Below are 55,451 nucleotides of genomic sequence, written 5' to 3'. Positions count from 1 at the left end.
TTGGTGGAGGTGTTGTGCCTGGGTCACTCGTCTTAATTGGCGGAGATCCTGGAATTGGGAAATCCACGCTGCTTTTACAAGTTTCCTCACAATTAAGTGCAAAAGCGAGTAAAGTGTTATATATCTCTGGTGAGGAGTCGATTAAGCAGACGAAGTTACGAGCGGATCGGTTAGCCGTGAAGGATGATAATCTATTTATCTACTCTGAAACGAATTTACAGCTGATTCACTCAGCTATTGAAGAGTTAGCTCCTTCTTTCGTTATTATTGACTCTATTCAAACCGTGTATCATCCGGAAGTGACATCCGCTCCAGGAAGCGTTTCTCAAGTCCGTGAGTGTACAGCTGAATTGATGCGAATTGCGAAAATGAATGGAATTGCCATCTTTATTGTCGGTCATGTCACAAAAGAAGGCTCCATCGCAGGACCTCGATTATTGGAGCATATGGTGGATACTGTGTTATATTTTGAAGGAGAGCGTCACCACACGTACCGGATTTTACGGGCGGTAAAAAATCGCTTCGGTTCTACTAATGAAATGGGTATTTTTGAGATGAAGGAAGAGGGGCTAGAAGAAGTAGCGAACCCGTCGGAAATCTTTTTAGAAGAACGCTCCCAAGGGGCATCTGGTTCTACTGTTGTTGCTTCTATGGAAGGGACACGGCCGGTATTGGTTGAAATTCAAGCGCTTATCTCACCAACGGTTTTTGGAAACCCTCGCCGAATGGCAACAGGGATTGACCATAATCGAGTGACACTTTTAATGGCGGTACTTGAAAAGCGGGTAGGGTTACTATTGCAAAATCAAGATGCTTACTTGAAAGTAGCAGGTGGAGTCAAGTTAGATGAGCCAGCGATTGATTTAGCCATTGCGGTCAGTATTGCCTCAAGCTTTCGTGATCAGCCAACCAATCCAACGGACTGTATTATTGGAGAAGTGGGATTGACAGGGGAAGTAAGAAGAGTATCAAGAATTGAGCAGCGGGTTTCTGAGGCGGCTAAGCTCGGGTTTACTCGTATCATTATACCTGCGAATAACTTAGGGGGGTGGAAAGTGCCTATGGGGATAGAAACAGTCGCTGTTTCTACTGTCAATGAAGCGCTCAAAGTTATTTTTGGTAATTAACTATTTTGAGATAAACGAACGAATAAAAGTAGTTTTTTTTAAAAAACGGTTTTAAATGGAAAAAAGTGTTTATAATAATATGAGGAGGTGAAGGCAGAATGTTAAGACGTCTTGTGCAGGCGGGCTTTATTATTTTGGGTGGCACATTAGGTATTATTTTGATTCCGGACTTATTAACATTAATTAAATTAGATCAAGTTCACTTAATTAATAACCCGTATGTAGCAGCTATATTAGGAGCAATGCTGTTTTATGTGTTGACCTTTTGGGCGATTGATCATATCGTCAGTTTTGTGAAATGGCTAGAGGATCGCATTGTGACGGCTCCGTTGACGGACATTCTTTCTGGAAGTTTAGGGTTGATTTTAGGGTTGATTGTAGCTTTCTTGGCAGGGAATACCCTGTCTTCTGTTGAAATCCCGCTGGTGAACACCGTGGTGCCGATTTTCTTAACATTGTTGCTCGGCTATTTAGGATTTCAGGTAGGCTTTAAAAAGCGGGATGAGATTACTAGTCTTTTTTCGATCAATAAAGGCGGAAAGAAAAAAGAAGTTATTGAAGAGCCGGCAGTACCGAAGAAGTTTTATAAAATTTTAGATACAAGTGTAATCATTGACGGCCGCATTGCGGATATTTGTCAAACAGGCTTTTTAGATGGATGTATCATCATTCCTCAATTTGTACTTGAAGAATTGCAGCATATCGCTGATTCTTCTGATACGCTAAAGCGAACAAAAGGACGAAGAGGGTTAGATATTTTAAACCGTATTCAAAAAGATATTCCCGTGGATGTAGAGATTGTGGAGCGGGATTTTGAAGATATTCAAGAAGTGGATAGCAAGCTTGTGAAGCTGGCAAAAGAAATGAATGGAATCGTTGTAACGAATGATTTTAACTTAAATAAAGTATGTGAGCTGCAAAAGGTTCAAGTGCTTAATATTAATGATTTAGCCAATGCGGTCAAGCCATTAGTCATTCCAGGAGAGGAAATGCATGTACTTGTTATTAAAGACGGGAAAGAACAAAAACAAGGGATTGCGTATTTGGATGATGGCACAATGATCGTTGTAGAAGAAGGAAGAGACTATATTGGCAAGCATATTGATGTAGTAGTGACAAGTGTACTGCAAACATCAGCAGGACGAATGATCTTTGCTAAGCCGAAAATGATTGAAAAAGCGCTTTAAAGGGGAATCGACGAATGACGTATCAAGTAGTGATCCCGGCAGCGGGGCAGGGGAAGCGGATGAAAGCAGATAGAAATAAGCTGCTACTTTCGCTACAAGGTCGTCCGGTCATTATTCATACATTAGAAGTATTTGAAAAGGACCCGGCTTGTAAAGGTATTGTTCTCGCGGTGAAACAAGAGGAGAAACCGTTATTTGCTGATTTAATTAGCGAATACAAACTATCTAAAGTCTATAAGCTTGTCACAGGCGGGGAAGAACGTCAGCAAAGTGTATATAACGGTCTAAAGCAACTCAATCAGCCGGATATTGTTCTTGTTCATGATGGGGCTCGCCCGTTTATGACGAGAAAGATGATTGCTGAACTAGTTGAGCAGGCGAAACATTCAGGAGCAGCTATTGCTGCTGTTCCTGTGAAAGATACAATTAAGCGTGTAACAGGTGGAACTGTTGTGGAGACAGTGGAGCGCTCTAGCTTGTGGTCAGTACAGACACCACAAGCTTTTCGCTTCTCTTTCCTTCTGCAAGCACACGAGCAAGCAGAAAGGGATGGTTTTTTAGGAACAGATGATGCTTCTTTGATTGAAAGAATAAACGTTCCTGTTCAAATTGTAGAAGGTGACTATGATAATATTAAATTGACGACGCCGGAGGACTTAGTCTTCGCTGAGGCTATTATTCAAAAAAGAAAATAAAGGAGCCATGAATCATGTTTCGTATTGGACAAGGATTTGATGTGCATCAATTAACGGAAGGCCGCCCGTTAATTATTGGAGGAATTGAAATCCCGTATGAAAAAGGCTTGCTCGGACATTCTGATGCCGATGTATTATTGCATACGATTGCTGATGCTTGTCTTGGAGCCATTGCTGAAGGAGATATCGGCAAGCATTTTCCTGATACTGATCCGGCATTTAAAGATGCTGATTCTGCTGTTTTACTGCAGCATGTTTGGAAGTTAGTAAAGGAAAAAGGCTACGCTTTAGGAAATATAGATTGCACCATTATGGCGCAACAGCCAAAAATGGCTCCGCATATCGAAAAGATGCGACAAAGAATTTCTGAATTGTTAGAAGCGGAAGTTTCACAAGTAAATGTAAAGGCAACAACCACAGAGAAATTGGGGTTTGTAGGCAGAGAAGAAGGGATTGCTTCACAAGCAACTGTTCTTTTAGTTAAACCTACGGTGTAATCACCTTTCTTCTAGTCCGTAACAGTGGTAGAATAAAAAAATAATTATTTTAAGCTATAGGGAAGAATCGAGGAGGAAACAGCATGGCTAATGACATTCGCGTGCGGTATGCGCCAAGCCCTACAGGTCACTTACATATTGGGAATGCACGTACAGCGCTGTTTAACTATTTGTATGCCCGCAATAAAGGCGGAAAATTTATTATTCGAATTGAAGACACGGATCAAAAGCGAAATATTGAAGGTGGCGAAGAGAGTCAATTAACTTACTTGCGCTGGCTCGGTATTGATTGGGATGAAGGTGTCGATGTTGGTGGGGAATATGGACCATATCGTCAATCGGAACGTAATGATATTTATAAAAAATATTATGATCAATTGTTAGAAGAAGGCAAAGCTTATAAATGTTATTGCACGTCGGAAGAGCTAGAAGCAGAACGTGAAGCTCAGCAAGCGGCAGGAAAGGATATGCCAGGATATTCTGGAAAGTGCCGCCATTTAACAGTGGAAGAACAAGCGAAGTTAGAGGCGGAAGGTCGTACGCCAAGCATCCGTATTAAAGTGCCAAAAGGCGAGGTTTTATCATTTAACGATATGGTGAAAGGCGAAGTATCGTTTGAATCAGATGGTATTTCTGACTTTGTTATAGTGAAGCAAGATGGCACACCAACTTATAATTTTGCTGTTGCGATCGATGATCATTTAATGGAAATGTCTCATGTTCTTCGCGGAGATGACCACATTTCTAATACGCCCAAACAATTGGTAGTGTACCGAGCTCTTGGCTGGGAGCCGCCTGTTTTTGGGCATATGACGTTAATTGTGAACGAAAGCCGTAGAAAGTTAAGTAAACGGGATGAATCGATTATTCAATTTATTGAACAATATAAAGAACTTGGCTATTTACCGGAAGCTCTTTTCAATTTCATTACCTTGCTCGGCTGGTCTCCACAAGGTGAAGAAGAGATCTTCTCTAAAGAAGAATTTATTGACATTTTTGCAGCGGAACGCTTATCAAAATCCCCGGCTTTATTTGACCAGCAAAAATTGCAGTGGATGAATAATCAATATATGAAAAAAGTGGATGTCGACAGAGTGGTCGAGTTGGCTCTTCCGCATTTAATGAAAGCGGGACGCATCGATGAAAATCCATCTGCTGATCAACTAGAATGGACGAAACAATTAATTGCTCTTTTCCAAGAAAAAATGAGCTATGGAGCAGAAATTGTTGAATTATCAGAGCTATTCTTTAAAAAGGAGCTCACTTTTGAGGAGGAAGCGAAAGAGGTGCTTCAAGAAGAACAAGTACGTGAAGTCATGACTTCCTTCTTGGCGAAAGTAGACGAACTAGAAGTGTTTGTAGCGGAAGAAATTAAACAAGCAATGAAAGCTGTTCAAAAGGAAACAGGTCATAAAGGCAAAAAATTATTTATGCCAATTCGTGCAGCGGTAACGGGTCAAACGCATGGTCCAGATTTACCAAAAGCCATTGAATTGATCGGGAAAGAAACAGTAAAAGAACGTCTACAAAAGATTATCGATTAACATTTTCGCTTAAATGTAATATATTATAGTTAAATTAAATTCGATAACAAAACGTTGAAGAGGAAAAGTAGGTAATCGAAGCTTTCCAGAGAGAATCGTCACCGGCTGCGAGCGATTTAAGTGACTCGATTATTGAAGTGCCCCTCTGAGTCTGTAGCTGAACTAAGAGTAAGCTGCAGCGGGAACTCCCGTTAACAGTTTCAAGTTGGGGAGATAGGCATGCCTATTTCTCAAACAGAGTGGAACCGCGTAAATAAAACGTCTCTGTCAGATATCAGAGGCGTTTTTGTTTTGCTTTTTAATCGGAATCAACATGATGAGGGGAGGAATGAGTATGTTTAAAGTATTAAAAGAAGATATTGATACGATATTTGAACAGGACCCAGCAGCGCGCAGCTATTTAGAAGTCATTTTAACGTATTCTGGGCTACATGCGATTTGGGGTCATCGTTTAGCCCATGCTTTTTATAAAAGAAAGTTCTATTTCATCGCTCGTCTAATCTCACAAATCAGCCGTTTCTTTACCGGGATTGAAATTCATCCGGGCGCTCAAATCGGCCGGCGGTTATTTATTGATCACGGCATGGGCGTGGTGATTGGTGAAACGTGTGAGATTGGTGATGATGTCACTATTTATCAAGGAGTGACACTTGGTGGAACGGGGAAAGAAAAAGGAAAGCGGCATCCGACAGTGAAAGATCATGTGTTGATTGCGACAGGCGCGAAAGTTCTCGGTTCGATTACGGTTGGAGAGAATTCGAAAATAGGGGCAGGCTCTGTCGTATTGAAGGATGTTCCCCCTGATTCTACTGTGGTAGGCATTCCTGGGAAAATTGTTATTCGTGATGGTAAGAAAGTCAAAAAAGACTTGAATCATCGGGATTTACCGGATCCGGTAGCAGATCGCCTTCAAGCGATGGAGAAGGAAATGAACAAACTAAAAGAGGAACTTAATGAGCTACAGAAGGGAGAATATCAGAATGACCATTCGTCTGTATAACACTTTAACGCGTAAGAAGGAAGAATTTATTCCTCTTGAAGAAGGAAAGGTAAAAATGTATGTATGCGGTCCAACTGTGTACAATTATATTCATATCGGCAATGCTCGTCCTGCTATCGTATTTGACACCGTTCGACGTTATTTGCAATATCGCGGCTATGATGTGACGTTTGTTTCTAATTTTACGGATGTCGATGATAAGTTAATTAAGGCCGCTAATGAACTTGGTGAAGAAGTGCCGGTGATTGCAGAACGATTTATTAAAGCTTATTTTGAAGATACAGCTGCCCTAGGTTGCCAAAAGGCAGATGTGCATCCGCGTGTGACGGAAAATATTGAATTAATTATTGAGTTTATTGAGCAATTGATTGGAAAAGGTTTCGCTTATGAATCAGATGGTGATATCTACTATCGCACAAGAAAGTTTGATGGGTACGGCAAACTTTCACAGCAATCCATTGATGAATTAAAAGTAGGAGCGCGCATTGATGTAGGAGAGAAGAAAGAAGAAGCTCTGGACTTTGTTCTGTGGAAGGCTGCAAAAGAAGGTGAGATTTACTGGGAAAGTCCATGGGGGAAAGGTCGTCCGGGCTGGCATATTGAGTGCTCCGCGATGGCAAGAAAATATTTAGGTGATACAATAGATATACATGCGGGTGGACAGGATTTAGCTTTCCCGCATCACGAAAATGAAATTGCTCAGTCAGAGGCATTAACTGGCCAACCATTTGCCCGCTATTGGATGCATAATGGATATATTAACATTGATAATGAAAAGATGTCGAAATCTCTCGGGAATTTTATTCTTGTTCACGACATTATTCAGCAAATTGATCCACAAGTACTGCGCTTTTTCATGCTGTCTGTTCATTATCGTCATCCAATTAATTACAACCAAGAGTTACTCGAACAAGCGAAAACTTCATTGGACCGCTTAAAAACGGCCTATGAAAATTTAAAACACCGCAAGCAAGCAAGCACGAATTTAACGGAGAACAGTGCTGAATGGCTTGTGAAGATTCAAGAGATTCATCAAGCTTTTACGCAAGAAATGGATGATGATTTTAATACAGCAAATGCCATTTCTGTTTTGTTTGATTTATCGAAGCAAGCGAATTACTATTTGATGGAAAAACACACTTCTACAGAAGTGATTGATGCCTTCTTAAAGGAATTTGAAGATTTATTCTTCGTTCTTGGATTAAGCCTTGAGGCAGCAGATCTACTGGATGAGGAAATTGAAGCATTAATTGAACAGCGCGTTCAAGCAAGAAAAGAACGTAATTTTCAATTAGCTGATGAAATTCGTGATAAGTTGAAGGAAATGAATATTATTTTAGAAGATACACCGCAAGGTATCCGCTGGAAAAGAGGATAAATATGCTAGAGTTTGCACCATTGAAAGATGCGAAACAAATGAATAGTTTGGCCCTTGCTTATATGGGGGATGGTATATATGAGGTGTATGTGCGCCGCCATCTTCTCGAACTAGGTAAGGTAAAGCCGCAATTATTGCATAAAGAGGCAACAAAATATGTGTCGGCTAAAGCCCAGGCGAAAATACTATTTCAACTGATCGAAGAGGACCAGCTAACCGAAGAAGAGTTAGCTATTGTACGAAGAGGGCGCAATGCAAAATCCGGAACGGTACCAAAAAACACCGATATACAAACGTATCGATATAGCACAGCATTTGAAGCGCTACTCGGTTCTCTTTTTTTAACGGGTCAAGACCAACGCCTTGTTGAAATTATCGAGTATTGTCTGAATCAAGAAATTTAAGGAAAGGAGGAAGGAAATATGTCAAAAGAATTTATTGCTGGCAGAAACCCTGTATTAGAAGCGTTACGCTCCGATCGCGAAATCAATAAAATTTGGATTGCTGAAGGAGCTCAAAAGGGCCCGATGCAGCAAATCATTAAAATGGCAAAAGAGCAAAATGTACTTGTGCAATTTGTTCCTAAGCAAAAAGTAGATCAAATGAGCGATGAAAATCATCAAGGGGTTGTTGCTTCTGTTGCTGCTTATCATTATGCAGAGCTTGATGATTTATTTGCTAAAGCAGAAGAGAGCGGAGAAGCGCCATTCTTTTTGTTGTTGGATGAAATTGAGGACCCACATAATTTAGGTTCTATCATGCGTACAGCAGATGCTGTGGGCGCGCACGGCATCATTATTCCAAAGCGCCGGGCCGTTGGTTTAACAGCAGCAGTAGCTAAAGCATCCACTGGGGCGATTGAATATATTCCGGTTGTTCGCGTAACGAATTTATCTCGAACCATCGATGAACTGAAAGAACGCGGACTGTGGATCGCCGGTACGGACGCGAAAGGTGCCGATGATTATCGAAATTTTGATGGAACAATGCCTTTAGGTTTAGTCATTGGAAGTGAGGGCAAAGGGATGAGTCGTCTTGTGAAAGAAAAATGCGATTTTCTTATTCAGCTGCCAATGGCTGGTCGGGTTACATCTTTAAACGCTTCTGTCGCCGCAGGATTACTCATGTATGAGGTTTATCGAAGACGTCATCCTCTAGGGGAGTAAGAGATGAACATCCTGATTGTTGATGGATACAACATTATAGGAGATTGGCCAGAACTTCGTGAGTTGAAAAAGCATGATCTTGCTTCTGCCCGTGATCGGCTGATTGAAAGGATGGCTGAATATCAGGGGTTTACTGGCAGCCGGGTAATCATCGTGTTTGATGCTCATTTCGTAAAAGGCACAGAAAAGAAGTATCGCGATTCAAAGATAGAGGTTATTTTCACAAGAGAAAATGAAACAGCGGATGAGCGCATTGAAAAGCTGGCTATTGAACTCAATCATATTAAAAACCAAATTTCAGTCGCCACTTCGGACTTTACAGAGCAGTGGGTCATCTTTGCCCAAGGAGCGTTGCGAGTTTCGGCGAGGGAGCTGCTTACAGAAATTAATTCGGTCAATAAACAGATCGGCAGCAGAATAAAAAAAATTGAAGAAAAGCGTCCAAACGCGAAAATCCAGTTAAGTGAAGAAGTGGCAGAAATTTTTGAAAAGTGGCGACGAGGCCAGAAATGAGTAGTTGACGTTCAAAAAAACGGTACTGTATAATATTGCTAGTCTATGCTTTTGCAAGCAGAGGGGATGTGTGTGTGCTTGAAACGTTCAAATAGTTTAGCGCTAGAAACACTTAATGACGAGCAACTCATAGAACTTGTTCATAATGGAAATAGTGATGCTCTAGATTACTTGATCCATAAGTATAGAAACTTTGTTCGGGCAAAAGCACGCTCTTATTTTTTAATTGGAGCGGACCGGGAGGATATTGTCCAAGAAGGAATGATTGGTCTATATAAAGCCATTCGTGATTACAAAGAGGACAAGCTCACTACCTTTAAGGCTTTTGCTGAATTGTGTATTACAAGACAAATTATTACAGCTATTAAGACAGCCACTAGACAAAAGCACATTCCGTTAAACTCTTATGTGTCACTGGATAAACCCATCTATGATGAAGAGTCAGATCGCACATTGATGGATGTGATTACAGGAGCAAAAGCGATGAACCCAGAAGAGTTAATTATTAATCGAGAACAATTCAGTAGCATTGAAGACAAAATGAATGAATTGTTAAGTGATTTAGAAAGAAAAGTATTGGCTTTATATTTGGACGGGCAATCGTATCAGGAAATTTCAGAGGAATTAAACCGCCATGTGAAATCGATTGATAATGCCCTTCAACGGGTGAAACGTAAATTGGAACGTTATTTAGAATTTAAAGAAATTACAATGTAGGGAATCACTTGACTAGTTTCTATAACAATGATATTTTTTACAATTGAGATAGAGAAGGTGGTTTCACAATGGCAAATAAATTGATTTTAGCTTGTTCGGAGTGCGGATCAAGAAATTATTCCACTTCGGGGAAAACAACGAGCGATGGACGATTAGAGATCAAAAAGTTTTGCAGTACTTGCAACAAGCATACCGTGCATAAGCAAACAAAGTAAAGAACCGGTGTGCCAGTTATCATACGGAGGTTCTGAACATGTCGAAGATTACACAATTTTTTCGCAATGTAAATTCCGAGATGCGAAAAGTTAGCTGGCCGAAGAAAAAAGAGTTAACTAGCTATACAATTACTGTTATTGCAACAGTGGTGTTTCTTGCTCTTTTCTTTTTAGCTGTTGACCAAGGTATTTCTGCTGTGATTAATTGGGCCATGTCAAAGTAATTGGTCAATTTATTATTAAGGCTTGAATATACTGTTTTTTAATATGGTATAATGAAACATCATAGAGACAATAAAAAGCCCGCTTCAACGGGTTTTTTAATTTGCCTTTAACAAGTAAAGGAGGGAAGGACGCTTAGTCCCTTTCAATGGAGAAGAATTGGTATGTTGTTCACACATATTCTGGATATGAAAATAAAGTAAAAGCGAACCTTGAAAAGCGTGTAGAATCAATGGGGATGCAAGATAAAATCTTCCGAGTAATCGTTCCTGAAGAGGAAGAAACAGATATTAAAAACGGCAAGAAAAAAGTAACGAAGAGAAAAGTGTTCCCAGGTTATGTTCTAGTAGAAATCGTCATGACAGATGACTCTTGGTATGTTGTTCGAAATACACCAGGAGTAACCGGCTTCGTTGGCTCTGCAGGTCATGGCTCGAAACCAACCCCGCTACTTCCAGATGAAGTAAAGAATATCTTGAAGCAGATGGGTATGGATGAAAAACGAAAAGACATAGACTTTGAATTGAAAGAGACAGTCATCGTGAATGAAGGTCCGTTTGCTAATTTTGAAGGTACGGTTGAAGAGATTGATCATGACAAAGCTAAATTAAGAGTGCTTGTTAACATGTTTGGTAGAGAAACGCCTGTTGAGCTTGACTTCGACCAAGTAAATAAATTAAAATGAAAACTGCTTGAAATGTTAAACAAAAAATGATAATATTTTTAAGTCAGTATGTCTCGGAATTTGAGACTAATTTTAATTGATCATCTTTATTTGAAATAAAGATATTATTTGAGTGGGAGGGGAAAATCCCCAAATACCACATCACGGACTTAAGGAGGTGTGTCTCGTGGCTAAAAAAGTTATTAAAGTTGTTAAGTTGCAAATTCCTGCAGGTAAAGCTAATCCTGCGCCACCGGTAGGTCCTGCACTTGGTCAAGCTGGTGTTAACATCATGGGATTCTGTAAAGAATTTAATGCTCGTACTGCGGATCAAGCTGGTTTAATCATTCCGGTTGAAATTTCGGTATTTGAAGACCGTTCATTTACATTTATCACAAAAACTCCGCCAGCTGCTGTACTTCTTAAGAAAGCAGCAGGTATCGAGTCTGGTTCTGGTGAACCTAACCGCAATAAAGTAGCAACAGTGAAGCGTGATAAAGTTCGCGAAATCGCTGAAACAAAAATGCCTGACCTTAATGCAGCTAGCGTTGAAGCAGCTATGCGCATGGTTGAAGGTACTGCCCGCAGCATGGGTATTGTGATTGAAGACTAATTGTTAGTCTAGTTGAAGTTGTTGTTCGAGGGTTGCGATGTGGATGTAGTCAAATATACTTCACTCGCAACCTTTATTCGTGGGAGGTTATTCCGCTAAAACCACATAAGGAGGATTTTTAATAATGGCTAAAAAAGGTAAAAAATTTCAAGAAGCAGCGAAGCTTGTTGACCGTTCAACAGCTTATGCGATTGAAGAAGCAGTTGAGTTAGTAAAGAAAACAAACTTTGCGAAATTTGATGCAACAGTAGAGGTTGCTTTCCGTTTAGGTGTTGACCCGAAGAAAGCAGACCAACAAATCCGTGGAGCAGTTGTTCTTCCGAACGGAACTGGTAAAACTCAAAAAGTTTTAGTATTCGCTAAAGGTGAAAAAGCGAAAGAAGCAGAAGCAGCAGGTGCTGACTATGTTGGCGATGCTGACTACATCAACAAAATCCAACAAGGTTGGTTCGAATTTGATGTAATCGTGGCTACTCCTGACATGATGGGTGAAGTTGGTAAGCTTGGTCGTGTGCTTGGACCTAAAGGCTTAATGCCAAACCCGAAAACTGGAACAGTTACATTTGATGTAACGAAAGCTGTTGCAGAAATCAAAGCTGGTAAAGTAGAATACCGTGTTGATAAAGCTGGTAACATTCATGTGCCAATCGGTAAAGTATCATTCGAAAACGAAAAATTAGTTGAAAACTTCAACACAATTTTTGATACAATGATGAAAGTGAAGCCAGCAGCAGCTAAAGGAACATACATGAAGAATGTAACGATTACTTCAACAATGGCTCCTGGCATCAAAGTAGATCCAGCATCTGTAACTGTAAAATAATAAGTTGACAATCAGAATTGTATTTGATAGAATACAATATGTTGCAAAATAAATTTAACATTTATACCGTAGACAGCAGGGGCTTTTATAGCTTAATTTCCCGCCGAGGTAATACGAATATATATAGTGTAGCATCTTGCTGTACTTTTCGTGCCTCCATGTCTGCAAAGCGTGGAGGTTTTTACTTGCTTTGAGGTATGAATGACAAGGTAAAGCGAAAAAGATCGATTGTTCTTTTTCGGAGAAATCTACAGGAGGTGTAAAGATGAGCAGTGTAATTGAACAAAAGAAACAGTTAGTTACCGAAATCGCTGAGAAATTCAAAAATAGTGCGACTACAGTTGTAGTAGACTACCGTGGATTAACAGTAGGTGAAGTAACAGAACTTCGTAAGCAACTTCGTGAAGCGGGTGTTGAGTTCAAAGTATTCAAAAATACGTTAACTCGCCGCGCGGCTGAAATGGCAGAGATCTCTGGTTTAGAAGAATCTCTTACAGGTCCAAATGCGATCGCGTTCAGTGCAGAAGATGTGATTGCACCAGCTAAAATTCTTAACGAATTTGCGAAAAAGCATGAAGCGTTAGAAATCAAAGCAGGTGTACTTGAAGGAAACGTTATGTCTGTTGAAGAAGTTAAAGCTCTTGCTGAACTTCCATCACGCGAAGGACTTCTTTCTATGCTACTCAGCGTATTGCAAGCTCCTATGCGCAACTTTGCTCTTGCAACAAAAGCTGTTGCAGAACAAAAAGAAGAACAAGGCGCGTAAGCTAATCTATTTAGCGACTGCCTAAACTAATAAAACATAATGTAAAAATTAAGGAGGAAATTTATAATGACTAAAGAGCAAATCATTGATGCGATTAAAGAAATGTCCGTTCTTGAATTAAACGACTTAGTAAAAGCTATTGAAGAAGAGTTTGGTGTAACTGCTGCTGCTCCTGTAGCAATGGTTGGTGGCGCTGCTGGTGGAGACGCTGCTGCTGAGAAAACTGATTTTGACGTTGTACTTACTGATGCTGGTGCACAAAAAATCAAAGTTATCAAAGTTGTTCGTGAAATCACAGGTCTTGGTCTTAAAGAAGCGAAAGAACTTGTTGACAACACTCCAAAAGCACTTAAAGAAGGCGCTTCTAAAGAAGAAGCTGAAGAAATCAAAGCTAAACTTGAAGAAGTTGGCGCTGGCGTAGAAGTTAAGTAATAAAGTAATAATAGGCAACAAGGGCTCGCTGAATCCAGCGAGCTTTTGTTTTGTTTTTGCATCTTTAGTGGAACTTTGGTTAAATGAAAGTGGCTAAGGCTTTCGTGTGCAAATAGCACTTGAGCAGTCGCCTCGTTGGAAGATGATTGGAGGGATCTGCATGGCAAATCATTATTATTCGTCAACTCCTGAAAGTGAAAGTAACCCGATATATTGGGAATATACACTAAAAAATAAAGTGTTTCGTTTTAAAACAGATACAGGGGTTTTTTCGAAAAAAGAAGTAGACTTTGGCTCCCGTTTGTTGATTGAACAGTTTAATCTACCTGAAATAGAAGGTCCATTGCTTGATGTTGGGTGCGGTTATGGTCCTATTGGTTTATCGGTTGCTTCGGCATGTCCTAAACGCCTTGTTCATATGGTTGATGTCAACCGGCGAGCGCTCGCTTTGGCGCAAGATAATGCGGAGTTGAATCGAATTAACAATACGATCATTTACGAGAGTGACCGTTTAGAAGCTGTAACAGAAAATCAATTTGCTGCTATTTTAACGAACCCACCTATTCGTGCGGGTAAACAAGTAGTGATGGATATTTTTCGTCAAAGTTTTCAAAAGTTAGCAGTGGGAGGGCAGCTTTGGGTTGTGATCCAAAAGAAGCAAGGGGCTCCATCAGCTATGAAGGAATTAGAGAATTTGTTTGGTGAAGTGGAAACGGTGGAACGCTCCAAAGGATATTACATTCTTAAAGCGGAAAAAGCATTGACTGACTAAAATCTCTATGATATTATTATAAAATGCCAATATAATATTTGTGTCCATTTTCTCGAAAATGATGTATGATTTTTTTAGTAGATGGGAACAATGAAAAAATAATAGTTCATTATGTGAAAAAATGAGGTTTTCTTTGAAAAACCCTTTTTCTTTTTGTCTTATAGAATAGACTGTTCGTCTACTATAAGGAATATATAGGCAACTAAAACGCTTGATTTGAGGGGTGAATCAGTTGACAGGTCAACTAGTTCAGTATGGACGACACCGCCAACGTAGAAGTTATGCACGTATTAGCGAAGTTTTAGAATTACCAAATCTTATTGAAATCCAAACATCCTCCTATCAATGGTTTCTTGATGAGGGCTTAAGAGAGATGTTTCAGGATATTTCTCCTATTGAAGATTTCACTGGTAATCTTGCATTGGAATTTATCGATTATAGTCTTGGCGAACCGAAGTATCCAGTCGACGAGTCTAAGGAGCGCGATGTAACATATTCGGCTCCGCTTCGAGTGAAAGTCCGTCTTTTAAACAAAGAGACTGGTGAAGTGAAAGACCAAGAAGTGTTCATGGGCGATTTTCCGCTTATGACTGAAACAGGAACATTCATTATCAATGGAGCAGAACGCGTTATCGTTTCCCAGTTAGTCCGTTCTCCGAGTGTGTATTACAACGGAAAATTGGATAAGAACGGGAAGAAAGGCTTTACTGCTACCGTGATCCCAAACCGTGGTGCTTGGCTCGAATATGAGACAGATGCAAAGGACATTGTTTATGTCCGCATAGACCGAACACGCAAATTACCAATTACGGTATTGCTTCGTGCTCTAGGGTTTGGCTCTGATCAAGAAATCATCGATCTAATCGGCGATAATGAATACATTCGCAACACGCTTGAAAAAGACAATACGGAAAGCACGGAAAAAGCGCTAATTGAAATTTATGAGCGTCTTCGCCCGGGTGAACCGCCAACTGTTGAAAATGCAAAGAGCTTGCTGATCTCTCGTTTCTTTGATCCAAAACGATATGACTTAGCAAGTGTAGGAAGATACAAAATCAATAAGAAGCTTCATACGAAAAACCGTTTGTTTGGTCAACGTTTAGCTGAAACGCTTGCGGATCCAGAAACAGGTGAAATTATCGCCGAAGCAGGTACTCTTCTTGACCGCCGTACACTAGACAAAATTATTCCTTACCTTGAAAGCGGGGCAGGGTTTAAAACATTCCGTCAATCCGGTGGTGTCGTAGAGGAAGATATCGTTGTTCAATCGATTAAAATCTATGCTCCAAACAGTGAAGAAGAAAAAGTAATCAACGTCATTGGTAATGGTTTCCCTGAGTTTGATGTCAAACACATCACTCCGGCAGATATCATTTCTTCTATTGGTTATTTCTTTAACCTTCTTTACGGAGTAGGAAATACGGACGATATTGACCATTTAGGTAATCGTCGCCTTCGTTCTGTCGGTGAACTGCTTCAAAACCAATTCCGTATTGGTTTATCACGTATGGAGCGTGTTGTTCGTGAAAGAATGTCGATCCAAGACACAAATACGATCACGCCGCAACAATTAATTAATATTCGCCCGGTTATTGCATCTATAAAAGAGTTCTTTGGAAGCTCTCAGCTTTCTCAGTTCATGGACCAAACGAATCCGCTAGCTGAATTGACGCATAAGCGCCGTCTATCAGCGTTAGGACCTGGTGGTTTAACAAGGGAGCGCGCAGGCTTTGAAGTGCGTGACGTTCACTATTCTCACTACGGCCGTATGTGTCCGATTGAAACGCCGGAGGGTCCAAACATCGGACTGATCAACTCTTTATCATCTTATGCAAAAGTGAACCGATTTGGTTTTATTGAAACACCATATCGTCGGGTAGATCCAGAAACAGGAAAAGTAACGAGTCGAATTGATTACTTAACGGCTGACGAAGAAGATAACTATGTTGTTGCTCAGGCGAACGTACCTTTAGCTGAAGACGGTTCATTCCTTGAAGAGGAAGTGGTTGCCCGTTTCCGCGGGGAAAACACAGTCGTTAAACGCGAACGTGTAGATTACATGGACGTTTCACCTAAACAGGTTGTTTCCGCCGCAACGGCATGTATTCCATTCTTAGAAAATGATGACTCCAACCGTGCCTTAATGGGAGCGAACATGCAACGTCAGGCTGTTCCATTAATGCAGCCGGAAGCTCCGATTGTAGGAACAGGAATGGAGTATGTATCAGGAAAAGACTCTGGTGCTGCTGTCATTTGTAAACATGAAGGTATCGTTGAGCATGTTGAATCCCGTGAAATTTGGGTTCGTCGCATTCAAGAAATCGACGGACAAGAGGTTAAAGGAAACCTTGATAAATATCGTTTACTGAAGTTTATTCGTTCTAACCAAGGAACATGCTATAATCAACGCCCAATTGTGAGTGTTGGCGATCGCGTGACAAACGGGGAAATCCTTGCTGATGGTCCATCAATGGAAAAAGGTGAGCTTGCCCTTGGCCGTAACGTAATGGTCGGATTTATGACATGGGATGGTTATAACTATGAAGATGCCATCATCATGAGTGAAAGACTTGTGAAAGATGATGTGTATACATCTATTCATATTGAAGAGTACGAATCAGAGTCTCGAGATACGAAATTAGGACCTGAAGAAATCACTCGCGATATTCCTAACGTAGGTGAAGACGCGCTTCGCAATCTAGATGAGCGTGGAATCATTCGTGTAGGAGCAGAAGTCAAAGATGGAGACCTGCTTGTAGGTAAAGTAACGCCAAAAGGGGTTACAGAACTTACAGCTGAAGAGCGTCTATTACATGCAATCTTCGGTGAGAAAGCACGTGAAGTGCGCGATACATCTCTTCGCGTTCCGCATGGCGGAGGCGGAATTATTCTTGATGTAAAAGTATTCAACCGTGAAGACGGGGATGAACTTCCTCCGGGTGTAAACCAGCTTGTTCGTGTTTATATCGTTCAGAAGCGTAAAATTTCTGAAGGGGATAAAATGGCCGGACGACATGGTAACAAAGGGGTAATCTCTCGTATTTTACCAGAAGAAGATATGCCTTTCTTACCAGATGGTACACCAATCGATATCATGTTAAACCCGTTAGGGGTACCTTCTCGTATGAACATCGGACAGGTGCTTGAACTTCATCTTGGAATGGCAGCTAGATACCTTGGTATCCATGTTGCTACACCGGTATTTGATGGTGCGACAGAAGATGATGTATGGGAGACAATTGAAGAAGCGGGAATGTCTCGTGACGCGAAAACAGTTCTTTATGACGGTCGAAGCGGAGAGCCGTTCGATAACCGTGTATCAGTTGGAATTATGTACATGATCAAATTAGCCCACATGGTTGATGATAAGCTTCATGCTCGTTCAACTGGACCTTACTCTCTTGTTACACAGCAGCCGCTGGGTGGTAAAGCTCAGTTTGGTGGTCAGCGTTTCGGAGAGATGGAGGTTTGGGCGCTCGAAGCATACGGAGCTGCTTATACACTTCAAGAAATTCTTACTGTGAAATCGGATGATATTGTTGGTCGTGTAAAAACATATGAAGCGATTGTTAAAGGTGAAAATGTTCCAGAACCAGGCGTTCCAGAGTCGTTTAAAGTTTTAATTAAAGAGCTTCAAAGTTTAGGTATGGACGTGAAGATCATGTCTGGAGACGATCAAGAAATTGAAATGCGTGATTTAGAAGATGAAGATGATATTCAGCAGGCAGATACATTAAATATTGCCCCTGAAGAAACAGAAACTGAAAAAGTAAGTTCAACGGATTAATTAATGATGCCGGAGAAGTCTTATGCGGGCTTCTCCGGCTATCTTGACTAAAAGCAACTAAGCGATCTTGGGTAAAACCTGTAGACTGAAAGGGAGGTAGGCCCCTTGCTAGATGTTAATAACTTCGAATATATGAAAATCGGTTTAGCATCACCGGATAAAATTCGATCTTGGTCTTTTGGAGAGGTCAAAAAACCAGAAACGATCAACTATCGTACATTAAAACCAGAAAAAGATGGTTTATTTTGTGAGCGTATTTTCGGACCAACAAAAGACTGGGAATGTCATTGTGGAAAATATAAAAGAGTGCGCTATAAAGGTGTGGTATGTGACCGTTGTGGCGTAGAGGTAACAAAGGCAAAAGTTCGCCGCGAGCGCATGGGTCATATTGAACTGGCTGCTCCAGTGTCACATATTTGGTATTTCAAAGGGATCCCAAGCCGTATGGGACTTGTGTTAGACATGTCTCCGCGTTCTCTTGAAGAAGTCATTTACTTTGCTTCTTATGTTGTAACAGAAGCGGGAGATACTTCATTAGAAAAGAAACAGCTCTTATCTGAAAAAGAATACCGCGCTTACCGCGATAAATACGGCAATAAATTCCAAGCGTCTATGGGAGCAGAAGCTATTAAAAAGCTTCTTGCAGACATTGACCTTGAAAAAGAAGTAGAGGTTCTGAAAGAAGAACTGAAGAGTGCACAAGGACAACGCCGTACAAGAGCGATTAAGCGTCTTGAAGTCATTGAAGCATTCCGTCATTCAGGCAACAGTCCTGATTGGATGATTTTGGATGTACTTCCGGTTATCCCGCCAGAATTGCGCCCGATGGTTCAATTAGACGGTGGTCGTTTTGCGACATCGGATTTAAATGATTTATATCGCCGTGTGATTAACCGTAACAACCGTTTAAAACGTTTGTTAGATTTAGGTGCACCGAGCATCATCGTGCAAAATGAGAAGCGCATGCTGCAAGAAGCGGTCGATGCTTTAATTGACAACGGACGTCGCGGCCGCCCAGTTACAGGCCCGGGTAACCGCCCTCTTAAATCTCTTTCGCATATGCTGAAAGGGAAGCAAGGACGTTTCCGTCAAAACTTATTAGGTAAACGTGTTGACTATTCTGGTCGTTCCGTTATCGTTGTAGGTCCTAACTTGAAAATGTATCAATGCGGACTTCCGAAAGAAATGGCTTTAGAGTTGTTTAAACCGTTCGTTATGAAAGAACTTGTTGAAAAGGGATTAGCTCATAATATTAAGAGCGCTAAGCGTAAAATTGAGCGCGTACATCCGGAAGTGTGGGATGTGCTTGAAGAAGTCATTAGAGAGCATCCGGTTCTTCTTAACCGTGCCCCAACGCTTCACCGCTTAGGTATTCAGGCGTTCGAGCCAACATTAGTTGAAGGACGTGCGATTCGTCTTCATCCGCTCGTTTGTACAGCGTACAATGCGGACTTCGATGGTGACCAAATGGCTGTTCACGTTCCTTTATCAGCAGAAGCTCAAGCGGAAGCTCGCATGCTTATGCTTGCTGCCCAAAACATCCTAAATCCTAAGGATGGAAAACCAGTTGTAACTCCTTCACAGGATATGGTATTAGGTAACTATTACTTAACTCTTGAGCGCGAAGGTGCGATTGGAGAAGGTATGATCTTTAAAGATACAAATGAAGCGTTAATTGCATACCAAAACGGATATGTTCACCTTCATACACGTATCGCGATCGCAACATCTTCTTTAAGCAATGAAACATTTACGGATGAGCAAAGAAAAATGTTGCTAATCACGACTGTAGGGAAATTAATCTTTAACGAAATCCTTCCTGATTCCTTCCCGTACATCAATGAACCAACAGGAACGAACTTGGAAGTGAAAACACCAGAGAAATATTTCGTTCATCCTACAGTGAATGTCAAAGAACATATTCAAAAACAAGAGCTAGTTGCTCCGTTTAAGAAGAAAATTCTCGGTAATATCATTGCTGAAGTGTTTAAAAAGTTTAAGATCACAGAAACATCAAAAATGCTTGATCGCATGAAAGACTTAGGTTTTAAATACTCAACTAAAGCAGGTATTACAGTCGGTGTAGCAGACATCGTTGTATTAGGAGAAAAAGAACAAATTCTTCAAGAAGCTCAAAGTAAAGTAGATAACGTCATGAAGCAATTCAGACGCGGTCTCATCACTGAAGACGAGCGTTATGATCGTGTCATCTCTATCTGGAGTGCAGCGAAAGACATTATTCAAGGCAAGCTAATGGCTTCCCTAGACAAACGCAACCCAATCTTCATGATGAGTGACTCTGGAGCCCGTGGTAACGCATCTAACTTTACGCAGCTTGCAGGAATGCGTGGTTTGATGGCCAACCCGGCTGGTCGAATCATTGAGTTACCAATCAAATCAAGCTTCCGAGAAGGCTTAACCGTATTAGAGTACTTTATCTCGACGCATGGAGCCCGTAAAGGTCTTGCTGATACAGCTCTGAAAACAGCTGACTCTGGTTACTTAACTCGTCGTTTAGTAGATGTGGCTCAAGATGTGATCGTTCGCGAAGATGATTGCGGAACAGATCGCGGCTTACTCATTGGGTCGATTAAAGATGGTACAGAAATCATCGAAGCATTAGAAGAGCGTCTAATTGGTCGTTATTCTAGAAAAACAGTTAAACACCCTGAAACAGGAGTTATTCTCGTGAAGGAGAATGAACTAATTGACGAAGACTTAGCGAAAGTGATCGTTGATTCAGGTGTTGAACAAGTATGGATTCGTTCAGCCTTTACTTGTAATACTCGTCATGGGGTATGTAAGAAATGTTACGGTCGCAACTTGGCAACTGGTCAGCAAGTGGAAGTGGGAGAAGCAGTTGGTATCATTGCTGCCCAATCTATCGGTGAGCCAGGAACACAGCTTACGATGCGTACATTCCATACAGGTGGGGTAGCCGGAGATGATATCACTCAAGGTTTACCGCGTATTCAAGAGCTATTCGAGGCGCGTAACCCTAAAGGTCAAGCGGTCATTTCGGAAATTGATGGTGCTGTAACAGCGATTAATGAAGGCCGTGATCGCCAGCAGGAAATCGTGTTGCAAGGTGCAGTGGAAACTCGCACATATACAGTGCCATATACTGCTCGCTTAAAAGTGGCCGTAAACGATCAAGTTGTCCGCGGACAGGAATTAACGGAAGGTTCCATTGATCCGAAAGAATACTTAAAGATTACAGATGTTTCTTCTGTTCAAGAGTATTTATTGCGTGAAGTACAAAAAGTATACCGTATGCAAGGGGTAGAAATTGGTGACAAGCACATCGAAGTAATGGTGCGTCAAATGCTTCGCAAAGTCCGTGTCATCGATGCAGGTGAAACAGATGTATTACCAGGAAGCCTGTTAGATGTCCATCAATTCAGAGATGCGAACGAAAAAGCATTGCTTGAAGGCCGTATGCCAGCAACGGGAAGACCGGTTCTTCTTGGTATTACGAAAGCGTCACTTGAAACAGACTCATTCTTATCTGCTGCGTCGTTCCAAGAAACGACTCGTGTGCTTACAGATGCGGCAATTAAAGGAAAACGAGATGAACTTCTTGGTTTGAAAGAGAATGTCATCATCGGTAAACTAGTTCCGGCTGGAACAGGTATGCAAAGATATCGCAGATCTGAACCGGTATTAGCCAAAACTGAAGAATCAGTCACTGTAGAATAAGTAATTGTATCGGAGCCAATCAAATATTGGCTCCGATACAATATTTGATTTTTCAGTGTTGACATTTAAAAATGTCGGTGATAAGATAATCAAGGTGCTCCTATGAACCTTGTTACTTTGGAGGATGTTCGTATGTCTTATGAAAAAGTAGCAAAGGCCAAAAGCCTTAAAATAGGAACAAAACAAACAGTGAAGGCTCTTGGAAGAAACAAAGCGCAAGAAATAGTTCTCGCTGCTGACGCCAACCCAGCTATTAGTCAAATAATAGTTGAACTTGCGAACAAAAAAGCAGTGCCTATTACTTATGTTGATTCCATGCAAAAGCTTGGGAAAACATGCGGAATTGATGTCAAGGCAGTTGCTGTTGCTATTATTAGTGAATAATGTTTTTGCAGAATACTGCAAAAGCTTTGTTTTTAATTTTAAATGAGCCACCTGGATGTGTGGGCTTAAGAAAAAAGGAAGGGAGGATATTTACATGCCTACTATTAATCAGTTAGTGCGTAAACCTCGTAAATCAAAAACTACTAATTCTAAATCACCAGCACTTAACAAAGGATACAACAGCTTCAAAAAAGCTCAAACAGATGTATCTTCACCACAAAAACGTGGAGTTTGTACACGTGTTGGTACAATGACACCGAAAAAACCGAACTCAGCTTTACGTAAGTATGCCCGTGTTCGTTTAAGCAACGGTATCGAAGTAACTGCTTATATTCCTGGTATCGGTCACAACTTACAAGAGCACAGCGTTGTTCTTATCCGTGGCGGACGTGTGAAGGACTTACCAGGGGTACGTTACCACATCGTACGTGGTGCGCTTGATACTGCGGGTGTTGATAGTCGTCGCCAAGGCCGTTCTAAATACGGTACAAAGCGTCCTAAACCAGCTAAAAACTAATTACAAAACCAATGAACTAACAAAATTAAAGCAACCTTTTGAAAGGAGGAAAACAAATGCCACGTAAAGGTCCTGTAGCGAAAAGAGACGTACTTCCAGATCCGATGTACAACTCTAAGCTAGTTACTCGTCTTATCAACAAAATGATGGTAGACGGTAAGAGAGGTAAATCACAAGCTATTCTTTACGCATCATTTGATCTTATTCGCGAACGTACGGGTAAAGACCCTATGGAAGTATTCGATCAAGCAATTAAAAATATCATGCCAGTATTAGAGGTTAGAGCACGCCGTGTAGGTGGAGCTAACTACCAAGTTCCAGTTGAGGTTCGCCCTGAGCGCCGTACAACTCTTGGTCTTCGCTGGTTAGTAAATTATTCTCGCCTTCGCGGAGAGAAAACAATGGAAGAACGCCTTGCTGCTGAAATTCTAGATGCAGCTAACAACACAGGTGCTTCTGTTAAGAAACGTGAAGATACTCACAAAATGGCGGAAGCAAACAAAGCGTTTGCTCACTATCGCTGGTAAGATTATTTTTATTATAAAAAACAACCTAATTAAGGAAGGAGAAAAACACAGATGGCAAGAGAGTTCTCCTTAGAAAACACTCGAAATATCGGTATCATGGCTCACATCGATGCCGGTAAGACAACAACAACCGAGCGTATTCTTTATTACACAGGCCGTATCCATAAAATTGGTGAGACTCACGAAGGTGCTTCTCAAATGGACTGGATGGAACAAGAACAAGAACGCGGTATCACAATCACTTCCGCTGCAACTACAGCTCAATGGAAGGGTAACCGTGTAAATATCATCGATACTCCAGGACACGTAGACTTCACTGTTGAAGTTGAACGTTCTCTTCGTGTACTTGATGGTGCAGTAACAGTGCTTGACGCTCAATCTGGTGTTGAGCCTCAAACAGAAACTGTTTGGCGTCAGGCTACTACTTACGGAGTTCCACGTATCGTATTCGTTAACAAAATGGATAAAATCGGTGCGGACTTCCTATACTCTGTAGGAACAATTCACAATCGTTTGATGGCAAATGCTCATCCGATCCAATTACCAATTGGTGCAGAAGATGAGTTCCGCGGTATCATCGATTTAATTGAAATGAAAGCAACTTTCTACGGCAACGACCTTGGAACTGAAATCGAGGAGGGTGAAATCCCTGCTGAGTATCAAGACCAAGCAGAAGAGTACCGTGAAAAGTTAATTGAAGCAGTAGCTGAACTTGATGAAGAATTAATGGAGAAATACCTTGGTGGAGAAGAGCTTACGAAAGAAGAAATCAAAGCTGCGATCCGTAAAGGTACAGTAAACGTTGAATTCTTCCCAGTTCTATGCGGAACTGCATTCAAAAACAAAGGGGTACAATTAATGCTAGATGCAGTAATTGATTACCTTCCAGCTCCAACTGACGTACCAGCAATTAAAGGTACTTTACCGGACAGCGACGAAGAAGTAACTCGTCCTTCAAGTGACGATGCACCATTCTCAGCGCTTGCATTTAAAGTTATGACTGACCCTTATGTCGGTAAATTAACTTTCTTCCGCGTATATTCTGGTATCCTTAACTCTGGATCATATGTTCAAAACTCAACTAAAGGTAAGCGTGAGCGTGTAGGTCGTATTCTTCAAATGCATGCGAACTCACGTGAAGAGATCTCCGAAGTACATGCTGGAGATATCGCTGCTGCAGTTGGTTTAAAAGATACAACTACTGGTGACACATTATGTGACGAGAAAAACCTTGTTATTCTTGAGTCAATGGAATTCCCTGAGCCGGTAATTTCATTATCAGTAGAACCAAAATCAAAAGCTGACCAGGCGAAAATGTCTACAGCTTTACAAAAACTTCAAGAAGAGGATCCTACATTCCGTGCTGAAACGAACCAGGAAACTGGACAAGTTATCATCTCTGGTATGGGTGAGCTTCACCTTGATATTATCGTTGACCGTATGCGTCGCGAGTTCAAAGTAGAAGCGAACGTTGGTGCTCCTCAAGTTGCTTACCGTGAAACTTTCCGTGGATCTGCTCAAGTTGAGGGTAAATTTGCTCGTCAATCTGGTGGACGCGGACAATTCGGTCACGTTTGGATCGAATTCGCTCCTAACGAAGAAGGAGCAGGATTTGAATTCGAAAATGCAATCGTAGGTGGGGTTGTTCCACGTGAATACATCCCAGCGGTTCAAGCCGGTCTTGAAGATGCATTACAAAATGGTGTTCTTGCTGGTTATCCATTGGTTGACATCAAAGCAAAACTATTTGATGGTTCATACCATGATGTTGACTCCAGTGAGATGGCATTTAAAATCGCTGCTTCTATGGCTCTTAAAAATGCAGCATCTAAATGTAACCCAGTTATCCTTGAGCCAATGATGAAAGTAGAAGTTGTTATTCCGGATGAATATCTGGGAGACATCATGGGTGACGTTACTTCTCGCCGTGGACGCGTAGAAGGAATGGAAGCTCGCGGAAACGCTCAAGTAGTTAAAGCGTACGTTCCTCTATCAGAAATGTTTGGATATGCAACTTCATTGCGTTCTAACACGCAAGGTCGTGGAACATACTCTATGCACTTTGATCATTATGAAGAAGTGCCAAAATCAGTTTCTGATGAAATTATTAAAAAAAATAAAGGCGAATAATTGATTTATACTTCCTAATAAAGTATAAATACTATTGTAAGCTTTGGTATCTTTGAAGGTGGAAGCCCTTCTGCCTTCAAAGCCCATATATACTTAAATTAAACTTTTATAACTTAAAGGAGGATTTCCTAATGGCTAAGGAAAAATTCGACCGTTCGAAAACACATGCGAATATCGGTACAATCGGTCACGTTGACCATGGTAAAACAACTTTAACTGCAGCGATCACAACTGTTCTTGCAAAAGCAGGTGGCGGTGAAGCACGCGGTTATGATCAAATCGACAACGCTCCAGAAGAGCGTGAGCGCGGTATCACAATCAACACTTCTCACGTTGAGTATGAAACGGCTACACGTCACTATGCGCACGTTGACTGCCCAGGACATGCTGACTACGTTAAAAACATGATCACTGGAGCTGCTCAAATGGACGGCGGTATCTTAGTAGTATCTGCTGCTGATGGTCCAATGCCACAAACACGCGAGCACATCCTTCTTTCTCGTAACGTAGGTGTTCCATACCTAGTTGTATTCTTAAACAAATGTGACATGGTAGATGATGAAGAGCTTCTTGAACTAGTAGAAATGGAAGTTCGTGACCTTCTTTCTGAGTACGATTTCCCTGGTGATGACGTACCAGTAATTAAAGGTTCTGCTCTTAAAGCTCTTGAAGGTGAGCCTGAGTGGGAAGAAAAAATCCTTGAACTTATGGCTGCGGTTGATGAGTACGTTCCAACTCCAGAACGTGACACTGAGAAACCATTCATGATGCCAGTTGAGGACGTATTCTCAATCACTGGTCGTGGTACTGTTGCTACAGGTCGTGTTGAGCGTGGACAAGTAAAAGTTGGTGACGAAATCGAGATCATTGGTCTTGCTGAAGAAGCTAAGAAAACAACTGTTACTGGTGTAGAAATGTTCCGTAAGCTTCTTGACTATGCTGAAGCTGGAGACAACATTGGTGCTCTTCTTCGTGGTGTTGCACGTGAAGAAATCCAACGTGGTCAAGTACTTGCTAAGCCAGGTTCAATCACTCCACACACTAAGTTCAAAGCTGAAGTTTACGTATTATCTAAAGAAGAGGGTGGACGTCACACTCCATTCTTCACAAACTACCGTCCTCAGTTCTACTTCCGTACAACTGACGTAACTGGTGTTGTTAATCTTCCTGAAGGCGTAGAAATGGTTATGCCTGGAGATAACATTGAAATGACAGTTGAACTTATCTCTCCAATCGCGATCGAAGAAGGAACTCGTTTCTCAATTCGTGAAGGTGGACGTACAGTAGGTTCAGGCGTTGTATCTACAATCGAAAAATAATTGATTGACAGATAAACCAAATGACAGATGGGAATCCCATCTGTCATTTTTTACTCTATTGATATCTCTCTTTTATTCATAGTTGAAATGAACAGAAGATATATGTATAATGAAAAAAGTGCGCTGATGAAAAAGTTTCAAAAAATAGTTGCGTATAATTTGCTAACAGTGTATAATTAACAATGTTGGTTTTTGACAGCGATGATGTGGAAGGTTGCTGACACACCCGGCCGCTTTGCCATGGCGCGTGTCGTTAGGATATTTCCGCGGAGAATGTCTATTATCAAATAGGCGATAAAGGAGGGAAAATAATGGCAAAACAAAAAATTCGCATTCGTTTAAAAGCATATGATCACAGAATTCTAGATCAATCAGCAGAAAAGATCGTTGAAACAGCAAAACGTTCTGGTGCAAGTGTATCGGGTCCAATCCCTTTACCAACTGAAAAGTCTGTTTACACAATCTTACGTGCGGTTCATAAGTACAAAGATTCTCGTGAGCAGTTTGAAATGCGCACACATAAGCGCTTAATCGACATTGTGAATCCAACTCCACAAACAGTTGATTCATTAATGCGTTTAGATTTACCATCAGGCGTTGACATTGAAATTAAACTTTAATTTATATAAAACTAACAATTTTAGGAGGTGTGACTCATGACCAAAGGAATCTTAGGAAGAAAAATCGGTATGACTCAAGTGTTTGCTGAAAACGGTGATTTGATCCCTGTAACTGTAATTGAAGCAGCACCAAACGTTGTGCTACAAAAGAAAACAATCGAAAGCGACGGCTACGAAGCGATCCAGTTAGGTTTTGATGACAAGCGCGAAAAGCTTGCTAACAAACCAGCTAAAGGTCACGTTGCAAAAGCAAACACTGCACCTAAGCGCTTCATTCGTGAGTTCCGTAACTTCGAAGGAGAACTAGAAGTTGGTCAAGAAGTCAAGGTAGATATTTTCGCTGAGGGAGATATCATCGACGTAACAGGAGTATCGAAAGGTAAAGGTTTCCAAGGTGCTATTAAACGCCACGGACAAAGCCGCGGACCAATGTCCCACGGTTCACGTTACCATCGTCGCCCAGGTTCAATGGGTCCTGTAGCGCCTAACCGCGTATTCAAAAACAAATTACTTCCTGGTCGCATGGGTGGAGATCAAATCACTATCCAAAACCTACAAGTAGTTAAAGTAGATGCGGAGCGCAACGTTATTCTAGTTAAAGGTAATGTACCTGGTCCTAGAAAAGCATTAGTTAAAATTCAAAGCGCTGTAAAAGCGAAATAATATCATTTTCCGAGAAAGGAGGAAACAAGAATGCCAAAAGTTACATTATTAAACCAAAGCGGAGCGCAAGTTGGCGAAATCGAACTTAACGAATCTGTATTTGGTATTGAACCTAATGAACATGTTGTATTTGAAGCGTTAATGATGCAAAGAGCTTCATTACGTCAAGGAACACATAAAGTAAAAACTCGTGCTGAAGTACGTGGCGGTGGTCGTAAACCATGGCGCCAAAAAGGTACTGGACGCGCACGTCAAGGATCTATCAGATCTCCACAATGGCGCGGCGGTGGTACTGTATTTGGACCTGTTCCACGCAGCTACAGCTACAAATTACCTAAAAAAGTACGTCGCTTAGCGATCAAATCTGCTTTATCTGCAAAAGTAGCCGAACAAAACATTCTAGTATTAGAAGCTCTAACTTTAGACGCTCCTAAAACAAAAGAATTCGCAAGTGTTCTTAAAAACCTTTCTGTAGATACTAAAGCATTAATCGTAACAGAAAGCCTAAACGAAAATGTTGCTTTATCAGCTCGTAACATCCCTGGTGTAACAGTTGTAGAAGCAAATGGCATTAGTGTTTTAGATTTAGTTGGTCATGATAAATTAATTATGACTAAAGCAGCTGTTGAAAAAGTAGAGGAGGTGCTTGCATAATGGAAGCTCGCGATATCATTAAGCGCCCCGTTATTACTGAACATTCAACTGAAATTATGGTTGATAAAAAATATACATTCGAAGTTGATGTAAGAGCGAACAAAACACAAGTTAAAGATGCTATCGAAGAAATCTTTGGTGTGAAAGTTGCGAAAGTCAACATCATGAACTACAAAGGTAAGTTCAAACGCATGGGTCGTTATGCAGGTTATACGAACAAACGCCGTAAAGCGGTTGTTACATTAACTCAAGACAGCAAAGAAATCGAACTTTTTGAAGTATAATTAAAAACTATTAGAAGAGGAGGGAAAAGACATGGCGATTAAAAAGTATAAACCAACCACAAATGGTCGTCGCGGGATGACAGTATCTGATTTTGCTGAAATTACAACTAGCACTCCAGAAAAGTCATTGCTAGCGCCTATTAAAAGAAAAGGCGGCCGTAACAACCAAGGTAAAATTACTGTTCGTCATCATGGTGGCGGTCATAAGCGTCAATACCGTATTATCGACTTCAAACGCGATAAAGATGGTATACCAGGACGCGTTGCCACAATTGAGTATGATCCAAACCGCTCAGCAAACATCGCGTTAATCAACTATGTAGATGGTGAAAAACGCTATATCTTAGCACCTAAAAACCTTAAAGTTGGAATGGAAGTAATGTCTGGCTCAGAAGCTGACATTAAAGTAGGAAACGCTCTTCCTTTAGCAAACATTCCTGTAGGTACAGTTATTCACAATATTGAATTAAAACCTGGAAAAGGCGGACAATTAGTTCGTTCTGCGGGTACTTCTGCACAAGTATTAGGTAAAGAAGGTAAATACGTTCTTGTACGTTTAACTTCTGGAGAAGTTCGTATGATTCTAGCTACTTGCCGTGCTTCTATCGGTCAAGTTGGTAACGAACAACACGAATTAATCAATATTGGTAAAGCAGGTCGCTCTCGCTGGTTAGGTAAAAAACCTACTGTTCGCGGATCTGTTATGAACCCTAATGACCATCCACACGGTGGTGGTGAAGGACGTTCACCAATCGGACGTAAATCACCTGTTACACCATGGGGTAAACCAACTCTTGGTTACAAAACTCGTAAGAAAACAAACAAAAGCGATAAATTCATCGTTCGTCGCCGTAAAAAATAACGTAATTGAACTACGGTTCCCTCGTCGAACCGTAGACCAGTTACGAAGGGAGGTACTACTATGGGCCGCAGCTTGAAAAAAGGACCTTTTGTTGATGATCATTTATTTAACAAGATCGAAAAGTTAAACGAAACTGATAAGAAACAAGTTGTGAAAACTTGGTCTCGCCGTTCAACAATCTTCCCAGCTTTCATCGGTCACACAATCGCTGTGTATGATGGTCGCAAACACGTTCCTGTATTTGTAACGGAAGATATGGTTGGGCACAAACTTGGTGAATTCGCACCAACTCGTACGTATAAAGGTCACGCTAGTGACGATAAGAAAACAAGACGCTAATGAGAGGAGGGTATCCTAATGGAAGCAAAAGCTGTCGTAAGAACAGTTCGTATTGCTCCTCGTAAAGCACGCTTAGTGATTGACTTGATTCGAGGAAAGCAAGTAGGAGAGGCTGTAGCTATTTTGCGTCACACGCCAAAAGTTGCATCTCCTGTCATTGAAAAATTATTGAAATCTGCAGTTGCCAATGCAGAGCATAACTACGATATGGACATTAATAACCTTGTTGTAAAACAAGCATTTGTTGATGAAGGTCCAACTTTAAAACGTTTCCGTCCACGCGCTATGGGACGTGCAAGCCAAATTAACAAACGCACTAGCCACATCACAATCGTGGTATCAGAAAAGAAGGAGGGATAATTCGTGGGTCAAAAAGTACATCCTAATGGTTTACGTGTTGGTATTATTCGTGACTGGGATTCAAAATGGTACGCTGAAAAAGATTATGCAGATCTTTTACATGAAGACCTTAAAGTACGCGGATATATCGAAGACCGTTTAAAAGACGCTTCTGTATCTCGTGTAGAAATTGAACGTGCTGCTAACCGAATCAACATCACTGTTCATACAGCTAAGCCTGGTATGGTTATTGGTAAAGGTGGTTCTGAGGTTGAAGCGCTTCGTAAAGCTTTAAACCAATTAACTGGCAAACGTGTTCATATTAACATCGTTGAAATTAAGAGAGCAGACTTAGATGCTAAATTAGTAGCAGAAAACATTGCTCGTCAATTAGAAAACCGTGTATCTTTCCGTCGTGCGCAAAAGCAAGCGATCCAACGTACAATCCGCGCTGGAGCGAAAGGAATTAAAACACAAGTTTCTGGACGTCTTGGCGGAGCAGACATCGCTCGTGCTGAACATTATAGTGAAGGAACAGTTCCACTTCATACACTTCGTGCGGACATTGACTATGCTCATGTTGAAGCTGACACTACTTACGGTAAGCTTGGTGTGAAAGTATGGATTTATCGTGGAGAGGTCCTTCCTACAAAGAAGAAGTCTGAGGAAGGAGGAAAATAATTATGTTATTGCCTAAACGCGTTAAACATCGTCGTGTTCACCGTGGTAAAATGCGCGGTCAAGCAAAAGGCGGCACTGAAGTAGCATTCGGTGAATTCGGTCTACAAGCTACAGAAGCTTCATGGATCACAAACCGTCAAATCGAAGCAGCTCGTATTGCTATGACTCGTTACATGAAACGTGGCGGTAAAGTATGGATTAAAATTTTCCCACATAAGCCTTACACAGCTAAACCTCTAGAAGTACGTATGGGTTCCGGTAAAGGGGCTCCTGAAGGCTGGGTAGCTGTAGTTAAACCAGGAAAAGTTATGTTTGAGATTGCTGGTGTATCTGAAGAGGTAGCTCGTGAAGCACTTCGTCTTGCATCACACAAACTTCCTGTTAAATGTAAGTTTGTAAAACGAGAAGAAATTGGTGGTGAATCAAATGAAGGCTAATGAAATTATTGAACTAACCACTGCCGAAATTGAACAAAAACTTAAGTCTTTAAAAGAAGAGCTTTTCAACCTTCGCTTCCAATTAGCGACTGGACAACTTGAAAACACTGCTCGTATTCGTGAAGTACGTAAAGCGATCGCTCGAATGAAAACAGTCATTCGTCAAAGAGAGATCGATGTTAACAATCGATAATTGAGAGGAGGTTTGCACAATGAGTGAACGTAACCAACGTAAAGTTTATACTGGACGTGTTGTGTCGGACAAAATGGATAAGACAGTTACCGTTTTAGTAGAAACTTACAAAAAGCACTCACTTTACGGCAAACGCGTTAAGTACTCTAAAAAATTCAAAGCTCATGATGAGTTGAATGAAGCAAAAATCGGCGATGTAGTTCGTATCATGGAAACTCGCCCACTTTCTGCTACAAAACGCTTCCGTCTTGTTGAAGTTGTTGAGAAAGCAGTTATTATCTAATATATAATTGTTCGGATAGATGCTCATCCGAAAGGAGGTAACATAAATGATCCAACAAGAATCTCGTTTAAAAGTAGCTGACAACTCAGGTGCACGTGAAGTATTAACGATCAAAGTTCTTGGAGGCTCTGGCCGTAAAACTGCGAACATTGGAGACATTATTGTCTGCACAGTAAAACAAGCAACACCAGGTGGCGTTGTCAAAAAAGGTGATGTTGTTAAAGCTGTAATCGTTCGTACTAAACGTGGAATGCGTCGTAATGACGGATCATACATCCGTTTTGACGAAAACGCTTGTGTTATCATTAAAGATGACAAAGGCCCACGCGGAACTCGTATCTTCGGACCAGTTGCACGCGAATTACGTGACAACAACTTTATGAAAATCGTTTCTCTTGCTCCAGAAGTAATCTAATGAAAATAAATTTTATCAACTTGGTCATTCAAGGAGGTGCGATAAAATGAATGTAAAAAAAGGCGATAAAGTCATGGTGATCACGGGCAAAGATAAAGGAAAAACTGGCATCGTGCTTGCAGCGTTTCCTAAAAAAGACCGTGTACTTGTAGAAGGCGTAAACATCGTAAAGAAACACTCAAAACCTTCACAAGTAAATCCGCAAGGCGGAATTATTAGCCAAGAGGCACCTATTCACGTTTCTAACGTTATGCTTTTAGATCCTAAAACTAACGAACCTACTCGTGTAGGCTTCAAAGTGGTTGATGGTAAAAAAGTAAGAGTAGCAAAAAAATCCGGTGAAACTTTAGATAAATAATAAGTTAGTTAATGAAGGGAGGTACACTATATGAACCGCCTTAAAGCAAAGTATATTAATGAAATTACACCTGCTTTAATGAATAAATTCAATTACGACTCTGTAATGCAAGTACCGAAAGTTGAAAAAATCGTAGTTAACATGGGGATTGGTGACGCAGTTCAAAACGCGAAAGCTCTTGATGTAGCTGTTGAAGAACTTGCTCTAATCACTGGTCAAAAACCACTAGTAACTCGTGCGAAAAATTCTATCGCTGGCTTCCGCCTTCGTGAGGGTATGCCAATCGGAGCGAAAGTTACATTACGCGGAGAGCGTATGTACGAATTCCTAGATAAATTAATCTCTGTATCACTTCCACGTGTACGTGACTTCCGTGGTATCTCAAAAAAATCTTTTGATGGACGCGGTAACTACACACTTGGTGTGAAGGAGCAATTGATCTTCCCTGAGATTGATTACGATAAAGTAAGCAAAGTACGCGGTATGGATATCGTAATTGTTACAACTGCAAAAAGCGATGAAGAATCTCGCGAATTGTTAACTCAAATTGGAATGCCGTTCCAAAAGTAATCGCTATAAAAGGGAGGCGAAAACGTGGCTAAAAAATCAATGATTGCGAAACAAAAACGCACTCCAAAGTTTAAAGTACAAGAGTATACACGCTGCGAGCGTTGTGGACGTCCACACTCTGTATATCGTAAATTTAAGCTTTGCCGTATTTGTTTCCGTGAACTTGCATATAAAGGACAAATTCCTGGTGTTAAAAAAGCTAGCTGGTAATACCACGACTTGGGAAGGAGGTAAATAATATGGTTATGACAGATCCGATTGCAGATTTGCTAACTCGCATCCGCAATGCGAACATGGTGCGTCACGAGAAGTTAGAAGTACCTGCTTCTAACATCAAAAAAGAAATCGCTGAAATTCTTAAACGTGAAGGTTTTGTACGTGATGTAGAATTCATCGAAGATAACAAGCAAGGCATGATCCGTATCTTCTTAAAATACGGTGCAAACAACGAGCGTGTTATCACTGGTTTAAAACGTATCAGTAAACCTGGTTTACGTGTATACGCGAAAGCTAACGAGGTACCAAAAGTACTTAACGGTTTAGGTATCGCTCTTGTTTCAACATCTAACGGTGTATTAACTGATAAAGAAGCTCGCGCTAAACAAGTTGGCGGAGAAGTATTAGCATACGTTTGGTAATATTTTTGTAATGAATGGAGGTGCAACAGAATGTCTCGCGTAGGAAAAAAACCAATCGAGCTACCAGAAGGTGTAACATTTACAAACGAGAACAACACTGTAACTGTTAAAGGTCCTAAAGGTGAGCTTACTCGTACGTTCAATAAAGATATGAAAATCGAAGTCGAAGGCAACGTGATCAACATTGTTCGTCCTTCTGAGTCTAAAGAGCACCGTACAATTCACGGTACAACTCGTGCATTGTTAGCAAATATGGTTGAAGGTGTATCTAAAGGATTTGAAAAATCACTTGAATTAATCGGTGTCGGGTACCGTGCGCAAAAACAAGGTAACAAGCTTGTTCTTAACGTAGGTTACTCTCATCCAGTTGAAATGGAACCAGAAGCAGGTGTAGAAGTTGAAGTTCCTTCCAACACGAAAGTGATCGTAAAAGGCGTTAGCAAAGAGCGCGTTGGTGCGTTTGCAGCTAATATCCGTGACGTTCGTCCGCCAGAGCCTTATAAAGGTAAAGGTATTCGCTACGAAGGTGAATATGTACGTCGTAAAGAAGGTAAAACAGGTAAATAATGTCGCTTAGGTAAAGGAAAGGAGTGACCACGATGATTACTAAGCCAGATAAAAATAAAACTCGTAAAAAGAGACACGCTCGTGTACGTGCGAAAATCAACGGTACAGAGTCTCGTCCACGTTTAAATATTTTCCGTTCCAACAAACATCTTTACGCTCAAGTGATTGATGACATGAACGGTGTAACTCTTGCTAGCGCTTCTACAATCGAAAAAGATTTCGGTTTAGAGTCTACAAGCAACACTGAAGCCGCTGCTAAAGTTGGCGAACTAGTTGCGAAAAGAGCGAGTGAAAAAGGTATTAAATCCGTAGTATTCGACCGCGGAGGATACTTATACCATGGACGCGTAAAAGCTTTAGCTGACGCTGCTCGTGAAAATGGATTAGAATTCTAATAAAAAGGAGGGACATATTAATGCGTCGCATTGATCCAAATAAACTTGAACTTGAAGAACGCGTAGTTACGGTCAATCGTGTTGCGAAAGTAGTAAAGGGTGGTCGTCGTTTCCGCTTTACTGCTCTAGTTGTTGTCGGTGACAAGAACGGACACGTTGGATTTGGAACTGGTAAAGCACAAGAAGTTCCAGATGCTATCCGTAAAGCTGTTGAAGATGCAAAGAAAAACCTTGTAACTGTTCCTATGGTTGGAACAACTTTACCTCATGAAGTAATCGGTCGCTTCGGTGCTGGTCAAATTCTCCTAAAACCTGCTTCTGAAGGTACTGGAGTAATCGCTGGTGGACCTGTTCGTGCGGTACTTGAGCTTGGCGGAGTTGGAGATATCCTTTCTAAATCTTTAGGATCTAATACGCCAATCAACATGGTACGTGCTACAATCGACGGAATTAAGCAATTGAAACGCGCAGAAGATGTTGCTAAATTACGTGGAAAATCAGTAGAAGAACTGTTAGGATAAGGAGGGATTTATCATGGCTGAAAAATTACAAATTACCCTCACTCGTAGCTTGATCGGTCGTCCGCAAGATCAACGTGAAACAGTTAAGGCTCTTGGTCTTCGTAAGATGCACCAAACAGTAGAGCAACAAGACAACGCTGCTATCAGAGGCATGATCAACAAAGTGTCTCACTTAGTGACTGTGAAAGAAATCTAATTTTAAATACCGAATAAGGAGGTGCACGAACATGAAACTTCATGAATTAAAACCTGCTACAGGTGCTCGCAAAGAGCGTAATCGTGTAGGTCGCGGTCCTGGTTCTGGTAACGGTAAAACTGCAGGTAAAGGTCATAAAGGTCAAAACGCCCGTTCAGGCGGTGGTGTACGTTTAGGCTTTGAAGGTGGTCAAACACCTTTATTCAGACGTTTACCGAAACGCGGTTTCACTAATATCAACAGAAAAGAATTCGCGATCGTTAACCTTGATGCATTAAACCGCTTTGAGGAAGGCACTGAAGTTACACCAGAGCTTCTTATTGAAACTGGCGTAGTTAGCAACGAAAAAGCAGGAATTAAAATTCTTGCTAAAGGGAATGTAGAGAAGAAACTAACAGTGAAAGCTCATAAATTCTCTGCTGCTGCTAAAGAAGCAATTGAAGCTGCTGGCGGTACAACTGAGGTGTTATAATGTTTCGCACAATCTCCAATTTTATGCGTGTGGGTGATATAAGAAGAAAAATTATATTCACCCTTCTTATGTTAGTCGTCTTCCGAATCGGTACATTCATTCCTGTTCCATATGTTAACGCAGACGTGTTAAAAATGCAGGACGGGGCTAACCTGATCGGATTCCTCAATACCTTTGGAGGAGGAGCTTTACAAAACTTCTCAATTCTTGCGATGGGGATCATGCCGTACATTACGGCCTCCATCATCGTACAGTTGCTTCAAATGGACGTTGTTCCGAAGTTTACTGAATGGTCAAAGCAAGGAGAAGTAGGACGACGTAAGCTGGCACAATTCACAAGATACTTCACCATTGTTTTAGGATTTATCCAAGCACTAGGAATGTCTTATGGATTCAACCGCTTATTTGGCGGTTTGTTAGTTGAAAGTCAAAGTTTTGCTTCTTATTTAGTCATTGCACTTGTATTAACTGCTGGAACTGCATTTTTAATGTGGCTTGGTGAGTTGATTACTTCTAAAGGTGTAGGAAATGGTATTTCAATTATCATTTTAGCTGGAATTGTGGCTGGAATCCCTAACGCTGTTAACCAAATTTATGCGCAGCAAATTGAGGGAGCAGGCGAACAGCTTTTCTTAAAGATAGTTGTCTTATTATTGATCGTATTAGCAGTATTAGCTATTGTAGTTGGAGTTATTTTTGTGCAGCAAGCATTGCGCAAAATTCCTATTCAATATGCGAAGCGAATGACAGGAAACGGTGGCATTAGCACACCAGGTGCTCAAGCAACTCATTTGCCGTTAAAAGTAAATGCAGCTGGAGTTATTCCTGTAATTTTTGCTGTAGCATTTTTAATTACGCCACAGACGATTTCTTCGTTCTTTGGCTCTAATGATGTGACAAGAACCATTCAAGAGATATTTGATCACACCAAGCCGATTGGTATGACTCTTTATATTGGCTTAATTGTTGCATTCACTTATTTTTACGCGTTTGTTCAAGTGAATCCGGAACAACTTGCGGATAACTTGAAGAAACAGGGCGGATATATTCCAGGTATTCGACCTGGAAAAAACACGCAAGATTATTTAACTAGTGTGTTATATCGTTTAACATTTGTTGGTGCAATATTCTTGTCTGTCATCTCAGTTCTTCCTGTATTCTTTATTAAGTTTGCAGGCCTTCCAGAGTCCGCTCAAATTGGCGGAACAAGCATACTAATTGTAGTAGGTGTCGCATTGGAAACAATGAAACAGCTGGAAGCACAACTTGTCAAACGTCATTATAAAGGCTTTATTAAATAAAGAATAAGTCTTTGCACGTCTCCAATCAGACTGAGGGGGTTTATATAAATGAATCTAGTGTTAATGGGGTTACCGGGTGCCGGAAAAGGGACTCAAGCCGAAAAAATTGTTGAAAAATATAGCATTCCACATATTTCTACAGGAGATATGTTCCGTGCAGCAATGAAAGAAGGTACGGAATTAGGGCTTAAAGCTAAATCCTTTATGGATCAAGGTGCACTTGTTCCTGATGAAGTAACAATCGGAATTGTACGTGAAAGATTAAGCAAGCCAGACTGCGAAAGTGGTTTCCTTCTTGATGGGTTCCCAAGAACTGTTCCTCAAGCAGAAGCGCTTGAAGGCATCATGGAGGAGCTTGGCAAGAAAATCAACTTTGTTATTAATGTTGATGTAGATAAAGACATTCTCATGGCACGTTTAACTGGACGTCGCATTTGTAAAGATTGCGGGGCTACTTACCATTTGGTATTTAACGCACCTGCTGTTGAAGATAAATGTGATCGTTGCGGCGGCGAACTTTATCAGCGCGCAGATGATAACGAAGAAACTGTTCAAAACCGGTTGGATGTTAATTTAAAACAAACTCAACCATTACTAGATTTTTATGAGCAAAAAGGTTATTTAAGAAACATTAACGGTCAACAGGAAATTCATGTAGTCTTTGAAGACATCGATGAGTTACTTAAGGGACTGAAATAAAATGATCATTTGCAAAACCCCTCGAGAGATAGAGATTATGAAAGAAGCAGGTCGAATTGTCGCTTTGACGCATCAAGAATTGCAAAAACATATCTCTCCCGGTATAACAACGAAAAAGTTAGATGAAATTGCAGAGAAATTTATTAAACAGCATGATGCAATTCCTTCTTTTAAAGGGTATAATGGTTTTCGTGGCAGCATTTGTGCTTCAGTGAACGAAGAGTTGGTCCATGGCATTCCAGGAGACCGAGTATTAAAAGAAGGAGACATCATCAGCTTGGATATCGGTGCAAACTATCGAGGCTATCATGGTGATTCTGCCTGGACGTATCCTGTTGGCTCGATCGCTCCTGAAACTCAGAAGCTATTAGAGGTAACAGAGGAGTCGCTCTTTATCGGTTTAAAAGAAGCGAAACCAGGTGAACGTCTTTCAAACATCTCCCATGCGATTCAAACCTATGTTGAATCTAATGGCTTTTCAATAGTTCGTGAGTATGTAGGACATGGAATCGGTCAAAACTTGCATGAGGACCCTCAAATTCCTCATTACGGTCCGCCTGGGAAAGGTCCAAAGCTCAAACCTGGAATGGTGCTTGCAATCGAACCGATGGTGAATGCTGGAAGTCGTTACGTCAAGACGCTTGGGGATAACTGGACAGTCGTTACCCAAGATGGAAAGATGTGTGCTCATTTTGAACATACTGTTGCGATTACCGAAACAGGTTTTGAGATTTTAACGAAAGCCTAAATCAAAAGGTGTTTTCCAAACGTTGATTCAAGAATTAATACCAGGCTCGCTTAACACCGGTATAGCGCTGCTTACCTTAGCTTTAGCGGGGTTCTGTATGAAAAGAGAAGGGAGAATAAATTCATGGCGAAAGACGATGTTATTGAAATTGAAGGTATTGTGGCCGAAACATTGCCGAATGCGATGTTTAAAGTGGAATTAGAAAATGGTCATACGATTCTAGCTCATGTGTCTGGAAAGATCCGTATGCACTTCATTCGTATTCTGCCAGGAGATAAAGTAACAGTGGAACTTTCTCCTTACGATTTGACTCGTGGAAGAATTACTTATCGTTATAAATAATTAATGCACTCCGGACTATGAAGGAGGTTGGAAAAATGAAAGTAAGACCATCAGTAAAACCAATCTGTGAAAAATGCAAGATCATCCGCAGAAAAGGTAAAGTTATGGTTATTTGTGAAAATCCTAAACATAAACAAAAACAAGGATAATTATAAAGGGAGGTGCACATATATATGGCACGTGTAGCAGGTGTTGATATTCCACGCGACAAGCGTGTAGTTATCTCATTAACTTACATCTATGGTATTGGCAGAAATACTGCTGAAAAAATCTTAGCGGAAGCTGGTGTTTCTCAAGACACTCGCGTACGCGACCTTACAGAAGATGAATTAAACAAAATTCGTGACATCATTGACAAATTGAAAGTTGAAGGGGATCTTCGTCGTGAAATCTCTCTTAACATCAAGCGTCTAATGGAAATCGGTTGTTACCGTGGACTACGTCATCGTCGTGGTTTACCAGTTCGTGGACAAAATACGAAGAACAATGCTCGTACTCGTAAAGGTCCTCGTAAAACTGTAGCTAACAAGAAAAAATAATCGGTAAAGGAGGTCAATTTTCGACATGGCTCGTAAACAACAAACTCGTAAGCGTCGTGTGAAAAAGAATATCGAATCAGGTATTGCACACATTCGCTCAACATTTAACAATACAATTGTAACTATTACAGACGTTCATGGTAATGCTCTGTCTTGGTCTAGTGCAGGTGCACTTGGTTTCAAAGGATCACGTAAAGCGACTCCGTTTGCTGCACAAATGGCTGCTGAAACAGCTGCAAAAGCATCAATCGAACATGGTATGAAATCTTTAGAGGTAACTGTTAAAGGTCCTGGTTCTGGTCGTGAAGCTGCGATTCGTGCGCTTCAAGCTGCAGGATTAGAAGTTACTGCTATTAAAGACGTAACTCCAGTTCCTCATAACGGATGCCGCCCTCCAAAACGTCGCCGTGTTTAATCTTTCTGTATAATTTTTATATCTCTGTCAATAATGGGATATAATAGAATGTTGCGTTCGATGCAGGAATAGTAAACCAGTTGTTGTGCACAATCGGGAACGTAAACATGGGGGAATTTCGGTTGAAGGTTAAACCGGGGTTTCGACGTATTGAAGGAGGTATAATTGAATGATCGAAATTGAAAAACCAAAAATTGAAACGGTTGAGATCAGCGATGATGCCACTCACGGAAAATTTGTCGTAGAACCACTTGAGCGTGGATATGGTACAACTTTGGGTAACTCCTTACGTCGTATACTATTATCCTCACTCCCAGGTGCTGCTGTCACGTCAATTCAGATTGACGGGGTATTGCATGAGTTCTCAACAATTGAAGGCGTCGTAGAAGATGTGACATCGATCATCTTAAATATTAAGAAGCTAGCGCTTAAAATCTACTCTGATGAGGAAAAAACGCTAGAGATTGATGTGCAAGGAAATGGCGTAGTAACAGCTGCTGATATCACGCATGATAGTGATGTGGAAATTCTTAACCCAGATTTGCATATTGCAACGTTAGGTGAGAATGCGCATTTCCGTATGCGTTTAACAGCACAGCGTGGAAGAGGTTATACTCCAGCTGATCAAAACAAAAAGGAAGATCATCCAATTGGTGTGATTCCAATCGACTCCATCTATACGCCAGTTGAGCGTGTCAACTACCAAGTAGAAAGCACGCGCGTTGGACAGCTAACAAACTATGATAAATTATCATTGGATGTTTGGACAGATGGCAGCATTGGTCCGAAAGAAGCAATTTCTTTAGGAGCAAAAATCTTAACTGAACACTTAAACATCTTCGTAGGCTTAACAGACGAAGCTCAAAATGCTGAAATTATGGTAGAAAAAGAAGAAGACCAAAAAGAAAAAGTTCTAGAAATGACAATTGAAGAACTTGATCTTTCTGTCCGCTCTTACAACTGCTTAAAGCGTGCTGGCATTAACACAGTACAAGAGCTTGCAAGCAAGAGTGAAGAGGATATGATGAAGGTCCGCAACCTTGGCCGTAAATCGCTTGAAGAAGTGAAAGCGAAGTTAGATGAGCTTGGTTTAGGATTAAGAAAAGAAGATTGATAACAGAATAAAAGACGATTTCAACAAAGGAGGGTATCTTCATGGCTTACAGAAAGCTAGGACGTACAAGCGCTCAGCGTAAAGCAATGCTTCGTGATTTAGCGACTGACTTAATCATCAGCGAGCGTATTGAAACAACTGAAGCACGTGCGAAAGAACTTCGCTCAGTTGTGGAAAAAATGATTACACTTGGTAAACGTGGTGACTTACATGCTCGTCGTCAAGCGGCTGCTTTCCTTCGTAACGAAGTAGCATCAGTCGTTGAAGTAGAAGACGAGAATGGCAAGAAGAAAGAAAAGCCTGTATATGCATTACAAAAGCTTTTCTCAGATGTTGCTCCTCGTTACAGCGAGCGCCAAGGTGGTTATACTCGCATCATGAAAATGGGTCCTCGTCGTGGTGACGGTGCACCAATGGTTATTATTGAGCTTGTGTAATTATCAATGAAACCACTACAAGGGCAGACACTCCAGCTATGCTTGGGTTTTGCCCTTTTTTTATAACATAAGAAAGTGTTCATTCATCTTTCTCATGTTCGTTGAAGACTGAATAGTATGAAGCTTGAGCGTTATGATGAGCAACTTAGGGTGACTCGTCTAGCTCATGCACCCCTTCCACTCTTATGTGATTAAGAGGCCGCTTCGTTGGCAGAAAAGGATTTTTTCTTTGGAATGGGGTGCGGGCTTTTTTTGTATAGGCAACTTTTTTATGGGGAAGTTGGGAGGAGGAGAGTCATGAAGGAGCCGATTATTTCGATTGAACATGTATATTTTCAATATCCTGAACAAGCCGATTATGCTTTAGAAGATATTTCACTTCATGTATACCAGGGAGAGTGGTTGGCAATTGTTGGACACAACGGTTCAGGCAAGTCGACTCTCGCCAAAATGTTAAATGGCCTTCATTACCCTGGACAAGGCCGTGTGACGATTAGTGGAATTTCGTTAGAAGAAGCACAAGTTTGGGAGATTCGTAAACGGCTTGGCATGGTCTTTCAAAATCCTGATAATCAATTTGTGGGCACGACTGTACAAGATGATGTGGCTTTTGGGTTAGAAAATAATGGAGTTCCATATGCGGTAATGAAAGAAAGAGTAGAAGATTCCTTGCATAAAGTAGGAATGCTCGATTTTCTGAATCAAGAGCCGCACCATCTGTCAGGGGGACAAAAGCAGCGGGTAGCTATTGCGGGTGTGATTGCTTTGCAGCCAGAGATCATCTTACTGGATGAAGCGACCTCCATGCTTGATCCTAGGGGAAGAGAAGAAGTGCTGCAGACGGTCCGTCAGTTAAACGAAGAACAGCATTTAACGGTTATTTCAATTACGCATGACTTAGAGGAAGCCGCGCGTGCGGATCGAATCATTGTGTTAAATGAAGGGAAAGTACACACAGTCGGAACACCTGAAGAGATTTTTCAACTGAATGAGGAACTGGTTCAATTAGGCCTAGATGTTCCTTTTTCAGTGAAGTTAAGTGAGCAGCTGCGCTCCAATGGGTTTTCGATTCAACAAAACTATTTAACAGAAGAAGAGCTGGTGAGGGAACTATGGATATCCAACTTCAAGAAGTAGATTATCATTATGCAGCAGGAACTCCTTTCGAACGTAAAGCTCTTCACCATGTCAGCTTCACCATTCCGAGCGGTACCTATTTAGCGATTATTGGACATACCGGCTCGGGAAAATCAACTATCTTGCAGCATTTAAACGCTTTACTGCAACCGACGAATGGACAAGTGCGCATTGGCGACCGCACCATTTCCGCAGACAAAAAGGAAAAAAATTTAAAGGACGTGCGTCGGCGTGTTGGAATTGTCTTTCAGTTTCCAGAGCATCAGCTGTTTGAAGAAACCGTAGAGAAAGACATTTGCTATGGACCAATGAATTTCGGAGTGTCGGAAGCAGAAGCAAAGCAGCGAGCGAAACAAGTGATTCGGCAAGTCGGCTTGTCTGAAGACATGTTGAAAAAGTCTCCTTTTGATCTGTCAGGAGGGCAAATGCGGCGTGTGGCGATTGCCGGTGTACTGGCGATGGAGCCTGAAGTCATCGTATTGGATGAGCCAACAGCAGGGCTCGATCCGAGAGGGAGAACAGAGATGATGGAGATGTTTGCTACTCTTCATAAAGAGCGAAACTTATCCACCATCCTTGTGACCCACAGTATGGAGGATGCCGCTCTTTATGCCGATGAAATGGTGATTATGCATCAAGGGAAAGTATATCAAAAGGGCAAGCCGCGAGAGTTATTTTCTAAACGGGAAGAGCTGTTTCAGTTAGGGCTAAGTGTGCCAGAGGTTGTTCGCTTTCAGCATCGCTTTGAAGAAGAATCGGGAATCAAACTCGGAAAAACTTGCCTGACGACGAATGAGCTTGTTGAGCAATTGCAGACTGTATATAAGCGGGGTGAAGACCAGTGATGGAGAAAATGGTCTTTGGCCGCTATTTGCCGATGGATTCTCTTGTTCATCGATTAGATTCCCGGGCAAAGCTATTATTTGTTTTTGTCTATGTAGCGATTGTGTTTCTTGCTAACAATGTAGTTACTTATGGCGTGTTAGCTCTGTTCACTTTGTTAGCGATCTTTTTATCTAAAATCAATCTCCGTTTTTTAATTGCAGGGTTAAAACCGGTCTTATGGTTAATTATTTTTACGTTTGTTTTGCATATTTTTCTCACGAAGCAAGGGGACTTGCTTTGGAAAGCAGGCTGGATTGAAATTTATGAAGGCGGATTAAAGCAAGGGGCTTTCATTTCCATGCGCTTTTTATTGTTGATCTTTATGACGTCCTTGTTGACGCTGACGACATCGCCAATTTCAATCACAGATGGACTAGAAAGCTTATTAAAGCCGTTTAAGAAGATGAAGCTTCCTGTTCATGAGCTGGCGTTAATGATGTCGATTTCTCTCCGTTTTATTCCGACATTAATGGATGAGACAGAGAAGATTATGAAAGCGCAAATGGCTCGGGGAGCGGACTTTTCTAGCGGTCCAATCAAAGAGCGAATCAAGGCGATGATCCCACTCTTGATTCCGCTCTTTGTTAGCGCCTTTAAACGGGCAGAAGACTTAGCCACGGCAATGGAAGCGAGAGGCTATAGCGGCGGCGAAGGCCGGACGAAATACCGGTTGTTGAAGTGGACAGCAAAAGATACAGCCGTTTTGCTTGTGCTCGTGCTTTTAGCGTTTGTATTGTTCTATTTAAGAAGTTGATGGAGTGGTAAAGATGAATCGCATCAAATGTACAATTTCCTATGATGGCGCGTTGTTTTTTGGTTATCAAGTTCAGCCAAATGGTCGGACGGTCCAAGAAGAACTCGAAAAAGTGCTGAAAAAAATGCATAAAGGTCGCGATGTGAAAGTGACCGCTTCTGGGCGAACGGATGCCGGTGTTCATGCCGTTGGACAAGTGATTCATTTTGACACGCCATTGATGCTCCCTGCTGAACGATGGCCCGTCGCCCTAAATAGCCAGCTTCCGGGAGATATTTCCGTATTAACAGCCGAAATCGTGCCAGAATCGTTCCATGCTCGCTTTTCAGCAGTCGGAAAGGAGTATCGGTACAAGATCTATCAAGAGCCATTTAGAAGCCCTTTTAAGCGCTTCTATGCCCATCACTGTCCATTTCATCTCAACTTGGAGTCGATGCGTCAGGCGGCTACTCATTTGATCGGTACGCACGATTTCACGAGCTTCTGTTCAGCGAAAACGGAAGTGCAGGATAAAGTGAGAGAAGTAAAAGAGATTACTATTCAACAGCGAGATCATGAAATTGAGTTGACATTTGTCGGAAACGGATTTTTATATAATATGGTCCGAATTATGACAGGCACTTTAATGGATGTAGGCAGGGGAAGACTAACTCCCGATGAAGTAAAAAAAATTTTAGAGGCAAAAGATCGGGGGCAAGCAGGCAAAACGGCACCGGCAGAAGGCTTATATCTTTGGCAAGTATTCTATGGCAACTAATCCGGGTGTGACATTTTTTCTTGACAATGATTTCTGAAAGATATATTATATCATATGGTATGTTATTTAACCCCACGACGAGCCCCGGAAAGCTATTCGTGATATAAATACAGTGAACCAAAAACATATTTCTTTAGGAGGGTAAACAAAAATGCGTACGACTTATATGGCAAAAGCTAGCGAAATCGAACGTAAATGGTACGTTGTTGATGCTGAAGGCAAGACTTTAGGTCGCCTTTCAAGCGAAGTAGCGTCTATTTTACGCGGTAAACATAAACCAACATATACACCACACGTTGACACTGGTGATCACGTGATCATCATCAATGCAGAGAAAATCGAATTAACAGGTAAGAAATTAACAGACAAAATTTATTACCGTCACAGCATGTACCCAGGTGGATTAAAATCCCGTACTGCTTTAGAAATGCGTACTAACTATCCAGAAAGAATGCTTGAGCTTGCAATCAAAGGCATGCTTCCAAAAGGTTCTTTAGGACGTCAAATGGCGAAGAAATTACACGTTTATGCTGGCCCAGAGCACAAGCATGAAGCACAAAAACCAGAAGTTTACGAACTTCGCGGATAATTAATTAAGAGGAGGTCATTATCTTGGCACAAGTTCAATATATCGGAACAGGCCGTCGCAAGAGCTCAGTTGCTCGCGTGCGCTTAGTACCTGGAGATGGAAAGATCATCATCAACGGACGTGACGTAGTAGACTATATCCCATTCGAAGCTTTACGTACAGTAATCAAGCAACCTCTAGTTGCAACTGAAACTGTAAGCAGCTACGATGTACATGTAAACGTAAACGGAGGCGGCTACACAGGTCAAGCTGGAGCAATCCGCCACGGTATCGCGCGTGCGTTACTTCAAGCAGATCCTGAATTCCGTCCAACATTAAAACGCGCTGGTTACTTAACTCGTGACGCTCGCATGAAAGAACGTAAAAAATACGGTCTTAAAGGCGCTCGTCGTGCACCTCAGTTCTCAAAACGTTAATCTGGCGTTTCAAAGACTCTCAACCTTTTTGGTTGGGGGTCTTTTTTGGCTCTGAAAATTGCATGCGGCTATGTTATTTTTTTGACCATATATGATCAGAAATTGAAGCTTAATGTATTTTTGAAATGTAGCGACTGTTTGTTATGTGTTCCATTCCATTGGTAGGTATAAGTTCTACATCATAAAAATGTGTTCTAATCTATTGGACATATGACGTGTCCCTTTCAGATAGCCTTCATAAGATGTATAGAAAAACTGAAAAGGAGTGAGTTAGAGTTGGCTATAAGACATTATGTCCTTTTGGCAACTGATGGGTTTGTTCATCTTCCACCTGGTCCAGATATTCTCTGCCCGGATGATGAGGCTCGCAAGGAAGTCTATGTTTTTGGTTTCGTTGGAGGTCTTTATAGAGTTGATGATACTATAATCAACTCGGATTTGAATTGGGAGAATAGTGCTAAGTGGTCTACACTTCAACAAATGAAGGGTACTGCTACAATTCCATCTCCAATTATTTGGGGAGAAGTAGGGGACCGGATATACGTAACATTAATTAATTTGGGAATGAAAGAACGAGATGATCTCTTGGATTTCCACACGATTCATATGCATGGTGCACATGTGGCAACTCAATTGGACGGTTTTCCAGAGAGTTCCTTCGGCGTTCCTATTTGGAATACACTTCCTCCAGATCAAACGCCAGACTACGCGCCGCCTGCCGTCACTTATTATTTTAATCCAGATCATCCGGGAACTTATATGTATCACTGTCATGTTGAAGCTTCTGAACACGTGCAAATGGGAATGTATGGTGCCCTTGTCATCTATCCGTCTGTTGAAAGCCTAAAGATGGCGGGTATTAAACAAAATAAAAAAGGCGAGTGGCTGCTTAATGGGAAGAAACAACATCAAATTCCTGAGACGGCTACCAACCGTAACTTTGCTTATAATGACATTAATACCTACTTTGATAGTGAATGGCTAATGCTCTTATCCGATCTTCATACAGATTGGCATGATGCAGTCTTCGCCAATGCAGACTTTAATCCTGTCGACTTTAGACCTAACTACTGGCTGGTTAATGGCCGAGCTTTTCCTGATACCTTACTTCCACATCCACAGACCCCACTGCCGACAGTTGACCCAAATCTAAGACAAATCAACTATGAATCTTACGTCAATGTCAAAACTGGTGATAAATTTCTATTGAGAATGATAAATATGGGTTATGCTGTTGTTCCTTGGCACATTCATGGTTGGCACTTTACAGTCATTGGAAAGGATACCCATGTAAGTCCTTTTCTTAAAATTGCTGACTTATTGAGTGATCATAAAGAAGTACATGGAGTGCACGAAATTCGTAATGAAAACTTTACTATAGGTATTGCTTCCGGAGAAACATATGACTTACTTTTAACCGCAGACGATAAACGTCCTCAATACAGAAACTACATTGTGAACGATCAGGATGGTTTTCCGTCCCTTTGTTCCCAGTTGAATGATCTTATTTCCTTTGCAAATGCCCATCCTGAACTTGTAGACAGTTCTCCAGTATTTGATATCCCGACTGAACCTGTCAATTGTTCAAGTCCTTCAACGGTGAATTATGTAGATATTTGTGCAGATTTACAGGGTGAAGACCGATTCTTTCCGCAATTCTATCCTGCCCACAATCATGATGACTATAAAGTAACAAATGATGGTACGTATCCGGGTGGCCAACTAGTATTATTCCAGATCGATGCACCTGATCTGCTTGCAAAAAACGATGATGATTGTGATTGTGATTGCTATTAATAAGTAAGCATCTATCCTTTTGGGTAGGTGCTGTTATAGAGGTGATCTACTTTGAAAATTGGTAGGTGGATGCGAAGAATTTGGTATCTCTCCATTATTAGGTTACGCAGGCGTAAGCTGGAAGTAACAGCGGCATTTTTAAGTGGGAATGGCAGCTTTGTTGATGTGCGGTATCGGTTGACAAGACCTGATAAAGCGGAAGGAAGAAGCCACATTTTTTTGATTGATGAAGCATCTGGAGAAGTGTTGCCTTTAATGGTTTTGCCAAAGCAAGGTGCTGTCAGAACCAAACATAAAAATGATCAAAGGACTGGTGTTTTATTATTTCGCAACCAGAAACATTTCATTAAGTCAGGTTCTAAAGTAACTCTTGTGTTTGGGCAGTTTGTTGTAAAGAATATTGAAATTAAATAAGCGATATATGTTATGCTACGCTCAATAAGAAAAAGGCACAAAATTGTATGGTTCTATTGGCAAGAACACACTTAGATTATTGTTTTAGGGCTTTCTAGAATGCCCTAAAACAATAATTTATTGATTCATCAGCTCTGTTTTGGATCGGAGTAGTATACAACGGTATTTTATTTCACTTTCTTTTGCCTAATAATGCATATCCTACAAAGAGAGTGACGGCAATGGAGGAAATATAAATCAATGTTTCGTTATAAAATAATGTATCAATTATATCTGCCCCGTTTGTACCATTAACAAAAATATCATACGGATTCGATTGACGATAAGAAATAGGAAGTGGGTCTCCAATCACGTAATGACCATAGGTGTTTTCTGTTACCTCTTTTATCACTTTCATTTCATGTCCGTTTCGATCTTCAAATAGTAGTGTAAGTTGATAAGTAGAATCCTCATGTTTTCGGTAGGTAATATATGAATATTTGTCGATAATTTTTGCTTCTGTACTGGCTTTCATCCATGGAATCAATTTGTGAAATAAGTTGTACAAAAATGTACTCGCAAAATACATAAATATCGCCGTTACTCCAATTAATATCCCCATTCCATTAGTGGTACGTCCTAAAAATGTCTTTTCTTCAAGAAATCGTTCGACAGCAGGGAGAATTTCTGAAATAAGGAGAAAAACACTTCCGATTGAAAACAAGCCAAACAGTAGAATGGCTACTAAATAGAGTATATTTCCAAACAGCATATCCCGAATAGTTAAAAAGCTTATCGACGAAGTAGCCAAGCCACTGATCCTATCACCTGGCTCAAGTTCATGGATTTGCTTTTTTGAAATGCGATTAAGAGCATTCACTTCTTCTCCATTCGGAAGTTTTACACGAACGTAATAGGAAGGAGGAGTGAATAAACTTTTCTCTCCGATTTTGTCGATGACGATGGCCTCTTGTTCTGTCGCGGAAAGCAAATTATATTCTTCAAGGTAACTTTCAATTAAAATGCCAGTAACTAGACCGAAAAACAAGATGGACAGAATGATTCCGGCTCTTTCTTTTATTTTTTCTGACATAAAGTCACCACCTAATGCTTCCACTACAATTAATTTCTTTTATTTTACGCTCTTTTATAGGTTCACCAGGAAAGACTAGATGCAGATAAGCTTCGTCCATTCCGGCATCTCGAAGCAAGTGGATCGCTTGAAGCAGCCGATCTTCATTATATTCACTAGATGTATACAAGGTGATAATATGTGCTAGGTCTGAACCTCTCTTTTCCTCGAATTTAGGTCCTAATTCGGAAGAAAAGGTAAAATTCAATTCGTTTAACTGATGAACAATTTTCTCGTTCATGAGCTCGCTTGAGTGGATGGCCACCAATTGTTCCGCCAACACAGAGTGGAAATCATCCGCGGGATGAAGTTCATAAGAAAGAATGTCGAATTCGACGGGCGCTCTTTGAAAGTCCTCTTTTTTATATTCAACTACATATCCATATTGTTTGGCATCCACCTTGAAGGAAAGCGAGGTCTCAAAAGGAACATCACGGACAGTTATGCTCGCCATCTTGTTCATCGTTTCAACCAGTTCATCAACATTTGTTTGCGCTCCTTTATATAATCCCTTGAATGTAATGTTGGCTTCCTTATTTGTCGTAAACGCACTGAAAACGTTCATTTCCCGAAATCCATTGTCTTCAAGAATGGTATATAGTCTCTTGTACTCTTCATCATGCTGCAAAAGCCATTTGTGCTTAGCTGATACATATTCGTCTTTAAATTGATTGAAATCGCCTGAATGGATCGAGCCATGAAAGACGATTTTTGGTTCATTCACCGTTTCAAACGTCAGATCATAACTTTTTCCGAAAAAAGTGGAGAAAAAAGCGATCAGCATGGGGCCAAGGGGACCCGAGGGCTCAACATTAATGGTTTTGACTTCAACCCCATACTCTTTCTTCATTTCTTTTTCGGCATAGGAACTCATTTTTGCTTTTGATGAGGCGCAGCCTGCTAATAGGACACTTACAAACAGAAAGACTATGATCATTTTTTTCATCTCTTCACCTCTTTGTTGAATCGAACGGCACGTCCTCGCTAATGATTTCAATATTTTGTATATGTTTATTTTCACATAAGTTATCCGATGAATCCACCGTGTGCAATATCTTATGAAAGAGCTACATGAATAATTAACTAAGGTTGAAAACAAGTGTAACTAATTTACAGCTCCTCGGGTAAACATCAGAAGAGGAAACGGACATATGGCTTAATTATTTAAGAAAGTGAGCCGTCCTTTTTTTGAAAAACTTCAATCAACCACTATTCATAATCTTTACCTTTGTCCCATAAGTTAGCTACAGGAGGATATAAAGGTGGGGATGAGATGACAAGGTGGAAGAAGTTTAGTGCGATTTGTTTGGCGGTTGCTCTTTGTATTTTTCTCTTTCAACATTTTATCGCCGACCGGAACTCTTGGAAGCCGTGGAATCTTCCGCTTTCCGGGAAAACGATTTATTTAGATGCAGGTCATGGGGGGCCAGATGGCGGAGCGGGAGATGACGAGGCGTTAGAGAAAGATGTCGCTCTGGCTGTGGCGGAAAAAGTTCGTGATTATTTGCAAGGACAGGGAGCGGTAGTATTGATGACAAGGGAAAGTGATAAGGATTTGGCTGATCCAGGTACAAAGGGGTACAGGAAGAGAAAAACAGAAGATTTAAAAGAGCGGTTGCGGCTAATTAATGAGTCCAAAGCTGATTTATTTGTCAGTATTCATTTGAATGCGATTCCTTCTCCTAGATGGAGAGGCGCACAAACGTTTTTTATGCCGACCCTTCCAGAGAATACAAAATTGGCCAAAGCGATTCAAGATGAAATGGTATTGAATCTGGAAAATACCACGAGAACAGCCAAGGCAATCAATCATGTGTATTTAATGAAATATGCCAATAAGCCCGGAGCGCTCATTGAAATTGGCTTTTTATCGAACCCGGATGAGAAGCAGGATTTAATGACGGAGGAATACCAAGAAAAGGTGGCGGCTTCGATTTATAAGGGGGTTATGAAGTATTTAGATAAAGAGCAGAAGTGAAAGCATGCCCAGTCCTTCTTTTGCATCGTGGGAATGTGATATACTAGGTAAGATAAATGATGACAAAAGAAGGACGGTGTATATGTTGGTAACTGTAGAACAAGTTCGTGATATTTTAGAGAAAATGGAAGATCCTTTTTTACATAAAACTTTAGCTGAAACAAATGGAATTCTGGACATTAGCGTCAAGGAAGAGAAGCAGCATGTTAGTGTGAAAGTGGCGATTGCCCAAACTGGAACGGCAGAACAATTGCAGTTGCAAATGCAGATTGTGAATTCGCTGAAAGAAGCGGGCGCGCAAACAGTGGGTATTCGTTTTGCGGATCTTCCGGAAGAAGAGTTAGCGAAATACCGCGACGCAGAGGGAGAGCAAGGAGAAGGTCTCCTTTCTCCAAATAGCAAGACAACATTTATCGCGATTGCCAGCGGAAAAGGCGGCGTTGGTAAATCAACAGTATCTGTGAACCTAGCTGTGGCTTTGGCTCGTCTTGGAAAGAAAGTCGGGCTTGTGGATGCTGATATTTATGGTTTCAGTGTTCCCGATATGATGGGTATCACCCAGCGCCCGGTTGTTCGTGGAGATAAAATTATTCCAGTTGAACGCTTTGGCGTAAAGGTGATTTCGATGGGCTTTTTCGTCGAAGATAATGCGCCAGTGATTTGGCGTGGCCCGATGCTTGGGAAAATGCTGACAAGCTTCTTCCAAGAAGTAGAGTGGGGAGATCTTGATTATTTGCTACTTGATTTACCTCCAGGAACAGGAGATGTGGCATTAGATATTCACTCGATGCTCCCACATTCCAAAGAAATCATTGTGTCCACTCCACATCCAACAGCAGCATTTGTAGCCGCTCGTGCAGGAGCAATGGCACTACAAACGGACCATGAAGTTATTGGCGTGGTAGAGAACATGGCGTATTTTGAAAGCAAAGTAACGGGTGAGAAGGAATATGTCTTCGGCCGCGGAGGCGGAGATAAGTTGGCAGAAGAACTTCGAACAGAAGTATTAGGCCGTTTGCCGCTGCAACAGCCGGATTGGGATGAAGAAGACTTTGCCCCATCCATTTATGCAGAGGATCATCGATTAGGTTTCATTTATAAAGAAATCGCAGAAAAAGTAAACGCGAAATTAAAATAAAAAGGCAGAGCGGCGAAAAAGCCGCTTTGCCTTTTTTCTTGTTATTTCTTTTCGGCTTTTTCTTGTTCTGATGCGGCCTTTAACAAAATGTCTTGAATTTTTGCTTGATACAGCGGACTTTCAAAAGTTTCATTCATGACTGTTTGCAGGTGTTTACGGTATTCTTTGCTTTTTAGCAACTTGGTCACATTTTTTTCATATTCAGGATCCTTTAAAAGCTCAAGCATCATCGCCTGATACTGTGGGTCCTTCATTAAAGACTTTAATAGCGCCTCATGCTCTTTTTTCATACTTTTGGCGACAGCTCCAGCAAAGGCTGGATCTTTAAACGCTTCTTTCCAAAACTTCTCTCCTTTATCCGATAAAATTGTTTGCTCGATCGATTGAGAAACAATCTTTTGGTCCATCACTAGCTGCTGTTTTACTTTTTCATCTTTCATCATTTCTTGCAACGCTTTCTTGCCATCATCTGTTTTTAATATATCAACGACCATTTTCTTTGTCGCTTCATAATCCATTTGAGCATTGCCTGTAGGTGGTGTGCTTCCTCCACAAGCGGATAGCAAACATACGAGTAAGAGGAGCGGCAAAGTCGTTTTTAACATAGGGAAGCTCCTTTCAATGTTTGGTCTTATCATTAATATGAGCAGAGTGGTCGAAAATATACGATGCCGACCTTTGCCTAGATTTTTTTCACTCCCGTTGATACAATCAAAAGAGCATAAATATATTGTTGGGGGTAGGAAAGTGACAATCCGGAATTGGGTAAGGTTTTTTGTACATACATTAATAATTGGCGGAGTTGCAGCTGGTATTATCGGGTTATTTATTCGTTGGAATGAATTATCTCCGCTTATGGCTCAAGGCGACTGGAAAGATGTGTTCTCCATCGTGACTTGGCATGTGGCTGTCGGTTTTACATTCAGTGTGATTAGTCAAATGGGTTTTTTCGCCTATTTAACCGTTCATCAATTTGGGGCGGGAATGTTCCGGTCATTTTGGAATAGCGTTCAGCTTCTCTTGATTGCGTTTGTTTTATTTGATTTAGTGTATTTTCGCTTTCAAGCTTTTTCGGATCAAAGAGAGTCCCTATGGCCTTACCTTTTGTTAGCTGGATTTTTATTGTTAGTAGGAGTAGCTACTGCCACAGCGAAAGCGAAATTAACGAATAAAGGCGTGTTTATTTCCGCTTTGTTCTTTATGGTCGTTCTTACAGTGTTGGAATGGTTACCTGTGTTGCAAGTGAATGACAAAAAATGGCTGTACATCATGTTGTTCACCTTGCTGCCGTGCAATGCGTTTCAGCTTTTAGCTCTACCTAAATATAATCAGCGTATAACGGAAAAAAGCGGAGCTTAACGGCTCTGCTTTTTTAGTGAATTAATTTGGTTTCAGCGACTCCGTTGTCAATTAATTGTGAAATGGTTACCATCCGGTCTGCATTTGACACATGTTGAATCACTTGCGGAAGGAGCTCATTTGTTTGTTTAGCTGAATCAGAAGCATGCATCAAAATGATATCTCCTGGCCGGACCGTTTTCACTTTCGACATAATATGTTCAGAGCCGGGATTTTTCCAATCATCTGTATTAATGCTCCAATGCACATACGTTAAATTCATTTCTTTCGCTACATGAATGACCTCTTTGTTAAAATGTCCTGTCGGCGCCCGTAGCAATTCAATATCTTCTATTTGCAGTTTTTTAAATACTTCCTCAGCTTTTAGTATATCTTTTTTAATTTCTTCATTGGTTAAAGTTGTATAATCTACATACTGATAACCAAGTAGTCCGATTTCAAAATGATGTTCTTTCATTTTTTTGACTAAGTCTGGGTGCCGCTCTGCCCATGAACCCGATAAAAAGAAAGTAGCCTTCGTTTTATGCCGGATCAATGTTTGCACAATTTTGCTCGCTTTCTCATCTCCCCAGCCAATATCAAAGGTTAATGCGATTCCTTTTTCCCCTTTATAAATTGCTTTAGGTGTATCTTTTGAAGAAAAAACTGGCATACTAATCAAATTTTTTGAAAACAATAAAAGGGCAGTAAAAAATGAGACCAGTACTAAAAGCAAAACTTGCTTCGTTTTTTTGGCGTTTAATGTATAGAAATGAGTCATGCTCTCCCTCCGGTCAAGTAGTCTTAGTGAATTTTATGAGCATGTACATAAATATTATGACAAACAAATCAAATCTTTGAATAGCATAGAAGTATAGGGTGAATAAAAAGATAACGGGTGATGAAATGCTAGCACTTTTAATTAACGAGGAAGAGAAAAGAGAAATTTACTATTTGCTTAAAAGAGAAATGGATGAAATATTATTTGATCTTGGAGATACACGAATTGCTGAAGCGGTGAAATCGTCTATGAAAACGAAGTACGAAAGGCTATTTGAGTTATTTAAACGAGTGGCTCCTGAGCGGGAATGTATGGAATATTTAGCTTATCAAAAAACTTTTCTAAAAAAGTTTTAAATTGTTGTTGACTTTATTATTTGATCCGTGATAAATTATTACTTGTCGCCAAGACAACGGCGATGAGAAATGAAAAAAGCAACTTGAAAAAAGGTTGACTGACAGCGAGGCTTTGTGATATATTAAAAAAGTCGCTGTTAACGACAGTGAGTTGAAATTGATCTTTGAAAACTGAACAAAATAAACGTCAACGTTAATTCAAATTTTATTTTATGAGCAAGTCA

72 protein-coding genes and 2 other annotated features (1 of these 74 running past the window's edge) are annotated in these 55,451 nt (G+C 40.9%); of the genes, 68 read left to right on the top strand and 4 right to left on the bottom strand.

Annotated features, from left to right (window positions below; genetic code table 11):
• The 64 genes from radA to IRB43_RS14570 form a co-directional block, all read left to right on the top strand.
• On the top strand, positions 1–1,127 hold the 3' portion of the coding sequence (gene radA, locus IRB43_RS14885) for a DNA repair protein RadA (RefSeq protein ID WP_203364274.1). The gene continues 247 nt to the left of window position 1, outside the view; only the last 1,127 of its 1,374 coding nucleotides appear in the window; its start codon lies beyond the left edge, outside the window; the stop codon is at positions 1,125–1,127.
• A gap of 98 nt (positions 1,128–1,225) precedes the next feature.
• The gene (locus tag IRB43_RS14880; protein ID WP_203364273.1) at positions 1,226–2,314 is read left to right on the top strand and encodes a PIN/TRAM domain-containing protein; all 1,089 of its coding nucleotides are present in this window, start codon (positions 1,226–1,228) and stop codon (positions 2,312–2,314) included.
• A 14-nt stretch (positions 2,315–2,328) separates the two neighbouring features.
• Positions 2,329–3,009, top strand: a complete 681-nt coding sequence (ispD, locus tag IRB43_RS14875; protein ID WP_203364272.1) for a 2-C-methyl-D-erythritol 4-phosphate cytidylyltransferase — start codon at positions 2,329–2,331, stop codon at positions 3,007–3,009.
• A 14-nt stretch (positions 3,010–3,023) separates the two neighbouring features.
• Entirely contained in the window at positions 3,024–3,506 is a 483-nt protein-coding gene (ispF, locus tag IRB43_RS14870; protein ID WP_203364271.1) for a 2-C-methyl-D-erythritol 2,4-cyclodiphosphate synthase, read from the top strand.
• Between the two features lie 83 nt (positions 3,507–3,589).
• Complete coding sequence (gene gltX, locus IRB43_RS14865; protein ID WP_203364270.1) at positions 3,590–5,050, top strand: glutamate--tRNA ligase; 1,461 nt, start codon at positions 3,590–3,592, stop codon at positions 5,048–5,050.
• A gap of 45 nt (positions 5,051–5,095) precedes the next feature.
• Positions 5,096–5,319: a binding site (T-box leader), on the top strand.
• Positions 5,320–5,384: 65 nt separating this feature from the next.
• On the top strand, positions 5,385–6,050 hold the full coding sequence (cysE, locus tag IRB43_RS14860) for a serine O-acetyltransferase (protein ID WP_203364269.1): 666 nt from the start codon (positions 5,385–5,387) through the stop codon (positions 6,048–6,050).
• Positions 6,031–7,428, top strand: coding sequence for a cysteine--tRNA ligase (gene cysS, locus IRB43_RS14855; protein ID WP_203364268.1), 1,398 nt, complete (start codon positions 6,031–6,033; stop codon positions 7,426–7,428). The genes cysE and cysS overlap by 20 nt, the downstream gene beginning before the upstream one ends.
• 2 nt (positions 7,429–7,430) lie before the next feature.
• Positions 7,431–7,832 (top strand): Mini-ribonuclease 3, encoded by a 402-nt coding sequence (locus IRB43_RS14850; RefSeq protein WP_203364267.1) that lies wholly within the window; start codon positions 7,431–7,433, stop codon positions 7,830–7,832.
• An 18-nt stretch (positions 7,833–7,850) separates the two neighbouring features.
• Positions 7,851–8,594 carry a 23S rRNA (guanosine(2251)-2'-O)-methyltransferase RlmB gene (gene rlmB, locus IRB43_RS14845; RefSeq protein ID WP_203364266.1) on the top strand — a complete coding sequence of 248 codons (744 nt, stop codon included), beginning with the start codon at positions 7,851–7,853 and terminating at the stop codon, positions 8,592–8,594.
• A 3-nt stretch (positions 8,595–8,597) separates the two neighbouring features.
• Positions 8,598–9,107: an NYN domain-containing protein gene (locus IRB43_RS14840; RefSeq protein ID WP_203364265.1), complete on the top strand. Its 510-nt coding sequence runs from the start codon at positions 8,598–8,600 to the stop codon at positions 9,105–9,107.
• 78 nt (positions 9,108–9,185) lie between these two features.
• Positions 9,186–9,824, top strand: a complete 639-nt coding sequence (gene sigH, locus IRB43_RS14835; RefSeq protein ID WP_238942038.1) for an RNA polymerase sporulation sigma factor SigH — start codon at positions 9,186–9,188, stop codon at positions 9,822–9,824.
• Positions 9,825–9,892: 68 nt separating this feature from the next.
• On the top strand, positions 9,893–10,039 hold the full coding sequence (rpmG, locus tag IRB43_RS14830; RefSeq protein WP_203364263.1) for a 50S ribosomal protein L33: 147 nt from the start codon (positions 9,893–9,895) through the stop codon (positions 10,037–10,039).
• A gap of 38 nt (positions 10,040–10,077) precedes the next feature.
• Complete coding sequence (secE, locus tag IRB43_RS14825; protein ID WP_203364262.1) at positions 10,078–10,263, top strand: preprotein translocase subunit SecE; 186 nt, start codon at positions 10,078–10,080, stop codon at positions 10,261–10,263.
• Positions 10,264–10,409: 146 nt separating this feature from the next.
• Positions 10,410–10,946 (top strand): transcription termination/antitermination protein NusG, encoded by a 537-nt coding sequence (nusG, locus tag IRB43_RS14820; RefSeq protein ID WP_203364261.1) that lies wholly within the window; start codon positions 10,410–10,412, stop codon positions 10,944–10,946.
• Positions 10,947–11,112: 166 nt separating this feature from the next.
• Complete coding sequence (rplK, locus tag IRB43_RS14815; RefSeq protein ID WP_041101809.1) at positions 11,113–11,538, top strand: 50S ribosomal protein L11; 426 nt, start codon at positions 11,113–11,115, stop codon at positions 11,536–11,538.
• Positions 11,539–11,662: 124 nt separating this feature from the next.
• Positions 11,663–12,361 carry a 50S ribosomal protein L1 gene (rplA, locus tag IRB43_RS14810; protein WP_203364260.1) on the top strand — a complete coding sequence of 233 codons (699 nt, stop codon included), beginning with the start codon at positions 11,663–11,665 and terminating at the stop codon, positions 12,359–12,361.
• A 48-nt stretch (positions 12,362–12,409) separates the two neighbouring features.
• Positions 12,410–12,555 (top strand) — a sequence feature (ribosomal protein L10 leader region).
• Positions 12,556–12,626: 71 nt separating this feature from the next.
• Positions 12,627–13,127, top strand: coding sequence for a 50S ribosomal protein L10 (rplJ, locus tag IRB43_RS14805; protein ID WP_203364259.1), 501 nt, complete (start codon positions 12,627–12,629; stop codon positions 13,125–13,127).
• Positions 13,128–13,193: 66 nt separating this feature from the next.
• Positions 13,194–13,559 carry a 50S ribosomal protein L7/L12 gene (gene rplL, locus IRB43_RS14800; protein WP_203364258.1) on the top strand — a complete coding sequence of 122 codons (366 nt, stop codon included), beginning with the start codon at positions 13,194–13,196 and terminating at the stop codon, positions 13,557–13,559.
• 160 nt (positions 13,560–13,719) lie between these two features.
• Complete coding sequence (locus tag IRB43_RS14795) at positions 13,720–14,331, top strand: class I SAM-dependent methyltransferase (RefSeq protein ID WP_203364257.1); 612 nt, start codon at positions 13,720–13,722, stop codon at positions 14,329–14,331.
• Positions 14,332–14,563: 232 nt separating this feature from the next.
• Positions 14,564–18,118, top strand: coding sequence for a DNA-directed RNA polymerase subunit beta (gene rpoB, locus IRB43_RS14790; RefSeq protein WP_203364256.1), 3,555 nt, complete (start codon positions 14,564–14,566; stop codon positions 18,116–18,118).
• A gap of 105 nt (positions 18,119–18,223) precedes the next feature.
• Positions 18,224–21,817, top strand: coding sequence for a DNA-directed RNA polymerase subunit beta' (gene rpoC, locus IRB43_RS14785; protein ID WP_203364255.1), 3,594 nt, complete (start codon positions 18,224–18,226; stop codon positions 21,815–21,817).
• Positions 21,818–21,949: 132 nt separating this feature from the next.
• A complete protein-coding gene (locus tag IRB43_RS14780; RefSeq protein WP_203364254.1) occupies positions 21,950–22,201 on the top strand; it encodes a ribosomal L7Ae/L30e/S12e/Gadd45 family protein in 252 nt (83 codons plus the stop codon).
• A 94-nt stretch (positions 22,202–22,295) separates the two neighbouring features.
• The gene (rpsL, locus tag IRB43_RS14775; RefSeq protein ID WP_203364253.1) at positions 22,296–22,718 is read left to right on the top strand and encodes a 30S ribosomal protein S12; all 423 of its coding nucleotides are present in this window, start codon (positions 22,296–22,298) and stop codon (positions 22,716–22,718) included.
• Positions 22,719–22,774: 56 nt separating this feature from the next.
• Complete coding sequence (gene rpsG / locus IRB43_RS14770; protein WP_095479276.1) at positions 22,775–23,245, top strand: 30S ribosomal protein S7; 471 nt, start codon at positions 22,775–22,777, stop codon at positions 23,243–23,245.
• A gap of 51 nt (positions 23,246–23,296) precedes the next feature.
• On the top strand, positions 23,297–25,375 hold the full coding sequence (gene fusA, locus IRB43_RS14765; protein WP_203364252.1) for an elongation factor G: 2,079 nt from the start codon (positions 23,297–23,299) through the stop codon (positions 25,373–25,375).
• Between the two features lie 131 nt (positions 25,376–25,506).
• Positions 25,507–26,694, top strand: coding sequence for an elongation factor Tu (gene tuf / locus IRB43_RS14760; RefSeq protein WP_203364251.1), 1,188 nt, complete (start codon positions 25,507–25,509; stop codon positions 26,692–26,694).
• A gap of 311 nt (positions 26,695–27,005) precedes the next feature.
• Complete coding sequence (gene rpsJ / locus IRB43_RS14755; RefSeq protein WP_025729837.1) at positions 27,006–27,314, top strand: 30S ribosomal protein S10; 309 nt, start codon at positions 27,006–27,008, stop codon at positions 27,312–27,314.
• Between the two features lie 36 nt (positions 27,315–27,350).
• Positions 27,351–27,977 (top strand): 50S ribosomal protein L3, encoded by a 627-nt coding sequence (gene rplC, locus IRB43_RS14750; RefSeq protein ID WP_203364250.1) that lies wholly within the window; start codon positions 27,351–27,353, stop codon positions 27,975–27,977.
• Positions 27,978–28,007: 30 nt separating this feature from the next.
• Entirely contained in the window at positions 28,008–28,631 is a 624-nt protein-coding gene (gene rplD, locus IRB43_RS14745; RefSeq protein WP_203364249.1) for a 50S ribosomal protein L4, read from the top strand.
• Complete coding sequence (rplW, locus tag IRB43_RS14740) at positions 28,631–28,915, top strand: 50S ribosomal protein L23 (RefSeq protein WP_094833974.1); 285 nt, start codon at positions 28,631–28,633, stop codon at positions 28,913–28,915. Before rplD ends, rplW begins: the two co-directional genes overlap by 1 nt.
• Before the next feature lie 31 nt (positions 28,916–28,946).
• Entirely contained in the window at positions 28,947–29,777 is an 831-nt protein-coding gene (gene rplB / locus IRB43_RS14735) for a 50S ribosomal protein L2 (protein WP_203364248.1), read from the top strand.
• 60 nt (positions 29,778–29,837) lie between these two features.
• Positions 29,838–30,116, top strand: coding sequence for a 30S ribosomal protein S19 (gene rpsS / locus IRB43_RS14730; RefSeq protein WP_203364247.1), 279 nt, complete (start codon positions 29,838–29,840; stop codon positions 30,114–30,116).
• Positions 30,117–30,134: 18 nt separating this feature from the next.
• Positions 30,135–30,476 carry a 50S ribosomal protein L22 gene (gene rplV, locus IRB43_RS14725; RefSeq protein WP_094833977.1) on the top strand — a complete coding sequence of 114 codons (342 nt, stop codon included), beginning with the start codon at positions 30,135–30,137 and terminating at the stop codon, positions 30,474–30,476.
• 3 nt (positions 30,477–30,479) lie between these two features.
• The gene (rpsC, locus tag IRB43_RS14720) at positions 30,480–31,136 is read left to right on the top strand and encodes a 30S ribosomal protein S3 (RefSeq protein ID WP_203364246.1); all 657 of its coding nucleotides are present in this window, start codon (positions 30,480–30,482) and stop codon (positions 31,134–31,136) included.
• 2 nt (positions 31,137–31,138) lie between these two features.
• On the top strand, positions 31,139–31,573 hold the full coding sequence (rplP, locus tag IRB43_RS14715; protein ID WP_203364245.1) for a 50S ribosomal protein L16: 435 nt from the start codon (positions 31,139–31,141) through the stop codon (positions 31,571–31,573).
• The gene (gene rpmC / locus IRB43_RS14710; protein ID WP_041101766.1) at positions 31,563–31,766 is read left to right on the top strand and encodes a 50S ribosomal protein L29; all 204 of its coding nucleotides are present in this window, start codon (positions 31,563–31,565) and stop codon (positions 31,764–31,766) included. The genes rplP and rpmC overlap by 11 nt, the downstream gene beginning before the upstream one ends.
• A 19-nt stretch (positions 31,767–31,785) precedes the next feature.
• The gene (gene rpsQ / locus IRB43_RS14705) at positions 31,786–32,049 is read left to right on the top strand and encodes a 30S ribosomal protein S17 (RefSeq protein WP_041101764.1); all 264 of its coding nucleotides are present in this window, start codon (positions 31,786–31,788) and stop codon (positions 32,047–32,049) included.
• 46 nt (positions 32,050–32,095) lie between these two features.
• Positions 32,096–32,464, top strand: coding sequence for a 50S ribosomal protein L14 (gene rplN / locus IRB43_RS14700; protein WP_094833981.1), 369 nt, complete (start codon positions 32,096–32,098; stop codon positions 32,462–32,464).
• A 46-nt stretch (positions 32,465–32,510) separates the two neighbouring features.
• On the top strand, positions 32,511–32,822 hold the full coding sequence (gene rplX, locus IRB43_RS14695) for a 50S ribosomal protein L24 (RefSeq protein WP_203364244.1): 312 nt from the start codon (positions 32,511–32,513) through the stop codon (positions 32,820–32,822).
• Between the two features lie 30 nt (positions 32,823–32,852).
• A complete protein-coding gene (gene rplE / locus IRB43_RS14690; protein ID WP_203364243.1) occupies positions 32,853–33,392 on the top strand; it encodes a 50S ribosomal protein L5 in 540 nt (179 codons plus the stop codon).
• A gap of 24 nt (positions 33,393–33,416) precedes the next feature.
• On the top strand, positions 33,417–33,602 hold the full coding sequence (rpsN, locus tag IRB43_RS14685) for a 30S ribosomal protein S14 (protein ID WP_001085700.1): 186 nt from the start codon (positions 33,417–33,419) through the stop codon (positions 33,600–33,602).
• Positions 33,603–33,631: 29 nt separating this feature from the next.
• Positions 33,632–34,030 (top strand): 30S ribosomal protein S8, encoded by a 399-nt coding sequence (gene rpsH, locus IRB43_RS14680; RefSeq protein WP_095479268.1) that lies wholly within the window; start codon positions 33,632–33,634, stop codon positions 34,028–34,030.
• Positions 34,031–34,060: 30 nt separating this feature from the next.
• The gene (gene rplF, locus IRB43_RS14675) at positions 34,061–34,597 is read left to right on the top strand and encodes a 50S ribosomal protein L6 (protein WP_203364242.1); all 537 of its coding nucleotides are present in this window, start codon (positions 34,061–34,063) and stop codon (positions 34,595–34,597) included.
• Between the two features lie 32 nt (positions 34,598–34,629).
• A complete protein-coding gene (gene rplR, locus IRB43_RS14670; protein WP_203364241.1) occupies positions 34,630–34,992 on the top strand; it encodes a 50S ribosomal protein L18 in 363 nt (120 codons plus the stop codon).
• 20 nt (positions 34,993–35,012) lie between these two features.
• On the top strand, positions 35,013–35,513 hold the full coding sequence (gene rpsE / locus IRB43_RS14665) for a 30S ribosomal protein S5 (protein ID WP_095479265.1): 501 nt from the start codon (positions 35,013–35,015) through the stop codon (positions 35,511–35,513).
• A gap of 13 nt (positions 35,514–35,526) precedes the next feature.
• A complete protein-coding gene (gene rpmD, locus IRB43_RS14660; RefSeq protein WP_203364240.1) occupies positions 35,527–35,709 on the top strand; it encodes a 50S ribosomal protein L30 in 183 nt (60 codons plus the stop codon).
• A gap of 31 nt (positions 35,710–35,740) precedes the next feature.
• Entirely contained in the window at positions 35,741–36,181 is a 441-nt protein-coding gene (gene rplO, locus IRB43_RS14655; protein ID WP_203364239.1) for a 50S ribosomal protein L15, read from the top strand.
• Complete coding sequence (gene secY, locus IRB43_RS14650; protein WP_203364238.1) at positions 36,181–37,482, top strand: preprotein translocase subunit SecY; 1,302 nt, start codon at positions 36,181–36,183, stop codon at positions 37,480–37,482. The genes rplO and secY overlap by 1 nt, the downstream gene beginning before the upstream one ends.
• Positions 37,483–37,530: 48 nt before the next feature.
• Positions 37,531–38,181: an adenylate kinase gene (locus IRB43_RS14645; RefSeq protein ID WP_203364237.1), complete on the top strand. Its 651-nt coding sequence runs from the start codon at positions 37,531–37,533 to the stop codon at positions 38,179–38,181.
• 1 nt (position 38,182) lies between these two features.
• On the top strand, positions 38,183–38,929 hold the full coding sequence (gene map / locus IRB43_RS14640; protein WP_203364236.1) for a type I methionyl aminopeptidase: 747 nt from the start codon (positions 38,183–38,185) through the stop codon (positions 38,927–38,929).
• Positions 38,930–39,052: 123 nt separating this feature from the next.
• On the top strand, positions 39,053–39,271 hold the full coding sequence (infA, locus tag IRB43_RS14635; protein WP_094833992.1) for a translation initiation factor IF-1: 219 nt from the start codon (positions 39,053–39,055) through the stop codon (positions 39,269–39,271).
• A gap of 35 nt (positions 39,272–39,306) precedes the next feature.
• Positions 39,307–39,420, top strand: coding sequence for a 50S ribosomal protein L36 (gene rpmJ / locus IRB43_RS14630; protein WP_016205879.1), 114 nt, complete (start codon positions 39,307–39,309; stop codon positions 39,418–39,420).
• A 24-nt stretch (positions 39,421–39,444) separates the two neighbouring features.
• Complete coding sequence (gene rpsM, locus IRB43_RS14625; RefSeq protein WP_203364235.1) at positions 39,445–39,810, top strand: 30S ribosomal protein S13; 366 nt, start codon at positions 39,445–39,447, stop codon at positions 39,808–39,810.
• Between the two features lie 25 nt (positions 39,811–39,835).
• Positions 39,836–40,225 (top strand): 30S ribosomal protein S11, encoded by a 390-nt coding sequence (gene rpsK, locus IRB43_RS14620; RefSeq protein ID WP_203364234.1) that lies wholly within the window; start codon positions 39,836–39,838, stop codon positions 40,223–40,225.
• 169 nt (positions 40,226–40,394) lie between these two features.
• On the top strand, positions 40,395–41,339 hold the full coding sequence (locus IRB43_RS14615) for a DNA-directed RNA polymerase subunit alpha (protein WP_203364233.1): 945 nt from the start codon (positions 40,395–40,397) through the stop codon (positions 41,337–41,339).
• 41 nt (positions 41,340–41,380) lie between these two features.
• A complete protein-coding gene (gene rplQ / locus IRB43_RS14610) occupies positions 41,381–41,776 on the top strand; it encodes a 50S ribosomal protein L17 (RefSeq protein ID WP_203364232.1) in 396 nt (131 codons plus the stop codon).
• A 297-nt stretch (positions 41,777–42,073) separates the two neighbouring features.
• The gene (locus IRB43_RS14605; RefSeq protein ID WP_203364231.1) at positions 42,074–42,913 is read left to right on the top strand and encodes an energy-coupling factor ABC transporter ATP-binding protein; all 840 of its coding nucleotides are present in this window, start codon (positions 42,074–42,076) and stop codon (positions 42,911–42,913) included.
• Positions 42,889–43,758 (top strand): energy-coupling factor ABC transporter ATP-binding protein, encoded by an 870-nt coding sequence (locus tag IRB43_RS14600; protein ID WP_203364230.1) that lies wholly within the window; start codon positions 42,889–42,891, stop codon positions 43,756–43,758. The genes IRB43_RS14605 and IRB43_RS14600 overlap by 25 nt, the downstream gene beginning before the upstream one ends.
• A complete protein-coding gene (locus IRB43_RS14595; protein WP_203364229.1) occupies positions 43,755–44,552 on the top strand; it encodes a CbiQ family ECF transporter T component in 798 nt (265 codons plus the stop codon). Before IRB43_RS14600 ends, IRB43_RS14595 begins: the two co-directional genes overlap by 4 nt.
• Before the next feature lie 13 nt (positions 44,553–44,565).
• The gene (gene truA / locus IRB43_RS14590; protein WP_203364228.1) at positions 44,566–45,309 is read left to right on the top strand and encodes a tRNA pseudouridine(38-40) synthase TruA; all 744 of its coding nucleotides are present in this window, start codon (positions 44,566–44,568) and stop codon (positions 45,307–45,309) included.
• Between the two features lie 151 nt (positions 45,310–45,460).
• Positions 45,461–45,898 (top strand): 50S ribosomal protein L13, encoded by a 438-nt coding sequence (gene rplM / locus IRB43_RS14585; RefSeq protein WP_203364227.1) that lies wholly within the window; start codon positions 45,461–45,463, stop codon positions 45,896–45,898.
• A gap of 23 nt (positions 45,899–45,921) precedes the next feature.
• Positions 45,922–46,314 (top strand): 30S ribosomal protein S9, encoded by a 393-nt coding sequence (gene rpsI, locus IRB43_RS14580; protein ID WP_203364226.1) that lies wholly within the window; start codon positions 45,922–45,924, stop codon positions 46,312–46,314.
• Between the two features lie 276 nt (positions 46,315–46,590).
• On the top strand, positions 46,591–48,111 hold the full coding sequence (locus tag IRB43_RS14575) for a multicopper oxidase domain-containing protein (protein WP_203364225.1): 1,521 nt from the start codon (positions 46,591–46,593) through the stop codon (positions 48,109–48,111).
• 69 nt (positions 48,112–48,180) lie between these two features.
• Positions 48,181–48,525 (top strand): hypothetical protein, encoded by a 345-nt coding sequence (locus IRB43_RS14570; RefSeq protein WP_203364224.1) that lies wholly within the window; start codon positions 48,181–48,183, stop codon positions 48,523–48,525.
• Positions 48,526–48,697: 172 nt separating this feature from the next.
• Here IRB43_RS14570 and IRB43_RS14565 read toward each other — a convergent pair whose 3' ends face one another.
• Together IRB43_RS14565 and IRB43_RS14560 are read right to left on the bottom strand one after the other, a co-directional pair.
• Positions 48,698–49,597, bottom strand: a complete 900-nt coding sequence (locus IRB43_RS14565) for a hypothetical protein (protein ID WP_203364223.1) — start codon at positions 49,595–49,597, stop codon at positions 48,698–48,700.
• Positions 49,598–49,601: 4 nt separating this feature from the next.
• A complete protein-coding gene (locus IRB43_RS14560) occupies positions 49,602–50,582 on the bottom strand; it encodes a hypothetical protein (RefSeq protein ID WP_203364222.1) in 981 nt (326 codons plus the stop codon).
• Positions 50,583–50,909: 327 nt separating this feature from the next.
• On the opposite strand from IRB43_RS14560, the gene cwlD reads away from it, so the two are divergent.
• The gene (cwlD, locus tag IRB43_RS14555) at positions 50,910–51,614 is read left to right on the top strand and encodes an N-acetylmuramoyl-L-alanine amidase CwlD (RefSeq protein WP_203364221.1); all 705 of its coding nucleotides are present in this window, start codon (positions 50,910–50,912) and stop codon (positions 51,612–51,614) included.
• Between the two features lie 85 nt (positions 51,615–51,699).
• The gene (locus tag IRB43_RS14550; RefSeq protein ID WP_203364284.1) at positions 51,700–52,752 is read left to right on the top strand and encodes an Mrp/NBP35 family ATP-binding protein; all 1,053 of its coding nucleotides are present in this window, start codon (positions 51,700–51,702) and stop codon (positions 52,750–52,752) included.
• Positions 52,753–52,793: 41 nt separating this feature from the next.
• Here IRB43_RS14550 and gerD read toward each other — a convergent pair whose 3' ends face one another.
• The gene (gene gerD / locus IRB43_RS14545; protein WP_203364220.1) at positions 52,794–53,357 is read right to left on the bottom strand and encodes a spore germination lipoprotein GerD; all 564 of its coding nucleotides are present in this window, start codon (positions 53,355–53,357) and stop codon (positions 52,794–52,796) included.
• A gap of 142 nt (positions 53,358–53,499) precedes the next feature.
• On the opposite strand from gerD, the gene IRB43_RS14540 reads away from it, so the two are divergent.
• Positions 53,500–54,111 carry a KinB-signaling pathway activation protein gene (locus IRB43_RS14540; RefSeq protein ID WP_203364219.1) on the top strand — a complete coding sequence of 204 codons (612 nt, stop codon included), beginning with the start codon at positions 53,500–53,502 and terminating at the stop codon, positions 54,109–54,111.
• Positions 54,112–54,124: 13 nt separating this feature from the next.
• On the opposite strand, the gene IRB43_RS14535 is transcribed toward IRB43_RS14540, so the two are convergent.
• A complete protein-coding gene (locus IRB43_RS14535; RefSeq protein WP_203364218.1) occupies positions 54,125–54,871 on the bottom strand; it encodes a polysaccharide deacetylase family protein in 747 nt (248 codons plus the stop codon).
• Positions 54,872–54,969: 98 nt separating this feature from the next.
• On the opposite strand from IRB43_RS14535, the gene IRB43_RS14530 reads away from it, so the two are divergent.
• Positions 54,970–55,227 carry a hypothetical protein gene (locus IRB43_RS14530; RefSeq protein ID WP_481748159.1) on the top strand — a complete coding sequence of 86 codons (258 nt, stop codon included), beginning with the start codon at positions 54,970–54,972 and terminating at the stop codon, positions 55,225–55,227.
• The last annotated feature ends 224 nt before the right edge of the window (positions 55,228–55,451 follow it).

Origin of the sequence: Bacillus sp. REN10 (assembly GCF_016820555.1) — a bacterium.
Classification (GTDB): Bacteria; Bacillota; Bacilli; order Bacillales; family Domibacillaceae; genus Bacillus_CE.
Note: the sequence above shows the minus strand (reverse complement) of the source record. Positions and strands in the feature narration are given on the sequence as shown.

Excerpts from the sequence above, each read along its gene's own strand:
- rplE (WP_203364243.1), top strand. The coding sequence starts at position 32,853 with ATGAACCGCCTTAAAGCAAAGTATATTAATGAAATTACACCTGCTTTA.
- IRB43_RS14615 (WP_203364233.1), top strand. The coding sequence starts at position 40,395 with ATGATCGAAATTGAAAAACCAAAAATTGAAACGGTTGAGATCAGCGAT.
- IRB43_RS14795 (WP_203364257.1), top strand. The coding sequence starts at position 13,720 with ATGGCAAATCATTATTATTCGTCAACTCCTGAAAGTGAAAGTAACCCG.
- IRB43_RS14645 (WP_203364237.1), top strand. The coding sequence starts at position 37,531 with ATGAATCTAGTGTTAATGGGGTTACCGGGTGCCGGAAAAGGGACTCAA.
- rplM (WP_203364227.1), top strand. The coding sequence starts at position 45,461 with ATGCGTACGACTTATATGGCAAAAGCTAGCGAAATCGAACGTAAATGG.
- rplD (WP_203364249.1), top strand. The coding sequence starts at position 28,008 with ATGCCAAAAGTTACATTATTAAACCAAAGCGGAGCGCAAGTTGGCGAA.
- IRB43_RS14565 (WP_203364223.1), bottom strand. The coding sequence starts at position 49,597 with ATGTCAGAAAAAATAAAAGAAAGAGCCGGAATCATTCTGTCCATCTTG.
- IRB43_RS14850 (WP_203364267.1), top strand. The coding sequence starts at position 7,431 with ATGCTAGAGTTTGCACCATTGAAAGATGCGAAACAAATGAATAGTTTG.
- map (WP_203364236.1), top strand. The coding sequence starts at position 38,183 with ATGATCATTTGCAAAACCCCTCGAGAGATAGAGATTATGAAAGAAGCA.
- rpsE (WP_095479265.1), top strand. The coding sequence starts at position 35,013 with ATGCGTCGCATTGATCCAAATAAACTTGAACTTGAAGAACGCGTAGTT.
- rplJ (WP_203364259.1), top strand. The coding sequence starts at position 12,627 with ATGAGCAGTGTAATTGAACAAAAGAAACAGTTAGTTACCGAAATCGCT.
- ispF (WP_203364271.1), top strand. The coding sequence starts at position 3,024 with ATGTTTCGTATTGGACAAGGATTTGATGTGCATCAATTAACGGAAGGC.
- cwlD (WP_203364221.1), top strand. The coding sequence starts at position 50,910 with ATGACAAGGTGGAAGAAGTTTAGTGCGATTTGTTTGGCGGTTGCTCTT.
- rpsL (WP_203364253.1), top strand. The coding sequence starts at position 22,296 with ATGCCTACTATTAATCAGTTAGTGCGTAAACCTCGTAAATCAAAAACT.
- rplX (WP_203364244.1), top strand. The coding sequence starts at position 32,511 with ATGAATGTAAAAAAAGGCGATAAAGTCATGGTGATCACGGGCAAAGAT.
- rplA (WP_203364260.1), top strand. The coding sequence starts at position 11,663 with ATGGCTAAAAAAGGTAAAAAATTTCAAGAAGCAGCGAAGCTTGTTGAC.
- rpmC (WP_041101766.1), top strand. The coding sequence starts at position 31,563 with ATGAAGGCTAATGAAATTATTGAACTAACCACTGCCGAAATTGAACAA.
- rpmD (WP_203364240.1), top strand. The coding sequence starts at position 35,527 with ATGGCTGAAAAATTACAAATTACCCTCACTCGTAGCTTGATCGGTCGT.
- rplQ (WP_203364232.1), top strand. The coding sequence starts at position 41,381 with ATGGCTTACAGAAAGCTAGGACGTACAAGCGCTCAGCGTAAAGCAATG.
- rpmG (WP_203364263.1), top strand. The coding sequence starts at position 9,893 with ATGGCAAATAAATTGATTTTAGCTTGTTCGGAGTGCGGATCAAGAAAT.
- rplR (WP_203364241.1), top strand. The coding sequence starts at position 34,630 with ATGATTACTAAGCCAGATAAAAATAAAACTCGTAAAAAGAGACACGCT.
- rplC (WP_203364250.1), top strand. The coding sequence starts at position 27,351 with ATGACCAAAGGAATCTTAGGAAGAAAAATCGGTATGACTCAAGTGTTT.
- gerD (WP_203364220.1), bottom strand. The coding sequence starts at position 53,357 with ATGTTAAAAACGACTTTGCCGCTCCTCTTACTCGTATGTTTGCTATCC.
- fusA (WP_203364252.1), top strand. The coding sequence starts at position 23,297 with ATGGCAAGAGAGTTCTCCTTAGAAAACACTCGAAATATCGGTATCATG.
- truA (WP_203364228.1), top strand. The coding sequence starts at position 44,566 with ATGAATCGCATCAAATGTACAATTTCCTATGATGGCGCGTTGTTTTTT.
- IRB43_RS14780 (WP_203364254.1), top strand. The coding sequence starts at position 21,950 with ATGTCTTATGAAAAAGTAGCAAAGGCCAAAAGCCTTAAAATAGGAACA.
- nusG (WP_203364261.1), top strand. The coding sequence starts at position 10,410 with ATGGAGAAGAATTGGTATGTTGTTCACACATATTCTGGATATGAAAAT.
- rpsG (WP_095479276.1), top strand. The coding sequence starts at position 22,775 with ATGCCACGTAAAGGTCCTGTAGCGAAAAGAGACGTACTTCCAGATCCG.
- gltX (WP_203364270.1), top strand. The coding sequence starts at position 3,590 with ATGGCTAATGACATTCGCGTGCGGTATGCGCCAAGCCCTACAGGTCAC.
- cysS (WP_203364268.1), top strand. The coding sequence starts at position 6,031 with ATGACCATTCGTCTGTATAACACTTTAACGCGTAAGAAGGAAGAATTT.
- IRB43_RS14605 (WP_203364231.1), top strand. The coding sequence starts at position 42,074 with ATGAAGGAGCCGATTATTTCGATTGAACATGTATATTTTCAATATCCT.
- secY (WP_203364238.1), top strand. The coding sequence starts at position 36,181 with ATGTTTCGCACAATCTCCAATTTTATGCGTGTGGGTGATATAAGAAGA.
- rplP (WP_203364245.1), top strand. The coding sequence starts at position 31,139 with ATGTTATTGCCTAAACGCGTTAAACATCGTCGTGTTCACCGTGGTAAA.
- rplL (WP_203364258.1), top strand. The coding sequence starts at position 13,194 with ATGACTAAAGAGCAAATCATTGATGCGATTAAAGAAATGTCCGTTCTT.
- rpsJ (WP_025729837.1), top strand. The coding sequence starts at position 27,006 with ATGGCAAAACAAAAAATTCGCATTCGTTTAAAAGCATATGATCACAGA.
- rpsQ (WP_041101764.1), top strand. The coding sequence starts at position 31,786 with ATGAGTGAACGTAACCAACGTAAAGTTTATACTGGACGTGTTGTGTCG.
- tuf (WP_203364251.1), top strand. The coding sequence starts at position 25,507 with ATGGCTAAGGAAAAATTCGACCGTTCGAAAACACATGCGAATATCGGT.
- rplO (WP_203364239.1), top strand. The coding sequence starts at position 35,741 with ATGAAACTTCATGAATTAAAACCTGCTACAGGTGCTCGCAAAGAGCGT.
- rplW (WP_094833974.1), top strand. The coding sequence starts at position 28,631 with ATGGAAGCTCGCGATATCATTAAGCGCCCCGTTATTACTGAACATTCA.
- IRB43_RS14570 (WP_203364224.1), top strand. The coding sequence starts at position 48,181 with ATGCGAAGAATTTGGTATCTCTCCATTATTAGGTTACGCAGGCGTAAG.
- rpsH (WP_095479268.1), top strand. The coding sequence starts at position 33,632 with ATGGTTATGACAGATCCGATTGCAGATTTGCTAACTCGCATCCGCAAT.
- rpmJ (WP_016205879.1), top strand. The coding sequence starts at position 39,307 with ATGAAAGTAAGACCATCAGTAAAACCAATCTGTGAAAAATGCAAGATC.
- IRB43_RS14840 (WP_203364265.1), top strand. The coding sequence starts at position 8,598 with ATGAACATCCTGATTGTTGATGGATACAACATTATAGGAGATTGGCCA.
- rpsM (WP_203364235.1), top strand. The coding sequence starts at position 39,445 with ATGGCACGTGTAGCAGGTGTTGATATTCCACGCGACAAGCGTGTAGTT.
- rplF (WP_203364242.1), top strand. The coding sequence starts at position 34,061 with ATGTCTCGCGTAGGAAAAAAACCAATCGAGCTACCAGAAGGTGTAACA.
- rpsS (WP_203364247.1), top strand. The coding sequence starts at position 29,838 with ATGGGCCGCAGCTTGAAAAAAGGACCTTTTGTTGATGATCATTTATTT.
- rpsK (WP_203364234.1), top strand. The coding sequence starts at position 39,836 with ATGGCTCGTAAACAACAAACTCGTAAGCGTCGTGTGAAAAAGAATATC.
- rlmB (WP_203364266.1), top strand. The coding sequence starts at position 7,851 with ATGTCAAAAGAATTTATTGCTGGCAGAAACCCTGTATTAGAAGCGTTA.
- ispD (WP_203364272.1), top strand. The coding sequence starts at position 2,329 with ATGACGTATCAAGTAGTGATCCCGGCAGCGGGGCAGGGGAAGCGGATG.
- rplV (WP_094833977.1), top strand. The coding sequence starts at position 30,135 with ATGGAAGCAAAAGCTGTCGTAAGAACAGTTCGTATTGCTCCTCGTAAA.
- rplB (WP_203364248.1), top strand. The coding sequence starts at position 28,947 with ATGGCGATTAAAAAGTATAAACCAACCACAAATGGTCGTCGCGGGATG.
- IRB43_RS14560 (WP_203364222.1), bottom strand. The coding sequence starts at position 50,582 with ATGAAAAAAATGATCATAGTCTTTCTGTTTGTAAGTGTCCTATTAGCA.
- IRB43_RS14535 (WP_203364218.1), bottom strand. The coding sequence starts at position 54,871 with ATGACTCATTTCTATACATTAAACGCCAAAAAAACGAAGCAAGTTTTG.
- cysE (WP_203364269.1), top strand. The coding sequence starts at position 5,385 with ATGTTTAAAGTATTAAAAGAAGATATTGATACGATATTTGAACAGGAC.
- rplN (WP_094833981.1), top strand. The coding sequence starts at position 32,096 with ATGATCCAACAAGAATCTCGTTTAAAAGTAGCTGACAACTCAGGTGCA.
- IRB43_RS14880 (WP_203364273.1), top strand. The coding sequence starts at position 1,226 with ATGTTAAGACGTCTTGTGCAGGCGGGCTTTATTATTTTGGGTGGCACA.
- infA (WP_094833992.1), top strand. The coding sequence starts at position 39,053 with ATGGCGAAAGACGATGTTATTGAAATTGAAGGTATTGTGGCCGAAACA.
- secE (WP_203364262.1), top strand. The coding sequence starts at position 10,078 with ATGTCGAAGATTACACAATTTTTTCGCAATGTAAATTCCGAGATGCGA.
- IRB43_RS14600 (WP_203364230.1), top strand. The coding sequence starts at position 42,889 with ATGGATATCCAACTTCAAGAAGTAGATTATCATTATGCAGCAGGAACT.